This is a genomic window from Klebsiella indica (assembly GCF_005860775.1).
GTDB lineage: Bacteria > Pseudomonadota > Gammaproteobacteria > Enterobacterales > Enterobacteriaceae > Klebsiella > Klebsiella indica.
Genome location: NZ_VCHQ01000027.1, coordinates 1 through 57671, shown reverse-complemented (window position 1 = coordinate 57671; position 57671 = coordinate 1). Strand labels below are relative to the sequence as shown.

The 57671-nt window shown below is 53.7% G+C and carries 53 protein-coding genes, 1 tRNA gene, 1 other RNA gene and 3 pseudogenes (1 of these 58 running past the window's edge); 24 read left to right on the top strand and 34 right to left on the bottom strand.

From position 1 onward, the window contains the following. The 3 genes from FE839_RS19595 to FE839_RS19590 all read left to right on the top strand — a co-directional run. A protein-coding gene (locus tag FE839_RS19595) for a pirin family protein (protein WP_138362448.1) crosses the window boundary here: on the top strand, nucleotides 1-185 show its 3' portion. Its footprint begins 517 nt before the window's first position; only the last 185 of its 702 coding nucleotides appear in the window; its start codon lies beyond the left edge, outside the window; the stop codon is at nucleotides 183-185. A 24-nt stretch (nucleotides 186-209) separates the two neighbouring features. Further along, nucleotides 210-371 (top strand): hypothetical protein, encoded by a 162-nt coding sequence (locus FE839_RS24705; protein WP_171034928.1) that lies wholly within the window; start codon nucleotides 210-212, stop codon nucleotides 369-371. Nucleotides 372-1239: 868 nt separating this feature from the next. Then, nucleotides 1240-2487, top strand: coding sequence for an IS4 family transposase (locus FE839_RS19590; RefSeq protein WP_138362447.1), 1248 nt, complete (start codon nucleotides 1240-1242; stop codon nucleotides 2485-2487). A 416-nt stretch (nucleotides 2488-2903) separates the two neighbouring features. Here the strand turns inward: FE839_RS19590 and FE839_RS19585 are convergent. Further along, nucleotides 2904-3041 (bottom strand): annotated as a pseudogene (locus tag FE839_RS19585) (IS110 family transposase); the annotation flags it as partial. A 518-nt stretch (nucleotides 3042-3559) separates the two neighbouring features. Between FE839_RS19585 and FE839_RS19580 the strand changes: the two are divergent. Next, the gene (locus tag FE839_RS19580) at nucleotides 3560-4570 is read left to right on the top strand and encodes a LacI family DNA-binding transcriptional regulator (RefSeq protein ID WP_138362446.1); all 1011 of its coding nucleotides are present in this window, start codon (nucleotides 3560-3562) and stop codon (nucleotides 4568-4570) included. Between the two features lie 55 nt (nucleotides 4571-4625). Here FE839_RS19580 and FE839_RS19575 read toward each other — a convergent pair whose 3' ends face one another. The 13 genes and pseudogenes from FE839_RS19575 to FE839_RS25200 all read right to left on the bottom strand — a co-directional run bounded on the left by FE839_RS19575 (nucleotide 4626) and on the right by FE839_RS25200 (nucleotide 17421). Beyond that, nucleotides 4626-5054: a GlcG/HbpS family heme-binding protein gene (locus FE839_RS19575; protein WP_138362445.1), complete on the bottom strand. Its 429-nt coding sequence runs from the start codon at nucleotides 5052-5054 to the stop codon at nucleotides 4626-4628. Continuing rightward, entirely contained in the window at nucleotides 5044-5952 is a 909-nt protein-coding gene (locus tag FE839_RS19570; protein ID WP_138362444.1) for a dihydrodipicolinate synthase family protein, read from the bottom strand. The genes FE839_RS19575 and FE839_RS19570 overlap by 11 nt, the downstream gene beginning before the upstream one ends. Further along, nucleotides 5946-6773 carry an SDR family oxidoreductase gene (locus tag FE839_RS19565; RefSeq protein WP_138362443.1) on the bottom strand — a complete coding sequence of 276 codons (828 nt, stop codon included), beginning with the start codon at nucleotides 6771-6773 and terminating at the stop codon, nucleotides 5946-5948. Before FE839_RS19565 ends, FE839_RS19570 begins: the two co-directional genes overlap by 7 nt. Before the next feature lie 24 nt (nucleotides 6774-6797). Beyond that, nucleotides 6798-7901, bottom strand: a complete 1104-nt coding sequence (locus tag FE839_RS19560) for a mandelate racemase/muconate lactonizing enzyme family protein (protein ID WP_138362568.1) — start codon at nucleotides 7899-7901, stop codon at nucleotides 6798-6800. Nucleotides 7902-7956: 55 nt separating this feature from the next. Beyond that, complete coding sequence (locus tag FE839_RS19555; RefSeq protein ID WP_138362442.1) at nucleotides 7957-9414, bottom strand: MFS transporter; 1458 nt, start codon at nucleotides 9412-9414, stop codon at nucleotides 7957-7959. Nucleotides 9415-9565: 151 nt separating this feature from the next. Further along, a complete protein-coding gene (locus FE839_RS19550) occupies nucleotides 9566-11215 on the bottom strand; it encodes a signal transduction protein (RefSeq protein WP_138362441.1) in 1650 nt (549 codons plus the stop codon). A 23-nt stretch (nucleotides 11216-11238) separates the two neighbouring features. Then, nucleotides 11239-12846: an FGGY-family carbohydrate kinase gene (locus tag FE839_RS19545; protein ID WP_138362440.1), complete on the bottom strand. Its 1608-nt coding sequence runs from the start codon at nucleotides 12844-12846 to the stop codon at nucleotides 11239-11241. A gap of 712 nt (nucleotides 12847-13558) precedes the next feature. Continuing rightward, an RNA gene (gene rnpB, locus FE839_RS19535) (RNase P RNA component class A) lies at nucleotides 13559-13937 on the bottom strand. 32 nt (nucleotides 13938-13969) lie between these two features. Next, a complete protein-coding gene (garK, locus tag FE839_RS19530) occupies nucleotides 13970-15115 on the bottom strand; it encodes a glycerate 2-kinase (protein WP_138362439.1) in 1146 nt (381 codons plus the stop codon). A gap of 65 nt (nucleotides 15116-15180) precedes the next feature. Further along, complete coding sequence (gene garR, locus FE839_RS19525; RefSeq protein WP_138362438.1) at nucleotides 15181-16071, bottom strand: 2-hydroxy-3-oxopropionate reductase; 891 nt, start codon at nucleotides 16069-16071, stop codon at nucleotides 15181-15183. Nucleotides 16072-16215: 144 nt separating this feature from the next. Next, on the bottom strand, nucleotides 16216-16995 hold the full coding sequence (gene garL / locus FE839_RS19520; RefSeq protein WP_138362437.1) for a 2-dehydro-3-deoxyglucarate aldolase: 780 nt from the start codon (nucleotides 16993-16995) through the stop codon (nucleotides 16216-16218). A 28-nt stretch (nucleotides 16996-17023) separates the two neighbouring features. After that, a pseudogene (locus FE839_RS25205) lies at nucleotides 17024-17182 on the bottom strand (MFS transporter); the annotation flags it as partial. Beyond that, nucleotides 17167-17421: a hypothetical protein gene (locus FE839_RS25200; RefSeq protein ID WP_479680755.1), complete on the bottom strand. Its 255-nt coding sequence runs from the start codon at nucleotides 17419-17421 to the stop codon at nucleotides 17167-17169. The pseudogene FE839_RS25205 and the gene FE839_RS25200, both read right to left, overlap by 16 nt. A 397-nt stretch (nucleotides 17422-17818) precedes the next feature. Here FE839_RS25200 and garD point away from each other — a divergent pair, with 397 nt between their 5' ends. Continuing rightward, nucleotides 17819-19390 (top strand): galactarate dehydratase, encoded by a 1572-nt coding sequence (garD, locus tag FE839_RS19510; RefSeq protein ID WP_138362436.1) that lies wholly within the window; start codon nucleotides 17819-17821, stop codon nucleotides 19388-19390. Between the two features lie 248 nt (nucleotides 19391-19638). On the opposite strand, the gene FE839_RS19505 is transcribed toward garD, so the two are convergent. After that, the gene (locus tag FE839_RS19505) at nucleotides 19639-20463 is read right to left on the bottom strand and encodes a DeoR family transcriptional regulator (protein ID WP_138362435.1); all 825 of its coding nucleotides are present in this window, start codon (nucleotides 20461-20463) and stop codon (nucleotides 19639-19641) included. A gap of 238 nt (nucleotides 20464-20701) precedes the next feature. Between FE839_RS19505 and kbaZ the strand changes: the two genes are divergently transcribed. The 8 genes from kbaZ to kbaY all read left to right on the top strand — a co-directional run bounded on the left by kbaZ (nucleotide 20702) and on the right by kbaY (nucleotide 28088). Continuing rightward, on the top strand, nucleotides 20702-22009 hold the full coding sequence (kbaZ, locus tag FE839_RS19500) for a tagatose-bisphosphate aldolase subunit KbaZ (RefSeq protein WP_138362567.1): 1308 nt from the start codon (nucleotides 20702-20704) through the stop codon (nucleotides 22007-22009). A 20-nt stretch (nucleotides 22010-22029) separates the two neighbouring features. Further along, nucleotides 22030-22503, top strand: a complete 474-nt coding sequence (agaV, locus tag FE839_RS19495; RefSeq protein WP_138362434.1) for a PTS N-acetylgalactosamine transporter subunit IIB — start codon at nucleotides 22030-22032, stop codon at nucleotides 22501-22503. A 10-nt stretch (nucleotides 22504-22513) separates the two neighbouring features. Continuing rightward, a complete protein-coding gene (gene agaW, locus FE839_RS19490) occupies nucleotides 22514-23293 on the top strand; it encodes a PTS N-acetylgalactosamine transporter subunit IIC (RefSeq protein WP_138362433.1) in 780 nt (259 codons plus the stop codon). After that, nucleotides 23283-24167, top strand: coding sequence for a PTS N-acetylgalactosamine transporter subunit IID (agaE, locus tag FE839_RS19485; protein ID WP_138362432.1), 885 nt, complete (start codon nucleotides 23283-23285; stop codon nucleotides 24165-24167). Before agaW ends, agaE begins: the two co-directional genes overlap by 11 nt. A gap of 16 nt (nucleotides 24168-24183) precedes the next feature. Further along, nucleotides 24184-24618, top strand: a complete 435-nt coding sequence (gene agaF, locus FE839_RS19480; protein ID WP_138362431.1) for a PTS galactosamine/N-acetylgalactosamine transporter subunit IIA — start codon at nucleotides 24184-24186, stop codon at nucleotides 24616-24618. Beyond that, nucleotides 24615-25745 (top strand): N-acetylglucosamine-6-phosphate deacetylase, encoded by a 1131-nt coding sequence (gene nagA, locus FE839_RS19475; protein ID WP_138362430.1) that lies wholly within the window; start codon nucleotides 24615-24617, stop codon nucleotides 25743-25745. Before agaF ends, nagA begins: the two co-directional genes overlap by 4 nt. 300 nt (nucleotides 25746-26045) lie before the next feature. Continuing rightward, a complete protein-coding gene (locus FE839_RS19470; protein WP_138362429.1) occupies nucleotides 26046-27200 on the top strand; it encodes an AgaS family sugar isomerase in 1155 nt (384 codons plus the stop codon). A 12-nt stretch (nucleotides 27201-27212) separates the two neighbouring features. Continuing rightward, a complete protein-coding gene (gene kbaY, locus FE839_RS19465; RefSeq protein WP_138362428.1) occupies nucleotides 27213-28088 on the top strand; it encodes a tagatose-bisphosphate aldolase subunit KbaY in 876 nt (291 codons plus the stop codon). A 212-nt stretch (nucleotides 28089-28300) separates the two neighbouring features. Here the strand turns inward: kbaY and rsmI are convergent, their stop codons facing one another. Next, a complete protein-coding gene (gene rsmI / locus FE839_RS19460; protein ID WP_138362427.1) occupies nucleotides 28301-29164 on the bottom strand; it encodes a 16S rRNA (cytidine(1402)-2'-O)-methyltransferase in 864 nt (287 codons plus the stop codon). A 63-nt stretch (nucleotides 29165-29227) separates the two neighbouring features. On the opposite strand from rsmI, the gene FE839_RS19455 reads away from it, so the two are divergent. The 4 genes from FE839_RS19455 to dolP all read left to right on the top strand — a co-directional run bounded on the left by FE839_RS19455 (nucleotide 29228) and on the right by dolP (nucleotide 33015). Beyond that, nucleotides 29228-31306 carry a penicillin-binding protein activator gene (locus FE839_RS19455; protein WP_138362426.1) on the top strand — a complete coding sequence of 693 codons (2079 nt, stop codon included), beginning with the start codon at nucleotides 29228-29230 and terminating at the stop codon, nucleotides 31304-31306. Further along, nucleotides 31264-31650: a YraN family protein gene (locus FE839_RS19450; protein WP_138362425.1), complete on the top strand. Its 387-nt coding sequence runs from the start codon at nucleotides 31264-31266 to the stop codon at nucleotides 31648-31650. The genes FE839_RS19455 and FE839_RS19450 overlap by 43 nt, the downstream gene beginning before the upstream one ends. Nucleotides 31651-31839: 189 nt before the next feature. Next, nucleotides 31840-32430, top strand: a complete 591-nt coding sequence (diaA, locus tag FE839_RS19445; RefSeq protein WP_138362424.1) for a DnaA initiator-associating protein DiaA — start codon at nucleotides 31840-31842, stop codon at nucleotides 32428-32430. A gap of 9 nt (nucleotides 32431-32439) precedes the next feature. Continuing rightward, nucleotides 32440-33015: a division/outer membrane stress-associated lipid-binding lipoprotein gene (gene dolP, locus FE839_RS19440; RefSeq protein ID WP_138362423.1), complete on the top strand. Its 576-nt coding sequence runs from the start codon at nucleotides 32440-32442 to the stop codon at nucleotides 33013-33015. A gap of 99 nt (nucleotides 33016-33114) precedes the next feature. Here dolP and FE839_RS19435 read toward each other — a convergent pair whose 3' ends face one another. Together FE839_RS19435 and FE839_RS19430 are read right to left on the bottom strand one after the other, a co-directional pair. Continuing rightward, entirely contained in the window at nucleotides 33115-34155 is a 1041-nt protein-coding gene (locus FE839_RS19435; RefSeq protein WP_138362422.1) for a permease, read from the bottom strand. A gap of 72 nt (nucleotides 34156-34227) precedes the next feature. Beyond that, on the bottom strand, nucleotides 34228-34875 hold the full coding sequence (locus tag FE839_RS19430; RefSeq protein ID WP_138362421.1) for an NAD(P)H-binding protein: 648 nt from the start codon (nucleotides 34873-34875) through the stop codon (nucleotides 34228-34230). 128 nt (nucleotides 34876-35003) lie between these two features. Here FE839_RS19430 and FE839_RS19425 point away from each other — a divergent pair, with 128 nt between their 5' ends. Beyond that, nucleotides 35004-35522 carry a type 1 glutamine amidotransferase domain-containing protein gene (locus FE839_RS19425; protein WP_138362420.1) on the top strand — a complete coding sequence of 173 codons (519 nt, stop codon included), beginning with the start codon at nucleotides 35004-35006 and terminating at the stop codon, nucleotides 35520-35522. Here the strand turns inward: FE839_RS19425 and FE839_RS19420 are convergent. Then, nucleotides 35502-35945: a YhbP family protein gene (locus tag FE839_RS19420; protein ID WP_138362419.1), complete on the bottom strand. Its 444-nt coding sequence runs from the start codon at nucleotides 35943-35945 to the stop codon at nucleotides 35502-35504. The two genes, FE839_RS19425 and FE839_RS19420, sit on opposite strands and share 21 nt — an antisense overlap. A gap of 55 nt (nucleotides 35946-36000) precedes the next feature. Between FE839_RS19420 and FE839_RS19415 the strand changes: the two genes are divergently transcribed. Next, complete coding sequence (locus tag FE839_RS19415; protein ID WP_138362418.1) at nucleotides 36001-36285, top strand: GIY-YIG nuclease family protein; 285 nt, start codon at nucleotides 36001-36003, stop codon at nucleotides 36283-36285. Here FE839_RS19415 and FE839_RS19410 read toward each other — a convergent pair. After that, the gene (locus tag FE839_RS19410) at nucleotides 36272-36775 is read right to left on the bottom strand and encodes a GNAT family N-acetyltransferase (protein ID WP_138362417.1); all 504 of its coding nucleotides are present in this window, start codon (nucleotides 36773-36775) and stop codon (nucleotides 36272-36274) included. The two genes, FE839_RS19415 and FE839_RS19410, sit on opposite strands and share 14 nt — an antisense overlap. Then, complete coding sequence (ubiT, locus tag FE839_RS19405; RefSeq protein ID WP_138362416.1) at nucleotides 36769-37293, bottom strand: ubiquinone anaerobic biosynthesis accessory factor UbiT; 525 nt, start codon at nucleotides 37291-37293, stop codon at nucleotides 36769-36771. The genes FE839_RS19410 and ubiT overlap by 7 nt, the downstream gene beginning before the upstream one ends. Nucleotides 37294-37514: 221 nt before the next feature. On the opposite strand from ubiT, the gene ubiU reads away from it, so the two are divergent. From ubiU to FE839_RS19390, 3 genes are all read left to right on the top strand, one after another. Further along, the gene (gene ubiU, locus FE839_RS19400; protein ID WP_138362415.1) at nucleotides 37515-38510 is read left to right on the top strand and encodes a ubiquinone anaerobic biosynthesis protein UbiU; all 996 of its coding nucleotides are present in this window, start codon (nucleotides 37515-37517) and stop codon (nucleotides 38508-38510) included. 8 nt (nucleotides 38511-38518) lie between these two features. After that, nucleotides 38519-39397 carry a U32 family peptidase gene (locus FE839_RS19395; RefSeq protein WP_138362414.1) on the top strand — a complete coding sequence of 293 codons (879 nt, stop codon included), beginning with the start codon at nucleotides 38519-38521 and terminating at the stop codon, nucleotides 39395-39397. A gap of 184 nt (nucleotides 39398-39581) precedes the next feature. After that, nucleotides 39582-40589 carry a luciferase-like monooxygenase gene (locus FE839_RS19390; protein WP_138362413.1) on the top strand — a complete coding sequence of 336 codons (1008 nt, stop codon included), beginning with the start codon at nucleotides 39582-39584 and terminating at the stop codon, nucleotides 40587-40589. Between the two features lie 85 nt (nucleotides 40590-40674). On the opposite strand, the gene mtr is transcribed toward FE839_RS19390, so the two are convergent. The 12 genes from mtr to FE839_RS19330 form a co-directional block, all read right to left on the bottom strand. Then, on the bottom strand, nucleotides 40675-41919 hold the full coding sequence (mtr, locus tag FE839_RS19385; protein WP_138362412.1) for a tryptophan permease: 1245 nt from the start codon (nucleotides 41917-41919) through the stop codon (nucleotides 40675-40677). Between the two features lie 144 nt (nucleotides 41920-42063). Further along, nucleotides 42064-43977 (bottom strand): ATP-dependent RNA helicase DeaD, encoded by a 1914-nt coding sequence (gene deaD, locus FE839_RS19380; RefSeq protein WP_138362411.1) that lies wholly within the window; start codon nucleotides 43975-43977, stop codon nucleotides 42064-42066. After that, entirely contained in the window at nucleotides 43970-44050 is an 81-nt protein-coding gene (gene yrbN / locus FE839_RS19375) for a protein YrbN (RefSeq protein ID WP_085903200.1), read from the bottom strand. Before yrbN ends, deaD begins: the two co-directional genes overlap by 8 nt. A gap of 100 nt (nucleotides 44051-44150) precedes the next feature. After that, nucleotides 44151-45035: a lipoprotein NlpI gene (nlpI, locus tag FE839_RS19370; RefSeq protein ID WP_138362410.1), complete on the bottom strand. Its 885-nt coding sequence runs from the start codon at nucleotides 45033-45035 to the stop codon at nucleotides 44151-44153. A gap of 107 nt (nucleotides 45036-45142) precedes the next feature. Further along, nucleotides 45143-47281: a polyribonucleotide nucleotidyltransferase gene (gene pnp / locus FE839_RS19365; protein WP_138362409.1), complete on the bottom strand. Its 2139-nt coding sequence runs from the start codon at nucleotides 47279-47281 to the stop codon at nucleotides 45143-45145. A 241-nt stretch (nucleotides 47282-47522) separates the two neighbouring features. Then, nucleotides 47523-47792, bottom strand: coding sequence for a 30S ribosomal protein S15 (rpsO, locus tag FE839_RS19360; RefSeq protein ID WP_004106090.1), 270 nt, complete (start codon nucleotides 47790-47792; stop codon nucleotides 47523-47525). 147 nt (nucleotides 47793-47939) lie between these two features. Beyond that, nucleotides 47940-48884 carry a tRNA pseudouridine(55) synthase TruB gene (gene truB / locus FE839_RS19355; RefSeq protein WP_138362408.1) on the bottom strand — a complete coding sequence of 315 codons (945 nt, stop codon included), beginning with the start codon at nucleotides 48882-48884 and terminating at the stop codon, nucleotides 47940-47942. Beyond that, nucleotides 48884-49285, bottom strand: a complete 402-nt coding sequence (gene rbfA, locus FE839_RS19350; RefSeq protein WP_138362407.1) for a 30S ribosome-binding factor RbfA — start codon at nucleotides 49283-49285, stop codon at nucleotides 48884-48886. The genes truB and rbfA overlap by 1 nt, the downstream gene beginning before the upstream one ends. 91 nt (nucleotides 49286-49376) lie before the next feature. Beyond that, nucleotides 49377-52067, bottom strand: coding sequence for a translation initiation factor IF-2 (infB, locus tag FE839_RS19345; protein ID WP_138362406.1), 2691 nt, complete (start codon nucleotides 52065-52067; stop codon nucleotides 49377-49379). Between the two features lie 24 nt (nucleotides 52068-52091). Beyond that, nucleotides 52092-53579 (bottom strand): transcription termination factor NusA, encoded by a 1488-nt coding sequence (gene nusA, locus FE839_RS19340; RefSeq protein ID WP_138362405.1) that lies wholly within the window; start codon nucleotides 53577-53579, stop codon nucleotides 52092-52094. Nucleotides 53580-53606: 27 nt separating this feature from the next. Further along, nucleotides 53607-54059, bottom strand: a complete 453-nt coding sequence (gene rimP / locus FE839_RS19335) for a ribosome maturation factor RimP (RefSeq protein WP_138362404.1) — start codon at nucleotides 54057-54059, stop codon at nucleotides 53607-53609. 206 nt (nucleotides 54060-54265) lie between these two features. After that, nucleotides 54266-54342: transfer RNA gene (locus FE839_RS19330), tRNA-Met, on the bottom strand. Nucleotides 54343-54653: 311 nt separating this feature from the next. On the opposite strand from FE839_RS19330, the gene argG reads away from it, so the two are divergent. Both argG and FE839_RS19320 read left to right on the top strand, forming a co-directional pair. After that, nucleotides 54654-55997 carry an argininosuccinate synthase gene (argG, locus tag FE839_RS19325; RefSeq protein WP_138362403.1) on the top strand — a complete coding sequence of 448 codons (1344 nt, stop codon included), beginning with the start codon at nucleotides 54654-54656 and terminating at the stop codon, nucleotides 55995-55997. 412 nt (nucleotides 55998-56409) lie between these two features. Beyond that, on the top strand, nucleotides 56410-57234 hold the full coding sequence (locus tag FE839_RS19320; protein ID WP_138362402.1) for a sugar phosphate isomerase/epimerase family protein: 825 nt from the start codon (nucleotides 56410-56412) through the stop codon (nucleotides 57232-57234). A gap of 155 nt (nucleotides 57235-57389) precedes the next feature. On the opposite strand, the pseudogene FE839_RS24775 reads toward FE839_RS19320, so the two are convergent. Continuing rightward, a pseudogene (locus FE839_RS24775) lies at nucleotides 57390-57671 on the bottom strand (hypothetical protein); the annotation flags it as partial.

Genomic DNA, 57671 nt, shown 5'->3' with positions numbered 1-57671 from the left:
ATGTACAGCTTCACGGCCCGCGAGCCTACCTGCAGTCGATTCACGGGACGGTACACGCGCTTGCGCATGAAGAAGAGAAACAGTCCCTGACCTGCGGTGATGGTGCATTTATTCGTGATGAAGCTAACATTACCCTTGTCGCCGATACCCCGCTGCGCGCTTTGCTGATAGATTTACCCGTATAATAACGGCAGCAAGGGAGTTTGCCTGTGAGCAAGAAGAAAGCGAAAAAAACGGTGATACCGGTGCAACAACCTCAACCGGAAGACAAGATCGCAGTCAATTTTGGTTATGAAGAGATGTTAAGTGAACTGGAAGCGATCGTTGCGGAAGCTGAGATCCGGCTCCAGGATGAAGAAAGCGTAGCCTGATCCCCACCATGGCCCCTTCCGGGGCCGATGGTCAACTCACTGAATTCCTGGAATGAAATCTTTATCCCCTAAATAATTCACGTTGCAGGGCAATAATGGCAAGTGAACTCGCCCTGATGAACCAGGAGCTTAACTGAATTGCCTCATTTGATGGGCTTTTTCGCAGATCATGCGGTGCGACCAGCCTCATACCCATATTCCCCCTCCCACAACCCGCACATTCCCACGATTTCTGAACAGCGCTTATCATGCCGCCCCGGAAATCAGCAACTCTCATGGATTGATCAAGCCAACTGTAGTATCGGTATGTACCCTGCACCCCACGGATATCACGATGTTCGTCTTTTCCCTGGCGCCTTACGCGCCGAATAAAGCGTGAGATTGTCTATCGATTAACCACTTGATTGATCGTTTTTTACGATCAATAATTAATTTTCAATTAAATTAATCGATCGGTCTAATGTGGCATTCAGGCGTCAGTCCGGGAGCTGAAAAATTAAAGTGGGCAGCCATTCATGTTTAAAATCATGTTATTGATGCTTCTTACATGCGGAATCCCTGCCTGTGCTGATGCGACAGAGAACATTAGCCCGGAAAAGGTACAGTCTGAGATTCGCTACGTTGGTTACGAATGCGACAAAGTAGACGATATCAGGCCCTCTTTCTCTGGCAATGAGATTACCGTAACTTGCGACAAAGTATATAAATTCCTTATCAGATATGAACGAGGCGGCGCCACAGTTGATGTCATCAGCTGAAATTCCCCGCCCCGGTGCTGAGGAATCCCCAGTAATGTGCGGGTGAAAAAAGACAGGCATAGAGTTTTGTGATCTACTGATTGTGCAACCAATTCAATGAGATCACCTCTATGCCTGCTTATCGAGTATGTCAGAATTTCTTCCAGGATGCCTTAGCTCCGTTTCACAAATACCGGCAAAATGCCCTGCTGGATGCCACTGTTGCACTCATTAATGGCGCATCGCTGACGCTGACGCTGACGCTGACGCTGACGCTGACGCTGACCAGTATTGGTCGTTATTTACCCGGACCTGCTCAGGTTAAAAATAAAATCAAACGCGTTGATCGTCTGCTCGGCAATGAATCACTTCATCGTGATATTCCTTTGATTTTCAATAATATTATTTCGATGCTGACGCGCCAGTTATCCTTGTGCGTCATTGCTGTTGACTGGAGTGGCTACCCGTCTCAGGAATATCATGTCCTCCGCGCCAGCCTGATTTGCGACGGGCGTTCGCTCCCGTTATTGAGCTGGATCGTTCCCTCAGAAAAACAGCAGAACGCAAAGATCCAAAAAGCGTTCCTTGATGCGCTTGCCGGAGCGGTAAACCCGAAGTCCAGGGTACTTATCGTCACTGATGCTGGCTTCCAGAATGCATGGTTCAATCATATAAAATCGCTGGGCTGGGATTTCATTGGTCGTATCCGGGGTAAGGTAAAGTTCAGGTTACAAAAAACAGGTGGATGCTGGCACGATGTCTCTGATATCAAAGCTGAAAAACATTCACAAATTAAGGCAGGCATACGACCGGTACATCTCGGGTCTGGAACTCTGGGACGGGCAGAATATGCACGCTGTGACGGACACTTTTATCTTCACAAAAAACAAACTCGTGGGCGTAAGCACAAACATTCCCGGTGTCGAATTCATCGTAAATCGCAGGTCCGGGATGCCCGCAAAGCGGCAAAAGAACCCTGGCTTATATTCAGTAGCACAGGTGACTTTAAGCCACGGGAAATCATGAAGTTATACAGTCGCCGTATGCAGATAGAGCAAAACTTCCGGGATGAGAAAAGTGAGCGTTTTGGGTTCGGTTTGCGTGCCAGTTACAGTCGTTCAGCAGGACGTCTTCTTGCGCTGAGTCTGCTGGCAACACTGAGTATAATAGTCCTGTGGCTTATTGGTTATCATGCTGAAAATAAAGGATTACATCTGAGATACCAGGCCAACAGTATTAAATCGCGGCGGGTTATCTCATATTTGACATTAGCGGAGAATGTCCTGCGACACTCCCCGCTAATTTTAAGACGAATGGTGCTGAGCACCCTTCTTAATCATCTCGCCAAAACCTACCGAAGTATGGTGTTGGTTTATTAGCGCTGAGTTTGTGGGGATCCCTCAGCGCCCCGGTGGGGCTTCTCCCACGACGCTGTAAACTAACTGGCGGGAAATATCCAGCCGGTGATTGGGCGGCTATTACCGGGCTGTGGGGCCAGAAAAGTACCTGTCCACGGCATGATTTGCCCCGTCCTCTTCAAAATATTCTGTCGTATGTCGCTGGCACTGTTTCTTTAAAATGCCTGACACCTTAAGAAAGCGCCATTATCTGCTCACAGCACTTTTTTATACAACGGTTGGTTATCCAGAGAATTATTCGGCGTATTTTCCACGCGTTCTGGCAACGTCGGAGATGCGCGGCGAAGCGCGAGATAAAATAATCGCAAGACAGCGACGGGGCGATCGGCAAAACGAAAACCGACACAATCAATGTCGTCACGGCTGAGTATAGGGGGTGGCAAGGTACTGGTAGCCTCCACGATAAGGACAGTATCGCAGGCATCGGTTTTGGCTTCGCTGGCGTGTAAGTCTGCAATGCGGCACATTGCCAGTCAGGGGATGTATCCGACAATGACACCTTCTGAACGGGTAACGGGGAACCTGCTTTGGCCTTGAAGAAATCCCGGCGACAGGAAATTAAAAGCACTTAAAATTTTTTGTACTGCCAGTTAATTAAAAATGACCAGTAAAGCCTGCCGGATTAGCAGCCCTTTGGCAATATGAGAAAACTATCAGTGCACGTCATCTTTTTCAGCCTATTTCAGAAGCTGAATCAGCAGTTCACTCAGCTTCTGAGCATCATTGTTTAATATCTACCGTATCAGATTTATTAAATCTTACCAACGCGCAGTCAGGGTAATGCATTTATTCGATAAATGCTGAGCTATCTGCCATATCGGTTTTTATCTACGGCCTCTGGTGCAGAGAAGAATAAACATCGCATGGTCATAATTTTCCGACGTGGAAATAAGGTACGTATCTCCAGGCATAAGAATGCAGCACAACCGTAAACGCTGACATTTAGAGATGTAAAGAATTCCCGCAATCAATATCCTGCTAATTCGAATTAGTTTATGATTAAACAATTGTGTTTTTTATGGAAAGTGAGGTTATGGCTAAAACCGTTGAGCAAGTCGCCAAAGCGCTGGATATCTCAGTGACCACGGTGCGCCTGGTTCTGGGAGGCAATGCTGAGCGCTATCGCATCAGCGCCAAAACGCAAAAACGCATCAATGATTATATCGCTGAAAATGGACTAGTTGTTAACCATACTGCCCGCAGTTTGAAGCTGAATAAAACTGAAACGTTAGGGCTGGTGATCCCACGCTTATCGAACCTGTTTTTCTCCACCCTTGCGGAAAAACTGGAGTCTCGCTGTCGTCAGGCAGGTTATCAACTGATGATTGCCTGTACCTATAGCGATAGCGAGCATGAGAACAGCTTAGTCGAGGGATTGCTGGCACGCAATGTCGACGGAATGTTCGTGGTGCCTTCGACGCGGGAAACCCAACAACACCATCAAAAGGTCGCGCGCAAGCGGCCACTGGTGATCCTTGACCGCGACTTCGGTGAAAACGATACGTCACTGGTCGTGAGCGACAACTACAATGGCAGCAAAAAGCTGGTGCAGGCCATGACGCAGGCACTGGAGGTATTGCCGATTTTTTTTATCGCGGGCGATACCCTGCAACCGTCAATCCAACGGCGTCTACAGGGTTATCTTAGCGAATTGCCGGCTGGTAAGGAGTGGATACTTTCCGCCAATCACAACCGCCAGGAAGAGGGCAAGCAACTAATGCTCAATTTTTTACAGCAACATAGGAAACCGCCACAGGTTTTTATCGCTTCGTCGTTGCCCATTCTTGAAGGAACGCTGAGCGCTTTACGGGAAACATACGGTTTTATCCCGTCGAATATTTCTATCGGCACTTTCGACGAACATCAAATGTTGGGATTTTTACCTAATGCGGTATGGTCAATGCGACAGGATGAGGATGCCTGGGCGCAGCACGCATTTAATCTGATGAAGCAAAAGCTGCAAGGAGAGAGCGGAAACGTCAAAATCACCGTGCCAATGACTCTGATTCACCGACCGCTGTCAGTAGAAAAATATCAGAAGTAATGCAAAGGCCGGATATCCGCAGACATAAAGCGGATCCCCGGCCGGGAAAATACACTTAGATAAGCCGATTGACAAAGCGCGCCGCCAGTTCCGCATCCAGCTCCGGAGGCAGTCCGCTAATCCCCGCACCGCCTATCACCAGTCCATCCACCATAATGGGGACACCACCCGGCATTGCCAACAAGCGCGGATCGTTAAATGTCCCCAGAGTCAATAGGCCCTGACTTGCTTCTTCCGCAAGCCGCGCTGTCGAACGACGAAAGCGTAATGCACTCCACGCCTTACGCTGCGCCAGCTGACGGGGCAGAGCGGAGCAGCAAGAGTGCGCGCCGAAGGCTATCAGCTCGCCATCGGCGCCCACCACAGCTATCGCCAGCCCGACGCTCTGCGGATTTTCTTCCGTCTCCAGTAAAAAACGTGTCAGCCGCTGACATACCGCGATGTCGTTAAGACGGCTGGGCGTATAAAAAATATTATCGGACATCGGCTATATACTCCTGCAAACGCAGATGGAGCGCATCCAGCTCATCCCGCTGCATCGCCGTCAACGCGACAAAGGGCTCACGAATCGGCCCAGTGTCGACCACGCCTTTACCTGCCAGGTATTTCGCCGCCTGGAATACACCGCACGCAATCAACTGCTCCACCACTTCGTTAATCCTCTGCTGCAGACGCTGCGCCCGTTCAATATCACCTTGTTGAAAAGCGCTACGCAGGGCGAGGAATAACTCCGGCTGAAAATTCACTGTGGTGCCAATGGTGGCGGTGGTACCAGCGGCGAGACTGGCAAGAAAGATCTCATCGAATCCATTAATAAACACCTTTTCCGGGTAACGGAAGATCATCCTTTCCAGTGAATAAAGGTTATGTGAAGTATGTTTCACGCCCAACACCTGTTCGTCGCCAAGCAGCGCTTCTGCGCTGAGGCTGTCGAGCTCGACACCGGTAAACTGCGGAATATTATACAAAATCACAGGAATGGAGATAGCATCCAAAACCCGACGGTAATACGAGATGATCTCTTCTCGGCTATATTTATAATAGTAAGGCGGTACCAGCGATACCGCGCTGGCACCATCCTGTTCAGCGCTTTTCGCCAGTTCGACAGCGTCGCGGGTACGTGGCGTGCCAACATGGGCGATGACCGGCACTTGGCCTGCCACTGCCGTTACCAGAGTCGTCAGCACCTGTCTACGCTCGTCGAAGCGCAGGAGTGGCCCCTCACCGGAGGAGCCGCAACAGTAAAAGCCTTCTACGCCACGCGCCAACTGGGCGTGGGCGAGAGTGGCCAGCGCCGTGTAATTAACTGATTCATCGGCGTTCATCGGAGTAACCACAGCCGAAATAATACCGCGGAACGCCTGCCATTTGTCGTTTACCATGCTGTCCAGCCTCCATCCACCACCACATTGGAGCCGGTCATATAGACCGAAGCGTCGGAAAGCAGGAACACTACCGCGCCGTTATATTCATGTGCTTGCGCCATGCGACCGATGGGAATGCGGTTAGTATAGTTTTTCTGAAAACGCGGGTCCTGATCGCCACGCTCAACACCAGAGAGAGTCAGGGTATTGACGCGGATCCCGTCGCGGCCCCAGTATGTGGCGCAGTAGCGGGTAAAGTTATACAGCCCGGATTTAGCCGCCGAGTAGGCCACCGGTTTGACGAATGGAATGCCGGTATCTTCTTTCTTATAGCTATAAATATCCTGCACCGGCGAGACAATGCCATAAATCGAACCGATGTTGATGATCGAGCCTCCCTTGCCATGCTGGCGCATCCGCTTACCGACCTGTTGGGTCATAAGAAAGGTGCCAACCAGATTCACTTCCACCACGTCCCGGAAGACCTCTTCCGGAAAATCTTCAAACGGACCAGAGACTTCCGGCGGTGCGCTGGGTTGGGTGTCAACTCCAGCGTTGTTGACCAAGCCGTCAGGCACGCCCCACTTGGCTTCTATACGATCCAGAACCTGATTGATGCTGACTTTATCGGTAATATTAACCTCAGCGAACAGCAGTCGGTCGGAGTCCTTAAGCGCTCCCAATACACGCTCCACGCGCATGGCATCAACGTGAGTGGCCAGCGCAGCCACCTTTGCGCCGCGCTCATGCAGCGTTTTTACATACTGTGCGCCCAGTTGTCCCAGACCGCCGGTCACGATAATGATCTTATCTTTAACCGAGAATAAGCTGTCTTCCATTGCTCTTTCCCCATCAATATGTGGTCAGATTTTATGTGTGGTAAGGTAATCACGGTCGAGAATAATGCCGTGACCCGGACGATCACTCGGTACGTAGTAGCCGTCCAGCTCTTTGCCTGCTTCGGCGATGATATGCAGATCCTTCCAGCGTCCTCCGTCGGTCATTTCGGCATAGGAGACGTTCGGCACGGCGGCCAACAAACTGGCGCTGAGCTCCATAACAAAATGTGGGGTCATCGGCAGATTGTGAGCTCGGGCGACGGCAGCGATATCAAGGTAGCCGGTAATGCCGCCGACTCGTCCCAGATCTGCCTGCACATAATCCACGCAGCCGCTCTCAATATATTGCGTGAACTGATTCAAGTTATAGACGTTCTCACCCAGCGCGATCGGCGTCGTGCTACGTTCCCGCAGTTTCAGGTGACCGGTAATATCGTCGGAGGGCAAAGGTTCCTCAACCCACAGCAGATTCAACGGTTCGAACAGTTTGAACGCGCGCAGAGCCTGTGGGAAGTTCCAGCCCTGATTAGCATCCACTGCTAGCGGGAAGCCCGGCACTGCCTCCTGAATTTTGCGCAGCCGTTCGACATCCTCTTCCAGCGTCGGCTTGCCCACCTTTACTTTCGCCGCCAGATAGCCGGTTTTTTTCCAGCGTTTGACCTGCTCGATGACTTCTTCAATGGAAAGGTGCAGATTAATACCGCTACCGTAAAGCGGTACGCGGTCGCGCACCCGGCCGATAATATCGACAATCGGAGCATTGAGCGTTTTGCCGAGTAAATCCCAGTAGGCGATATCTAGCGCGGCGAGGGCGTGAGTGGTGACACCAGCGCCACCGACGTCGTGAATATATTTATACGAGCGATGCCATAGGCCACGCGGCGAGAGCGGCTGGCCGATAACATCAGGAATGATTTCGGAGATCAGTGCGGAAATCGTTTTGCCGCACCATCCAGAAGTATGGCTGAAACCGGTGCCGACGTAACCATTGGAGCCGTGGACGTCGACAATTGCCACCTCGATATCAGTGACGTGGTGAATTTGATCTCCCCAAGGGCCTTCCTGCAGCGGGACGCGGGCGGTCATCAGTTCGATATTTTCAATGACGGGCATTTTAGTACTGTTCATCATGGTCATCCTTTTTCTTTACCGCGCGCCCCAGTGGCGCACGGCCGGGAAAACGTTAGTTTTTTGATGTCGTGGCTGGCTGTTGCAGCTCTGGTATCTCTATTTCAGCGGTCTCTGTGTAGTTCTGATCATGCTCATCGCCCACCGCATGGCCAAATACTTCCGGCAACAGGAAGATAGAGGCGAAGAAGGCACAGAATGGAGCAACAGCGATGATCAGCGATGCCAGCGGCACGCCTAGAGTTTCAAACAACGGCGGGAACACCAGGGTGGTGAGGAATGCGGTCACCTTAACAATGGTGTAGCCGATACCGGAAGCCACGCCGCGATAACGAGGTTTCGCCACCAGTGAGATTACGGTCATGCCGCTCTCCGAGTCCCAGTAATGGCCCCAGAGCATCAGTGCCGCGCCAAGAGTGATAAAGCTGAAACTACTGCTATAGACGCCCCATGATGAGACAGAAATACCGATGGTTACCAGCAGGAAACCGTATTTGCTCAGGCCTTTATGTCCCAGTTTCGGCAGAAGCAGCGGGCCGACGAATGCTGACAGAGCGGCGATACAGTTCACCACCAACAGGGCTAAGTTATTCTGGATCTGCCCGGAAATTCCGATAGTGGCAAGAATCAACGGAAGGTAGAATGAAAAGGCATAGTTCTCAAAAGATTGTACAGCGCAAGAAAACCAGCCGAAGATCGTGGTGCGGCGAGTGAACGGGCGGCGGAACAGGTCGTGCAAAGTCTCCTTCAGCGTTGGCTCGGCAATAGTAACGTTCTCGTCCGGCAGAATGTCATCCAGTAGCTTGCCCACTTGTTCACCGTAGTATTCGCGCGAAGCCTGTTTTGCCTCGATAAAACGGCCTCGTTCAATAAACCAGGCTGGCGTCTCCGGAAGCTCGCGACGCATAAAAAGCAACAGACAAGCGGGGATCGCAGGTACCGCCAGCACGATACGCCAGATTAAATCCGAATGGACGCCAAGCATGACCAGGCTGGTGACCAGCATGATCGCGGCGATGATGCCCAACGCGAACATAAACTGCCAGCGGTTGGCCATCACCTCACGTTTGCCTTTCGGCATGACTTCCATGATATAGGTGAAGCCATTAGCAACGTCAGCGCCCACCGGGATTCCGGCGAGACAGCGGATAACTGCCAGCCAGTATATATTCGGCGCCAGCCCCTGCAAAATGGCGAACATCGCAAACAGAATCATTGACCAGAGGAAAATTTTGCGGCGCCCGTATTTATCGGTTAGCCAGCCACCGAGCAGAGCACCGATCACAGCCCCCAACTGCGTGCCAGCGGCAGTAAAGCCGAGTAGCCAACTACTCGGATCATAAATATCTTTCAGTGCGAACAGAATAAAAGCCATGGAATAGATATCCCATGATTCGATCAATAATGCGGTGATCATCAGCCAACCCGCTTTGGTGCTGGCGGGAGCTTCATGAACATCAAGCCGTTTTTTGGCTTTTTGAATAATGAATTCAATATGTTGCTGCTGATACATAAAATCCTCTCTTATTCGGAGGCCGAGGGGCCCCCCGGCTTAGCCGAACAAATATGCGTCTACTCGCTCCTTATTCTGTTTTAAGGAGTCGAGTTAACCGGATGTGTGCCAGATCGCTAACAACGTAAAAAATACATAAGCGTATCAGGTTTTATTGCACTAGCTGACAGGCATCGCCTGCGAGATATACCCGCATGTTTTGCGTTAATGACTGAGCAATAAATGCCGTCAACACTTCCGGCAGCAACGCTTCCTCGACATAAGCCAGGCTCAGATGATTACTCTGATGGCCCGCCATCAAATTGTCGCGGGAGACGCCGTCGAGCACTGCATTCAGCAACGGCCATTCATAGTTGGTCGCGCGACGACGACGTTCAAACTCCGCTTCCGGTAGTTCCACCGCAGTTCCGGTGCCGATGTGCAGAACGACCCTGGTGCCTTCATAGTGGGCTCGGGCCCAGATAAAGCGTCCGGCTTTACCCTGACCGGCGATGGTCGAGCCGCCGTAGGGGAAAAACATCGGCGGCTGGCGATAGCCGACGGCACCAGCGATAGCACCTTTCAGATGGGCGAACGGCACCGCGCCGGAAATCTCCAGATCCCAGTAGAAAGTGCCGTTGTATTCGCTACCCCAGCGGATGTCGTGAAGTGTAGTTTCGCTCGCAAGGCCCAGAGCACCCAGCAATTTCGCCAGCATCACCTGCGGAATAGCGCTGCCCATATCCACCTCATTAATACAAGTGATCGGGGCGTCGGGGCAGATAATCTCGCCTTGTTCATCGGGAATCGGGAAGCGCTCGGCGTTGCCAATCGCCCCTTCGGCAAAATCGGAGGCCGCACAACTATCTTTCAATCCTTGCTGATATTGCACGCCTACCGCCGACAGGCCGAAGCGTTTCACGAAACGAGCCATAGCGATCATCATCGCGCACTGCTCCAGCACCTGCTCGCGGGTAAGATCCGTAGCACCGTTAGTGCCGAAGTTGAAGCGCATACCGCGCGTTTCATACCAGTCGAGGCAAGCTTCACGCAGCGCCTGCGGCACCTTGCTCATCTCTACCAACAGCGCAGACTGCGACAGCGATTCCATCGGGATACCGACATCAATCATCGCCTTCTGCGGAAAGACACCGTTGATCATTCCCATGCAAAAGGCGTCGAACAGGCCGATAATTGCTTTGTGTTTCAGAATCGACTGACCCACTTTCACGCCGATCTGCCCGGCCGCACTGGCCAGCAGCGGAGTGCTTGCGGGTACCGGGTGCAGATAATCGAGTTTATGGCTGAGGTGACCGTCGCGCAGCCAGGTATCAAGGCCACGCATAAACGCATTATCGGTGAACGTCTCCGACCACAAACGGGAGTAATTGCGTTCAAGACTAGTCAAGCAACCGGCCATGCACAACATTCCCACCAGACCGGGCCAGGTGCCGTCGAAATTGGCGAGCAGTAAAATCGGTCCACGATGATGTACCAGAGATGCGGCGAGATGGTGAGAGTATTGCCAGGCAGTAAGCAACACGATCACTGGTGCATCGGGATCGATATGAGCAAACAGATCGCTACCTTCTTTCTGGCTGCTAATAAAACCGTGACAGCGGCTTTCGCTTATCGGGTGGGCACGTCGCATTCGCCAGCCCAGTTTTTCCAGTGCGACTTCCAGCCGTTGTTCAAATAATTTTTGTGTCGGCCAGCAGGTGACATTAGCCGGTTCGCGTAAATCCGCATTGGTCACCATAAGGATTTCGCTGGCTTGCGGAGTGATGAGTTCTTCTTCTGCGGGTAGGGTTAAATTCAACATCGGAATGGCTCCTGTAGGGTAAATTATTTTGTATTGTGCATGATGGCGCTAAACTGCTGTTCCGCCCGCTGTAGATCGTCATACATTTGCAGGTAGACCTGATACTTCGCCTGATGAAAGGCCTGTGTCTGCGGAGAAAGATCGGCGATAATGCTTTTACCACGATGGCTCATGGCGGAGACAGCCTCGGTAAGGGAGGCGAAGCCACCGCAGGCCACGCTGCCGAGCAGCGCCGCGCCGAGAGTGACAGCGTCTTCTTCCCGAGCCAGGTGGATATCGCAGCCAGTGGCGTTGGCGTATTCACGCAGCCACAGCGGGTTTTTTGTCGCTCCGCCACACATCATGATCCGCGAAACGTCATGCCCGGCGGCGCGCATGGCGTCGATAATATGGCGAGTTCCGTAAGCGATAGCCTGTAGAGTGGCAAGATAGAGCCGCGCCAGTCCGTCCGCTCCACTTTCCAGGGTGAGGCCGTAGATCGCCCCACGTGACTGAGGGTTGGCCCTGGGCGAGCGGTTGCCGTGATGATCGCCTAGCACATGCAGATGGCGCGTCGGCCAACGTTCCTCTGCTTCAAGTTGTTCCACCAGCTGATTAATCAATTGATATGGCGATTCACCTCGTGCATTTGCTTCCTGTTGCAAAGCGACCCAGTGTGAATGCTGCTGAAGCGTCCAATCCACCAGCGCGCCAGCTGCGCTTTGACCGCCTTCATTCAGCCACCATTGTGGCATCATCGCGCCCCAGTAGGGCCCCCAGACACCGGGGATAACAATGGGCTGTTTACTGACGATCATGTGGCAATTGGAAGTGCCGCTGATAATGGCGAGGCTGCCCTGCGGCTGGCCGCCGCTGAGCGACAGCCCACCGGCGTGAGCGTCGATGATACCGGTCGCAACCACCACCTCTTCGCATAATCCCCACTGTCGGGCGACTTCCGGTCGCAGCGTACCGGCCTTTTCTCCGGGCTCGCGTACCGTGCCGGGGATCATATTCGCAACTTCTTCCAGTCCGATGGCGCGTAACAGCGAGTGACTGAAGCGCTGTTCGTGGGCCAGGTAGTTCCATTTACAGGTAAGGGTGCAGGTGCTGGCTATGTCATTGCCGCAGGCGCGCCACACCAGATAATCCGCCAGATCAAACAGTCGCCAGATCTGTTGATATCGTTGTGGAAGATGACGTTTGAGCCAGAGGATTTTCGGCAACTCCATTTCGACGCTGACTTCGCCGCCCAAGTAACGTAGCGTTTCGTCGCCGGTATAGTTGATGATCTTCGCTTCCTGCTGGGCACGGTGATCGCGCCACATAATGATGTCCCTTTCCTCCTCCCCGGCAGGCGAAACCGATATGCCTGTACCATCGGCCGCTACCGCAACCAGAGAACAGGTAGCATCGAAGCCAACAGCACGAATGTGTGCCGGATCGATCCCCGAAGCACGAACGCTTTCGCTGACTGCCGCCCCCACCGCTTGCCAGATCTCGACAGAGGATTGCTCGACACGCTCGTCAGAATCATGGAACTGACTAATGGGACGAACGGCGAAAGCCAGCCGCTCGCCAGTAGAGGTAAAAATCCCGGCCCGGACACTCCCCGAACCGACGTCAACTCCGATATAAGCATCTGCGTTCATAGCAAAACCCCTTAGCTAACTCGAATTAGCAAATTAGAGCAAAAAAAAAGCGGCCACAATTACTTTGCCAGGGTTTTGTGATGACCATCAAAATTGTTTTTATAATTTTCTAATAAAAAAACAACAGATAGCCATATCCCAATCGTTTGGCACACGTGTTACCGGGCTGCAGGCTTTGCCGCCCGCACCGAAGAAAAACTGCATCAAGAAAAGAAGTACTACGGGAAATCAGTGTCTTTATCCGTACTTGCCCGTTTTCGCGGCAGGATGCGCCTTATGCTAGTCAGGCAGCATCTGAAAATAACGGTGTTGCAGGACAGGGCCATTCAGCGCAACTAGCGTGATGGAGACCAGTATGTAAAGGCCGGTACCCTCACCTCACGACACATCAAAGGATTCACACATTGATAGTCTTAAGCAGGCTATGCTCCTTCTTGAACACCGGCAGGATGAACCAACGGTATCAAAAGCACCTTGGCGGAAATTCTGGAAGTAAAATGGCTTTAAACGTGAGATCAGAAAATGTGTGCGACGTGAGCTATCTGTCCCCAGACTACACCGGAAAAATTTGGTGGGGGTGGTTCTGATATAGGCGTAAAAATACCGTTTCGCTGGAGCGTATTGGAGGGTGAACAACCGTTGGTGTATCCCATTCCGTATCCCATTTTTGCTTCTGAGCACCTGAGATACACCAACGTATTGTTTTAGAAGAAGTTGAAGCTGACCGTTAAGCCGGGTTCTGTCGTGGACAGTCATTCATCTAGGCCAGCAATCGCTCACTGGCTCAAGCAGCCTACCCGGGTTCAGTACGGGCCGTACCTTGTGAACCCCTATTTGGCCTTGCTCCGGGTGGAGTTTACCGTGCCGCGAACTGTTACCAGCCGCGCGGTGCGCTCTTACCGCACCCTTTCACCCTTACCTGATCCCGCTTGCGCGGGCCATCGGCGGTTTGCTCTCTGTTGCACTGGTCGTGGGCTTGCGCCCCCCAGGCGTTACCTGGCACCCTGCCCTATGGAGCCCGGACTTTCCTCCCCTCCGCCTGTCTCCTCCGAAGAGGACGACGACGAAGCGGCGACTGTCTGGTCAGCTTCGGCGCGCAGTATAGAGGGTTTACCGCCGATTGTCATCCTTCCGTCGCCATCCCGACCTGCAATGTCGCCGCAATATTACGCGACGCATGATAAATGTTATCCGCCGCGCCGCGAAATGCCTCTTCCAGAGTCGTTACGCAAGTCAACACGCTAAATACCGCGTCAATACCATGTTGATGAACCACGCCGACATCGCGAGTCAGACTACCGGCGATGCCGATCACCGGTTTACGATACTTTTTCGCTACGCTCGCAACGCCAACCGGGACTTTACCGTGAATGCTCTGGCTATCCAGTCGGCCTTCTCCGGTGACCACCAGCGAACAATCGAGAATATGTTCTTCCAGATTCAACGCCTGGGTCACGATTTCGATCCCACTGCGCAATTCAGCGTTGAGAAATGCCATTAGCGCCGCGCCCATACCGCCTGCGGCGCCTGCGCCGGCAACCTGCTTAACGTCAACGTGTAAATCAGTTTTGATCACGTCAGCATAATGCTCAAGATTGCGATCCAGTTCGCGGATCATCGCCTCAGTAGCCCCTTTTTGTGGACCAAATATCCGTGAAGCACCGTTGTCGCCGAGCAGCGGATTAGTCACGTCACAAGCCACACGGATAGTACAATCATGCAGGCGCGCATCAAGAGCGGAAATATCGATCGAACTGAGGTTATACAGACAACCGCCGCCGTTGCCGATCTCCGCGCCATCGGCATCGCAAAGACGTGCGCCCAGCGCCTGCATCATCCCCGCGCCGCCGTCATTGGTGGCGCTGCCGCCAATACCAATGATGATGTTTTTCGCCCCATGATCCAGCGCGTGTAAAATCAGTTCGCCAGTACCGCGCGATGTGGTCAACAACGGATTGCGCTGTGCAGGCGGCACCAGCCCCAGCCCGCTGGCCGCCGCCATCTCAATAAATGCCGTTTTGCCATCACCGGAAAGCCCCCAACTGGCATCAACCGGTACGCCCAGCGGCCCCGTCACACAAATGCTCATCCGGGTTCCCTGCGTCGCGGCAATCATCGCCTCAACGGTACCTTCTCCACCATCGGCGAGCGGGACTTTCACGTAGAGCGCATCGGGGAATATTTCCCGAAAACCTTTTTCTATAGCCTGGGCAACCTCGGTGGCCGAGAGGCTTTCTTTATAAGAGTCTGGGGCGATTACGATTTTCATAGTTATGTAGCCTGACAGTGCCGCGCAAGGCAAGAATGACAGGGCGCATATCCGCGCCCTTCTTGTTAACGTGTGACTTCCACTTTCGCCAGTTTTTCGTAGTAACATGCAAGAGCACTATGGTCGGCAGTCCCCAGACCGTCGGCGCGCAGCGCCTGCATCATTTCCATTACCGCCGCCGTCAACGGCAGCTGTGCGCCCACGCCGTGGGAAGTGTCCAGCGCATTTGCCAGATCTTTGATATGCAGATCGATACGGAAACCTGGTTTGAAGTTACGATCCATCACCATTGGCGCTTTTGCATCCAGCACAGTACTTCCAGCCAGCCCGCCGCGGATTGCCTGATACACCAGATCCGGGTTAACACCGGCTTTGGTCGCCAGGGTCAGTGCTTCAGACATCGCGGCAATATTGAGCGCCACAATGACCTGATTGGCCAGCTTAGTCACGTTACCCGCCCCGATATCACCGGTATGTACCACTGAACCTGCCATTGCTTTCATCAGATCATAATATTTGTCAAAAATCGCTTTATCGCCGCCGACCATTACCGACAGGGTTCCATCAATGGCTTTCGGTTCACCGCCGCTGACCGGCGCGTCCAGCATATCCACACCTTTTACTTTCAGCGCATCGCTGATTTCACGGCTGGCCAGCGGAGCGATAGAACTCATGTCAATCAGAACAGTTCCCGGCTTCGCACCTTCAATGATGCCGCCTTCACCCAACGCGACCTCTTTCACATGCGGAGAGTTCGGCAGCATGGTGATAATCACGCCACACTGTTCAGCAATCTCTTTCGCCGAGGTGGCTGTTTCAGCGCCTGCGGCAACGACTTCTGCAATCGCCCCTGGGTTACGATCGGTAACCACCAACGAGTAACCTGCCTTGAGGAGGTTTTTACTCATTGGTTTACCCATGATACCAAGGCCAATAAAACCAACTTTCATTGTCATGTTTTTATCTCTCTAGTTTCGGTGGTGGCGATACCCTTCACCTTTCAGGCTGCCTCTTCGTTGGCGGACTTCGCTCACCCCAGTCACTTACTCGTGTAAGCTCCTGGGGATTTGCTTAGTTACCGCCTTGATGCAGCTAGAAATTTATTGGGTATATTTCTTAAAGGAATCAGCCAGTTTCTGCGTGGCAGAACGGAATACGCCCAGATCGCTGCCGACGGCGACAAAGGTCGCTCCCCATTCCAGATAGCGACGCGCATCCGCTTCTACTGGCGCCAGAATACCGCTCGGCTTACCGTGCTTTTTCGCGCTCGCGAAGATGTACTGGATAGCTTTCTGCACTTCCGGGTGGGATGCATTGCCCAGATGGCCTAACGCAGCGGCCAGATCGCTTGGACCGACGAAAATACCGTCAACGCCATCGGTAGCCGCAATCGCCTCGACGTTTTCCATGCCCTGCTGACTTTCGATTTGCACCAGGATGGTGATATTTTTGTTGGACTGGGCGAAATAATCCGCCACGGTGCCGAACATATTGGCGCGGTGTGACACGGAAACGCCGCGAATACCTTCTGGCGGATAGCGGGTTGAGGCCACGGCATTAGCAGCCTCTTCTTCAGTCTCCACGAACGGGATCAGGAAGTTGTAGAAGCCGATATCCAGCAGGCGCTTAATGATCACCGGCTCATTGGTCGGCACACGCACTACCGGCGCGCTGGAACTCCCTTTCAGCGCCATCAGTTGCGGGATAAAGGTGGAAATATCGTTCGGCGCATGTTCACCATCCAGCACCAGCCAGTCGAAACCAGCCAGGCCTAAAACTTCGGTACTGCCGGCGCTGGCCAGCGCGGACCAGCAGCCAATCTGCACCTGATGAGCCGCCAGGGCCGCCTTAAATTTGTTCGGGAAGATATCGTTTTTCATTACTTATACCTTGTCACTTAACCGTTAGTTATTTCTGCAGTTCCATACGTTTGATGTCGCCGACAACGAACAGATAGCAAATCATTGCCATCAGGGCCGGGCATCCAACGAAGACCAGGGCTGCGTTCAATGAGTGCAGCTCGCTCACCAGGCACCCCATCACCAGCGGGGTTACGATGGAAGCAACCATTTGATATAATTAAGTTTAGTACCTCTTTCCGCGACACCGCCCGACTTTTTATGGTCCATATCGACGACCGCACCATTCCCGGAGATAAACTTCAGCTCTTCTTTGGTCATTCGTGGATGTCCGGTCGGGTTGTGAAACAGTTTGCCCCACGGTCCGGTTAGAATAAAAATGAGCAACAAAATTAAATGTCGGATTGATACATTCTTTTTCTGTTCTATCGTTATATCCAGACTCATTTAATATTCCCCTGGTACGAAACCCCTGCCATTTATTTATTTTTTGGTATGATTCTTAATTATTCAGGACTCAATATCAGGTAGTATCAATATACTCATCCGGCGCAGAGCAAGTAAGACTCAGTATAATCAGCTCGCGGCCATTGAACACTGTGCATATAACCTATAAATGACATATAAAAACCATTATTGCTGTGCATATGACACAAGCAGTGGGCGCTGATGCACAATTCCAGTGATTTCCTGCCTGGCAGCGTTCTCTCTCGCCACGATGAGTGATTTAGATCACATTTTCGAATCTGAACACCTGACACTCTTTATTACATAAATCTGCACATCAGGAATTGAATAACCGTTTTATTTTATTATTCACACCTTTTATGGAGAATACTGGACAATGGCTGACGTTGAAATTAGACAACCATCACCGACGGCGTTTTATATAAAAGTACACCAAACAGATAATGTGGCAATTATTGTTAACGATCGAGGTTTAAAAGCCGGAACACGCTTTCCTGACGGGCTCACGCTCGTCGAACATATCCCACAAGGCCACAAAGTCGCGCTGGTCGATATTCCCGCGCACGGAGAAATCATCCGCTATGGAGAAGTGATTGGCTACGCTGTACGCGATATCCCGCAGGGCAGCTGGATTGATGAATCGCTGGTCGAACTGCCAAAAGCGCCGCCGTTACATACCTTACCCCTGGCAACCAAAGTCCCTGCGCCTCTGCCGCCGCTGGAGGGTTATACCTTCGAAGGGTATCGTAACGCCGACGGTAGCGTCGGGACCAAAAACCTGCTCGGTATTAGCACCAGCGTGCACTGCGTGGCAGGGGTTGTGGATTATGTGGTTAAAATTATCGAACGTGACCTTCTGCCGAAGTATCCTAACGTCGATGGCGTTGTGGGTCTGAACCACCTTTATGGCTGCGGCGTGGCAATTAATGCCCCGGCGGCTGTCGTGCCAATCCGCACTATTCACAACCTTGCGCTCAACCCGAACTTCGGCGGCGAGGTGATGGTCATCGGCCTCGGTTGCGAAAAACTTCAGCCGGAACGCCTGTTAAAAGGTACCGATGATGTGAAAAGCATCCCGGTGGATAGCGCCAGCATCGTCAGCCTTCAGGATGAGAAGCACGTGGGTTTTAAATCAATGGTTGATGACATTCTGCAGGTCGCCGAGCGCCATCTGGAGAAACTGAATCAGCGCCAGCGAGAAACCTGCCCGGCTTCCGAACTGGTCGTCGGTATGCAGTGCGGCGGCAGCGACGCGTTTTCTGGTGTAACCGCCAATCCGGCAGTGGGCTATGCTTCAGATCTGCTGGTCCGCTGCGGTGCGACGGTCATGTTCTCGGAGGTGACCGAAGTGCGCGATGCAATCCATCTGCTGACGCCGCGCGCTATCAACGAAGAGGTGGGAAAACGTCTGCTGGAAGAGATGGCCTGGTACGATAACTACCTCGATATGGGGAAAACCGATCGTAGCGCCAATCCTTCTCCCGGTAACAAAAAAGGCGGCCTGGCGAACGTAGTCGAGAAGGCGCTGGGTTCTATCGCTAAATCCGGGAAGAGCGCGATTGCCGAGGTGCTCTCTCCGGGGCAGCGGCCAACTAAACGCGGTCTGATTTACGCCGCAACGCCAGCCAGCGATTTCGTCTGTGGCACCCAGCAGGTGGCATCCGGGATCACGGTGCAGGTATTTACCACCGGCCGCGGTACGCCGTATGGCCTGGCGGCAGTGCCGGTCATTAAGATGGCGACGCGTACCGAGCTGGCGAATCGCTGGTATGACTTAATGGATATCAACGCCGGAACTATCGCCACCGGTGAAGAGACGATCGAAGAAGTGGGTCTGAAGCTGTTTGAATTTATTCTTGCTGTCGCCAGCGGCCGCAAGAAGACTTTCTCCGATCAATTGGGCCTGCACAATCAGCTCGCGGTGTTTAACCCGGCGCCGGTGACCTGATTAATATCACATCGTCATTTTTCCGGCCGGGGAAACGCTGTCTTCCCCGGTTTATACTCTGAATAATTCGAGTTGCAGAACAAAACGGTTAACCGTTTTGCGCGGCCGCTGCGCTGGCCCCGCCGGAGCGAGACCGAAGGCCGGGTAATGCGGCCACAAAACGCATCCCCCGGATGCATACAATCAGCCCGTAGCGGGATAAGCGCAGGACTCCAACAAAAACGCGGCCTGAAGTATGAGGGATATATTTATCCCATACCTGAACCAGATTTAACTAAGATAACCTCTATTCCGCTCCTCCGTAGCCCCTCCAGGCTGTCCGTCGGAATCGCTTCATCGACAATAATCATGTCAATGCGCTGAGTATCAATAATCTTGTGCAGACTGGAACGGTTGAATTTACTCGAATCCGTGACGACGATGATGCTTTCTGCCACTTCACACATCCGGCGATTCAGCCGGGCTTCGTCTTCATTATGGGTACTGACGCCGCGCTCTAAATCAATCGCGTCAACGCCAAGAAACAGCATATCGAAGTGGTAATTCTGCAAGGATTGTTCAGCCTGATCGCCATAAAATGACTGCGACTGACGGCGCAGGTGGCCCCCGGTCATCAGTAGCTCAACCCCTTCCGCATCCAGTAGAGCATTGGCGACGTTCATACCATTCGTCATCGCAATCACATCGGTATGCTGACGCAGCAGGCGGGCAATCTCATACGTCGTGGTACCGGAGTCAAGGATCACCCGGTGCCCGGGTTTAATGAGCTCAACAGCAGCCCTGGCGATACTACGTTTCACCGCCGTATTGAGCGCGCTTTTATCTTCCACTGAGGGTTCAACAGCAGGTGTATTACTGTCGCAAATCAGAGCACCGCCGTAAGCACGCACGGCAATACCCTGCTTCTCCAGAAAGGCAAGATCGTTACGGATCGTCACCGTAGAGACAGCATATAGCGCCGCAAGATCGTTGACCTGTACGCTTCCCTGCTGCCGCAATCGCTGAATAATCTGCTCTCTTCGTTCGCTGGTTCCGGTGATACGCCTGTCAGCGGAAGAATCGGTATCGCTCATAACAAATCCCTTAGTCAAAACTTTCGTTTCATTTCGATTTGCCTATTAACACCTTTCTTTTTGCAGAATGCAAGCCCTGCCAGCGCCCCGTAACATCTCTTAACTGTGGCTGAATGCTTTCATTATGTTTCTTTTGTGAAACAGATCGGAAAACCATTATCTTTCGTTTTATTTTTACAAGGCCCTGATGCAGTATGAAATGAAACAAAACGAAAGATATATGTCGAAGCCAGCTGACATGGAGAGGAAAGTGAAACATCTGACAATAATGGTGGAACAGCATAAACGGGGAAAGGCCAACGGGATTTATGCCGTATGTTCGGCGCATCCACTGGTGCTGGAATCCGCAATACGCTACGCCCATGCCAACCACACGCCGCTATTGATCGAGGCCACCTCAAATCAGGTTGACCAGTTTGGCGGCTACACGGGCATGACCCCGGCCGATTTTCGCCGCTTTGTCTGCCAGCTGGCGGACACGCTTAATTTCCCCCAGCAGCAGCTGATTCTGGGCGGCGACCATCTGGGCCCTAACCGTTGGCAGAATCTGTCAGCGGAACTGGCCATGGCCAGGGCCGACGATTTGATCAAAAGCTACGTGGCCGCAGGGTTTAAAAAGATCCACCTTGATTGCAGCATGTCCTGTCAGGGCGATCCGCTGCCATTAACCGACGCCATCGTCGCTGAACGCGCCGCGCGTCTGGCGAAAATTGCCGAAGAAACCTGCGTTGCGCAGTTTGGCGAATCCGATCTCGTCTACGTCATTGGTACCGAAGTACCGGTTCCTGGCGGCGCTCATGAAGCGCTAACCGAGCTGGCGGTCACCACGCCCGATGCGGCACGCGCCACGCTGGAAGCCCATCGCCATGCGTTTGAAAAACAGGGGCTCGGCGCCATCTGGCCCCGTATCATCGGGCTGGTCGTGCAACCCGGCGTTGAATTTGACAACGCGCGCGTCATTGATTATCAGCCGCAAAAAGCCGCCGCCCTGAGCGAGATGGTGGAAACGTATGACACGCTGGTATTCGAAGCGCACTCCACGGATTACCAGACGCCGCAATCGCTGCGTCAGCTAGTAAAAGATCACTTCGCCATCCTGAAAGTCGGCCCGGCCCTGACCTTTGCCCTGCGCGAAGCGCTGTTCTCGCTGGCGGCTATCGAAGAGGAGCTACTGCCAGCCAAAGCCTGCTCCGGCCTGCGCCATGTGCTTGAGAGCGTAATGCTCGACCGCCCGGAATACTGGCAGAGCCACTACCATGGGGATGGCAACGCGCGTCGTCTGGCCCGCGGCTACAGCTACTCCGACCGCGTTCGCTACTACTGGCCAGACAGCCTGATTGATGAGGCTTTTGCACGACTGGTACGCAACCTGGCGGACGACCCCATCCCGCTGCCGCTCATTAGCCAGTATTTACCGTTGCAGTACGTAAAAGTGCGCGAAGGGGATCTCAGTGCCACGCCGCAGGAACTCATCATCAGCCATATTCAGGACATACTGCAGCAGTACCACGCCGCCTGCCAGGGCGTTACATCCCTGCACGGATAACAAGAAAGGAGAAAAACACGATGCCAAATATTGTATTAAGCCGCATTGACGAAAGGCTTATCCACGGCCAGGTCGGCGTACAGTGGGTCGGATTTGCGGGGGCGAATCTGGTACTGGTCGCCAACGATGAAGTGGCGGAAGACACCGTCCAGCAGAGCCTGATGGAAATGGTGCTGGCTGAAGGAATTGCTGTGCGCTTCTGGTCGCTGCAGAAAGTGATCGACAACATTCACCGCGCCGCCGATCGGCAGAAAATTTTGCTGGTTTGCAGAACGCCGGCTGATTTTCTCAAACTGGTTGAGGGCGGCGTTCCCGTCACACGCATCAACGTAGGAAACATGCATTACGCCGAAGGTAAACAACAAATTGCCAAAACGGTTTCTGTCGACGCCAACGATATCAGCGCGTTTAACGGCCTGAAGGCCGCCGGAGTGGAATGCTTCGTTCAGGGCGTGCCGACAGAACCTGCTTTGGATCTCTTTAAACTACTTTGAGGGATTCACAATGGAAATCAGTCTGTTGCAGGCTATTGCATTAGGCATTCTCGCTTTCATTGCCGGCCTGGATATGTTCAACGGGTTAACGCACATGCACCGTCCGGTAGTACTTGGCCCGCTGGTTGGCCTGATTCTGGGCGATCTGCATACCGGTATCTTAACCGGCGGTACGCTGGAACTGGTGTGGATGGGACTGGCTCCGCTGGCCGGCGCTCAGCCGCCGAACGTGATTATCGGTACCATCGTGGGCACGACTTTCGCTATTACCACCGGCGTGAAACCTGACGTCGCCGTCGGTGTCGCCGTACCATTCGCGGTAGCGGTGCAAATGGGAATTACCTTCCTGTTCTCCGTCATGTCCGGCGTGATGTCCCGCTGCGATCGCATGGCGGCTAACGCAGATACCCGAGGCATTGAACGAGTCAACTATCTGGCGCTACTGGCGTTAGGCATTTTCTATTTCCTTTGCGCATTCCTGCCGATTTACTTCGGGGCTGAACACGCAAAAACCGCGATTGATGTTCTGCCGGAGCGTCTGATTGACGGTCTGGGCGTCGCAGGCGGCATCATGCCAGCCATCGGTTTTGCCGTACTGCTGAAAATCATGATGAAAAACGTCTACATCCCCTACTTCATCATCGGTTTCGTTGCCGCAGCATGGCTCAAGCTTCCGGTCCTGGCTATCGCCGCCGCTGCGCTGGCAATGGCGCTGATCGATCTGCTGCGTAAATCTCCTGAACCGACTCAACCGGCGGCACAGAAAGAGGAATTCGAAGATGGCATCTAACCAACATACTCTGCCGAATACTTCCGATAATGATAATGAAGAAACGCTGCTTACCGGCGTAAACGAAAACATCTATGAAGATCAAAGTATTGGCGCAGAACTGACGAAAAAAGATATCAACCGCGTGGCCTGGCGCTCTATGCTGCTACAGGCTTCCTTTAACTACGAACGTATGCAGGCTTCCGGTTGGCTGTATGGTCTGTTACCCGCGCTGAAAAAGATCCATACCAACCAACGCGACCTGGCGCGCGCCATGAAAGGCCATATGGGCTTCTTCAACACCCATCCCTTCCTGGTGACGTTTGTTATCGGCATTATCCTGGCAATGGAGCGTTCAAAGCAGGATGTAAACAGTATTCAAAGCACCAAAATCGCCGTTGGCGCGCCGCTCGGCGGGATTGGCGATGCGATGTTCTGGCTAACGCTGTTACCTATTTGCGGCGGTATTGGGGCCAGTCTGGCATTACAGGGGTCTATTCTCGGCGCGGTGGTCTTTATTGTGCTGTTTAACGTAGTCCACCTCGGACTGCGCTTTGGTCTGGCGCACTATGCTTACCGTATGGGTGTTGCGGCGATACCGCTTATCAAAGCGAACACGAAAAAAGTAGGTCACGCGGCGTCTATTGTCGGGATGACGGTCATTGGCGCGCTCGTTGCGACCTATGTTCGTCTGAACACCACGCTCGAAATCAAGGCTGGTGATGCAATCGTCAAACTGCAGGCCGATGTTATCGACAAGCTGATGCCCGCGTTTTTGCCGCTGGTCTATACCCTGACCATGTTCTGGCTGGTACGCCGCGGCTGGAGTCCGCTGCGCCTCATCGGTATCACCGTGCTACTCGGCGTGGTTGGTAAGTTCTGTCACTTCCTGTAAAACAAAGAGGTCTGAGATGTTGGGTATCATTTTGACGGGGCATGGTGGATTTGCCAGCGGGATGGAAAAAGCGATGAAACAGATCCTCGGCGAACAGCTGCAGTTTATCGCCATCGATTTTCCGGAAACCTCCACCACTGCGCTGCTCACCTCACAGCTTGAGCAGGCGGTTGCATCACTGGACGGCGAGGAAGGTCTCGTATTTTTGACCGACCTGCTCGGCGGCACGCCGTTCCGCGTCGCATCGACGCTGGCAATGCAAAAACCAGGACGCGAAGTGATTACCGGCACTAATCTGCAGTTGCTGCTGGAAATGGTACTGGAGCGCGACGAACTCAGCAGCGAGGCGTTTCGCGTACAGGCGCTGGAGTGCGGGCATCGCGGCCTGACCAGCCTGGTTGATGAGATGGGGCGCTGTCGTGAAGATAGTCCCATTGAGGAAGGGATATGACACAAATACTGCGCGCCAGACGTCTGCTCACCGAGCAGGGCTGGCTGGACGATCATCAGTTGCGTATTGAAGAGGGCCTCATCACCGCAATAGAGCCCATTCCGGCGGGTGCCCCACGCGACGCCGGGCTGCTTTGTCCAGCTTATATCGATACTCACGTCCACGGCGGCGCCGGAATCGATGTAATGGACGATGCGCCGGATGCGCTCGATCGACTGGCGATGCATAAAGCGCGTGAAGGGGTAGCCGCCTGGCTGCCCACCACCGTCACCGCGCCATTGAAAATAATTCACCGTGCGCTGGAGCGCATCGCGAAACGCTACCATTGCGGCGGTCCGGGCGCGCAGGTGTTGGGAAGTAATCTGGAAGGTCCATACTTCACCCCGCAAAACAAAGGCGCCCATCCTCCAGAGTTGTTCCGGGAACTGAATCTCGCCGAGCTGAATGAGCTGATAGCGATTTCCCAGAATACCCTGCGCGTGGTCGCGCTGGCGCCAGAAAAACCCGGAGCATTACAGGCGATTAAACATCTGAAGCAACAGGGCATACGGGTAATGCTGGGGCATAGCGCGGCGACCTGGGAACAAACATGCGCCGCCTTTGACGCAGGCGCGGACGGGCTGGTGCATTGCTACAACGGCATGACCGGTTTACATCACCGGGAGCCGGGAATGGTTGGCGCGGGATTAACCGACCCGCGTGCGTGGCTGGAGCTTATCGCTGACGGCCACCACGTTCATCCGGCAGCCATGAAGTTATGCTGCTGCTGTGCGAAAGACAGAGTGGTGCTGATCACCGATGCGATGCAGGCAGCCGGTATGCCTGACGGGAGCTATACGTTGTGTGGCGAAAAGGTGGAAATGTACGGAGGTATCGTGCGGACCGCTTCCGGTAGCCTGGCTGGCAGCACGCTGTCCGTGGATGCCGCGGTGCGCAATATGGTTAAACTCACGGCGATCGCCCCTGAGGAAGCGATCCATATGGCTTCGCTGCATCCGGCCCGTCTGCTGGGGATCGACCATCAGCTGGGTTCACTAAAAGTAGGTAAACGGGCCAGCGTCATCGCCCTTGACGACGGGCTGCATTTACAACAAATCTGGATTCAGGGCCGGGCTCTCCCCCTGTAGCCCTTTCATCGTACCTCATACTGGCCTTCGATCAGCGATCGTAAGGCCTTTCTTTTCCTTTCGTTTCAGAAAAGCCGAATCTCGTTTACGCAAAATCTATTCTTATAGATCAATATGATACAAAAACCTTTCCCTTCATTGATCACAAACTTCGTTTTATTTCATTTCGCATTATTGAACTTTCGATTTCTTTCATATAAATTTAAATCAATCTAATATGTGAAAAAGTGAAACGAAACGAAAGATAACGACATTTTGCCAGCGTCTAATGTGGAATTCACAATATTAAGGACTCACGTTATGCCAGAAACCTACACCCCTGCTGCCGCGACGACCGGAACCTGGACCGAAAAAGAGATCCGTCAGCAGCCTGCCTGTTGGATCCGCTCACTGAATAATATCGACAAGATTCGCCCCGCGATCGACGGCTTTCTCGCGCCACTGCTGCGTAAAAACGATCTGCGGATCGTCCTGACCGGAGCAGGCACTTCAGCATTTATTGGCGAGATCATCGCCCCCTGGCTTGCCAGCCATACCGGAAAAAACATCAGCGCCGTCCCGACCACCGATCTGGTCACCAACCCAATGGACTATCTGAACCCGGCGCATCCGCTGCTGCTGGTCTCCTTCGCCCGTTCCGGGAATAGCCCGGAGAGCGTTGCCGCAGTTGAACTGGCAAACCAGTTTGTCCCTGAGTGCTACCACTTTTCGATTACCTGTAACGAGGCGGGCAGTCTGTATCAAAACGCGGTTGAGAACGACAACGCTTTCGCACTGCTGATGCCCGCAGAAACCCACGATCGCGGCTTCGCAATGACCAGCAGCATTACCACTATGATGGCCAGTTGTCTGGCGGTCTTCGCGCCGGAGGTTATTAACAGCCGGGCATTCCGCGATGTGGCCGATCGCTGCCAAACGATCCTCACCTCGCTCGGCGATTTCAGCCACGGCGTGTTCGGCAATGATCCCTGGAAACGGATCGTTTACCTCGGTAGCGGCGGGCTGCAGGGTGCCGCACGCGAATCATCGCTGAAGGTACTGGAGCTGACGGCAGGTAAACTGGCGGCGTTTTATGATACGCCGACCGGTTTCCGCCACGGCCCGAAATCACTGGTGAATAATGAAACGCTGATCGTGGTGTATATCTCCAGCCATCCATACACTCGCCGGTACGATCTCGATCTACTGGCGGAACTGCGGCGCGATCGTCAGGCGATGCGCGTCGTGGCCATTACCGCTGAAAGCGATGCGGTTATCGAGGCCGGTCCGTATATTCTGCTGCCGCCAGCGCGTCATTTCATCGATATGGAACTGGCTTTCTGCTTCCTGATGTATGCCCAGGTATTTGCCCTCACCCAGTCGATCGATGTTGGTAATACGCCGGATACCCCCTCCGCCAGCGGCACAGTCAACCGTGTGGTACAGGGTGTTGTTATTCATCCCTGGCAGGCTTAAGAGGATCCGATCATGAGTATTATTTCCACGAAATATCTCCTGCAGGACGCTCAGGCGCAAGGTTACGCGGTACCGGCCTTCAATATCCATAATGCCGAGACGATCCAGGCGATCCTTGAAGTGTGCAGCGAAATGCAATCACCGGTGATCCTCGCCGGGACGCCGGGCACCTTTAAACATATCGCGCTGGAAGAGATCTATGCGCTGTGCAGCGCGTATTCCACCAGCTTCGGTATACCGCTGGCGCTACACCTCGATCACCATGAATCGCTGGATGATATTCGCCATAAGGTGAATGCTGGCGTACGTAGCGCCATGATCGACGGCAGCCACTTCCCGTTTGCAGAGAACGTAAGGCTGGTAAAATCGGTGGTGGATTTTTGCCACGCTCGGGACTGTAGCGTGGAAGCCGAACTGGGACGTCTGGGCGGGGTAGAAGATGACATGAGTGTTGATGCGGAAAGCGCTTTTCTGACCGACCCGCAGGAGGCAAAACGCTTTGTGGAACAGACTGGCGTGGATAGCCTGGCCGTTGCTATCGGCACCGCGCATGGCCTTTACACCAAGAAACCGAAAATAGATTTCCAGCGTCTGGCGGAAATTCGCAAAATGGTTGATATCCCGCTGGTATTACACGGCGCAAGCGATGTTCCTGATCAATACGTTCGCCGCACCATTGAGCTGGGCGTCTGCAAGGTCAACGTCGCAACCGAACTGAAAATCGCCTTTGCCGATGCGGTCAAAAAGTGGTTTGCCGAAAATCCGCAGGGTAACGATCCGCGTTATTACATGCGCGTCGGCATGAACGCGATGAAAGAAGTGGTGCGTAGCAAAATTAACGTTTGCGGCTCGGCAAACAAAATTTCCGCGGACCATGATTTAACGTAAAACTCGTCTGCATTCAGTCGTTTTGGTCAGGGGGGAACCCTCTGACCAAATAACCGGGCGGATATTACGCCCGGCATCCTTCAGGTTGCATAGACGCTGGCAATAATCCGCCCCATCCCTGGGCCTGGCGCGCTTCCTTATTCTGGTTAATCATCGTTTGTACGCTTACCGGCGCAAGCCTCGTTTTTATGGCTTATCACAACGAGAAATACTTACTCCCCCTGCTGCTCCAGCGCATACTTATACAGCGCATTTTTCTTCACGCCATGAATCTCCGCAGCCAGCGCCGCAGCTTTTTTCAGCGGTAATTCAGCCTGCAGCAGCACCAGCGTGCGCAAAGCCACCGCTGGCAACGCCTCTTCCTGCGCTTTAAAACCTTCGACGATCAGCACCATCTCGCCTTTGCGACGGTTTTCATCCTCTTTTACCCATGCCAGCAGCTCGCCAATCGGTGCGCCGTAGATAGATTCCCAGGTTTTCGTCAGCTCACGCGCCAGCACCACGTAGCGGGATTCGCCCAGCACCGTGCAGATATCTTCCAGACTCTCCAGAAGGCGGTGGGTTGACTCATAAAAGATAATTGTGCGCGGCTCTTCTTCCAGCGCCTTCAGCGTATCGCGGCGCCCTTTTGACTTTGCGGGCAAAAAACCTTCGTAGCAGAAACGATCCGAGGGCAGCCCCGCCGCACTCAACGCCGCGATGGCCGCGCAGGGGCCCGGCAGCGGCACCACGCGAATATTGGCCTCCCGACAGGTACGTACCAGATGATAACCGGGATCGTTAATCAGCGGCGTTCCGGCATCGGAAACCAGCGCGATGTTTTGCCCTTCTTTTAACTTTGCTACCAGCGTTTCAGCCTTTTGCTGCTCATTATGGTCATGAAGCGCAAATAAACGGGCGTTAATCGCAAAATGCTGCAACAGCATACCGGTATGGCGAGTGTCTTCCGCTGCAACTAAATCAACGGATTGCAACACTTCCAGCGCACGTTGCGTGATATCAGACAGATTTCCTATCGGAGTGGGCACAATATAGAGTTGCCCCTGAGAATTATCCGCTGATTCGTGTTGTTTCATTGTTTCGTCCGTATTGCCGAATTAATATTGAGCATTGAGCAAAAAAAATATCACTGGACACATATGGTACCGTCAACATTTCTTCGTTCTAAACCCGTGCGTTGTCTGCCCGTATTGCTGGCCGCTCTGATCTTTGCCGGCTGCGGCACCCATACCCCGGACCAAAGCACGGCGTATTTGCAGGGTACGACACAGGCAGACTCCAGTTACTACCTGGAACAGATGCAGCAAAGCTCGAATGATAGCAAGACCAACTGGCAATTACTCGCCATTCGTGCACTGCTTCAGGAAGGGAAGAAGGCGCAGGCTATAGACCTCTTCAATCAATTACCTTCCAGCCTCAACACGATCCAAAGCCGCGAACAATCGCTGCTGGCAGTTGAAGTGAAGCTGGCGCAGAACGATTTCCAGGGCGCGCAGGCGCTGCTGAATAAACTCTCCCCTGCGAGCCTTGAGCAAAATCAGCAACCGCGCTACTGGCAGGCGCAAATTGACGCCAGCCAGGGGAAGCCATCGCTGAATCTGCTGCGGGCTTTGATTGCCCAGCAACCGTTGCTGGGCCAGGTCCAACAAAAACAGAAAAATATCGACGAGACCTGGAAGGCGCTCACCGCCATGACTCAGGAGCAGGCCAACGCGCTGGTGATCAACGCCGACGAGAACGTTCTGCAGGGCTGGCTGGATCTGCAGCATGTATGGTTTGACCACCGTAACGATCCAACAATGCTCAAAGCGGGTATTAAAGACTGGCAGATCCGTTACCCGCAGAACCCGGGCGCGAAAATGCTACCGACAGCACTGGTTCATATGGAAAATTACCAGGCCGCATCGACCAATAAAATCGCGCTGCTGCTGCCGCTCAACGGTCAGGCGGCGATTTTTGGCCGGACTATCCAGCAGGGCTTTGAAGCGGCGAAAAACGGCGTGCCTGCCGTCGCGGGAAGCGCTGTCCCCGTCCAGGTCGCCCAGGCGACGAATGTGGCTGATAGCGCAGTGGTAAGTCCGTCGCAGGCGGAAGTCACCGATCTCACCGCTACCAACAATGCCCCGGCCACGGCGCAAACATCCGCGCCAGTGACCGCGCCAACAACAGTGCAGGCTGCAACGCCAGAAACCACCAGCACTGACGTGGAAACCACCACCCCGTCGGCCGCGGTTCCACAGACTCAGGCGCTGGCCGCAGCCCCGGCCAACCCTTCCGCTGAACTGAAAATTTACGACACCACAACCCAGCCCATGAGTCAGCTGCTGGCTCAGGTGCAGCAGGACGGCGCAACGATCGTGGTGGGGCCGCTATTGAAAAATAACGTCGAAGAGGTTATCAAGAGCAATACCTCGCTGAACGTGCTGGCGCTCAATCAGCCGGAAAAAGTCGAAAGCCGCGCCAATCTCTGCTATTTCGCCCTCTCCCCGGAAGATGAAGCCCGCGATGCGGCGCATCACATTCACGATCAGGGCAAACAGACGCCGCTGCTCCTGGTCCCACGCGGCGCGCTTGGCGATCGCGTGGTTAACGCCTTTGCCAACGAGTGGCTCAAGCTAGGTGGCGGTACCGTGCTGCAACAGCGTCTGGGCTCAACCGCCGAGCTGCGCGCTAGCGTCAACAGCGGTATCTCGTTAAGCGGTACCCCGGTCTCCACCCTGCCATCAGCGCAGGATAGCGTGCAGCCAGGCCCAGGCGATGTGCCTGTCAGCAGCACAGGCAGCGTCGACGCCGCGTATATCCTGGCGACGCCGGAACAAATCGGATACATCAAGCCAATGATCGCCCTGCGTAACGGCAGCCAGAACGGCGTGACGCTGTACGCCAGTTCCCGTAGTGCCCAGGGAACCTTAGGGCCGGATTTCCGTCTGGAGATGGAAGGCCTGCAATACAGCGAGATCCCGATGCTGGCAGGCAGTAATCCGACGCTGCAACAGCAGGCGCTGGCCGCCGTACATAACGACTATTCGCTGGCGCGGCTGTATGCTATGGGCGCCGATGCCTGGTCGCTGGCCAACCATTTCTCGCAAATGCGTCAGGTTCCAGGTTTTGAGCTCCATGGTAATACCGGCGATCTTACGGCCACGCCGGAGTGCGTGATCAACAGGAAACTGTCATGGCTCAAATACCAGGGCGGGCAAATTGTCGCAGCCAACTAAGTAAGCAGACCGGTAATGCCCGGGAAATCCAGGCTCGCCGCTGGCTGGAGAGTCAGAGTCTGCGTTTTATCGCCGCTAACGTCCACGAGCATGGCGGTGAAATTGACCTCATCATGCGCGACGGGAGCGTCACTGTATTTGTGGAAGTGCGCTATCGTCGCAGCGCAAACTACGGCGATGCCGCCTCCAGCGTCACGCAACAAAAGCAACAAAGACTGCTCAAAGCCGCTCGTGGGTGGCTTTCCCGACATAATGGGAGTTTTGAGACTGTGGATTGCCGTTTCGATGTGGTAGCCTTCACCGGAGACGACATACAATGGCTAAAAAACGCCTTTGGCGAATAGCGTATCCCCAAAATAATTCGAGTTGCAGGACAAGGCACTTGTGCTTTGAACAGCGCTGGCGCTGGCCGGGTAACGCGGCAAGCGAGAAAGTCCCGATGAGCTTACTCAAATACGTGATTCGGGCGAACGAGCGTAGCCAACGCACAAGCAACTTGAAGTATGACGGGTATAAATGAATTAAGGGATCCCGTGCTCGACAGAATTAAAGCCTGCTTCACTGAAAGCATCCAAACCCAAATTGCAGCAGCAGAAGCGCTCCCTGACGCCATCTCCCGTGCCGCGATGACGATCGTGCAATCGCTGTTGAATGGCAACAAAATCCTCTGTTGTGGTAATGGCACTTCTGCCGCCAACGCACAGCATTTTGCTGCCAGCATGATTAATCGTTTTGAAACCGAGCGTCCTGGTTTACCCGCCATTGCACTAAATACCGATAATGTGGTCTTAACCGCAATTGCCAACGATCGCCTGCACGACGAAATTTACGCCAAGCAGGTGCGCGCATTAGGACACGCAGGCGATGTGCTGCTGGCAATTTCTACGCGCGGCAACAGCCGGGATATCGTGAAAGCCGTGGAAGCGGCGGTCACCCGTGATATGACTATCGTGGCGTTAACCGGTTATGACGGCGGTGAACTGGCGGGCCTTTTAGGCCAGCAGGATGTTGAAATCCGCATTCCTTCGCATCGCAGCGCGCGAATTCAGGAGATGCACATGCTCACTGTCAATTGTTTGTGTGATTTAATCGATAACACGCTTTTTCCACACCAGGACGACTAAGGAGAACACATGAAGGCTCTCTCGCCCCTCGCTATTCTGCTGTCTGCGCTACTGCTTCAGGGATGCGTCGCCGCAGCGGTAGTCGGCGCAGCAGCTGTCGGCACAAAAGCCGCGACAGATCCGCGTACCGTGGGAACCCAGGTTGATGACGGCACGCTGGAGCTGCGCGTCAACAACGCCCTGTCGAAAGACGAACAGATTAAGAAACAGGCCCGTATCAATGTTACCGCTTATCAGGGGAAAGTTCTGCTGACCGGGCAGTCCCCAACGTCAGCGCTTTCCGCGCGCGCGAAGCAAATCGCTTTGGGCGTAGAGGGAGCGGCGGAGGTGTATAACGAAGTGCGTCAGGGCCAGCCAATCAGCTTAGGTACCGCCTCTTCTGATACCTGGATTACCACGAAGGTCCGTTCCCAACTGTTGGCTTCCGATTTGGTGAAATCATCCAATGTGAAGGTGACAACCGAAAACGGTGAGGTGTTCCTGATGGGGCTGGTAACTGAACGTGAAGGACGCGCGGCGGCGGATATCGCCAGTCGGGTCAGCGGCGTGTCTCGCGTGACGACCGCCTTTACCTATATCAAGTAAATAACTTTCTGCGGCGGCGCTTCGTCGGCCAGGCGAGACATTCAGTTCCTCTGAATGTCTCGCCCCCAACAGACGCACTGCGCCGTTTGCAGGAGGTAATCAGATTAACGCCAGCCCACCAACCACCGCGCCGCACAGCGCAACCAGCGCGCCAGTCAGCCACAGCGCTTTCGCTGGAAACGCTTTTCGCATCATAACCAGTGACGGTACACTGACCGCCGGAAGCGTAATCAACAGCGCCAACGCCGGTCCTATGCCCATCCCCGCCAGCATCATGGTCTGAACAATCGGGATCTCCGCCGCTGTCGGAATCACGAACAGACAGCCCGCAATGGCCATAGCAATCACCCAGAACAGCGTATTCTCCACGATGCCATCGGCATGCGGGAATAGCCAGACACGCGCAGCCCCCAACACCAGCACGGCCAGGATATAAACCGGGATGGTATTCCAGAACAGCGTCCACAGCACACGCAGCCAGCGGCGCAAGAAACCGTCCCCCGTCGTCTCCGGGGTAAATTCAGGGATCGCCGTAGACTGCACAGCCGCGTCCTTCACCCATTTCTGCACCAGCGTGGCGACCAGCAGAACGGTTACCAGCCCGGCAAGCAGACGAATCAACGCGAACTGCCAGCCCAGCACAAAGCCCATAAATACCAGGGTTGCCGGATTCAGCAACGGATTCCCCATCCAGAATGCCAGCGCGCCGCCCATCGATACCTGTTGCTTACGCATCCCCACCGCCACCGGCGCGGCGCAGCAGGTACACATCATGCCTGGCAATGAGAAAATAGTACCAAGCAGCGTACCGCGAAAACGCGATTCCCCCAGCGTACGCAGCAGCCAGTCGCGCGGGATCAAAACCTGAATGAGCGATCCGAGCAGCACGCCTAATACCGCCGCTTTCCAGACCGCCAGAAAGTAGACCAGCGCATAGTCCCATGCTGCCTGCAAAGGATGAGTATCACTATCGGCAAGAATAGATTTGCCGATACCGTGCGTCTCAGCGGCGGTAAACGCTTTGCCATAATAAGGCTGCCATTTGACAAACCACAGGCCGATGATAACCACGAGAAAAAAGAGTGCGGGCTTCCACCATTGAAATGGTGATGCCACCTGAGATGAAGACTGACCAGCCATAGCATTCCCCGGAGAGTGTCATGTTAAATTGAGCACATGAATAGTACGCCTTCGGGGAAATTTTGGAAATTGTTAATCCGCCAGCCGCCCCGCCTTTTCGCGTAGCTGCGACGAGCTGAGAATATGTACTCCCTGATGCATCGGTGATAGTGCTTCCGCCAGCAACGCACTTGCCACATCCCGCGCATCAATAGCTTTCCAGCGCCCCGGCAGCAGGCGGAAAAACGGCCCAAAGAGTATTTCGCTCATACGCTGTTGCTCCCGTTTCCCTGTCAGCATAGATGGACGCGCGATCGTCAAACGTGGCCATTGCTGCGCAATAAGCGCCTGTTCCATCTCACCTTTCACACGATGATAGAAAAAGGGGGAACGGGGATCCGCCCCCATCGCACTCACTACCAGCATATGCCGGGCACCCAGTCTTTTTCCCGTCAGGGCGGTATCGACGACCAGCGTATAATCGGCGTGCACGAACGCCTCTTTGCTTCCCGCTTGCCGCCGGGTGGTTCCCAGACAGCAAAACACGATATCTACCGGCTCAATCACCTGTGCCAGAGCATCTGTCAGTTGCGGATCGTGCGGATTAAATACGCCGGAGATATCGGCCAGAGGCCGACGGGTAGGAGCCGTAATGGATTTAATTCCCGGCTCATTAATCAGCATTCGAAGTAAGTGACCACCAACTAACCCGGTGGCGCCTGTTAACAATACCTGACTCATCAACGCTCCTTTACAGAATTTTCTACCTTGCGCTTCCGGCATCATGTTCCAGACTTGATACTCGACGAGGTAATTATCCATCATCAGCAAAGTAATGCCTCATTCCATACCAAAACACGGGAGGAAGAATGAGTAAGAAGATAGCCGTTTTAATTACCGACGACTTTGAAGATTCAGAATTCACTTCCCCTGCTGACGCCTACCGTCTGGCCGGACACAACGTGGTGACGATTGAAAAACAGGCGGGGAAAAAGGTAAAAGGCAAAAAAGGGACAGCCGAAATCGTTATTGATAAAGCCATTGATGACGTCAATCCTGCCGACTTCGACGCCTTACTGCTTCCGGGTGGCTATTCACCCGATTCTCTGCGGGGAGATGAGCGTTTCGTCACTTTTACTCGCGACTTTATCAGTAGCGGTAAACCGGTATTTGCCATCTGTCACGGCCCGCAGTTGTTAATTAGCGCCGATGCGATCCGCGGACGTAAACTCACGGCGGTAAAGCCCATTATTGTCGATGTTAAAAACGCAGGCGGCGAATTCTATGACCAGGAAGTGGTTATCGACAACGAGCAACTGGTGACCAGCAGGACGCCGGACGATCTTCCGGCGTTCAACCGCGAAGCCTTACGCCTGCTCGGCGCCTGATTCACGCAGCCAGTGCAGTTTTTTGCCAAAACCCAGCGTGTTATCTGTGAACTTAAGCTCGTCGGGGCGAATTTCCCAGACGGATGCCGAGAGCATACGGGCAACCGGGAAGCGGCGAACGTAGCGTTTGCGCATCGCTGCTTCCTCTTCTCCGGCTAAGCGGCGAATTTCGCCTTTAAACTGTACGCCACGGATCAGCGCCACGCTTTTCGGCTGGCCATTGATCGTCCCGGCAACCTTAGCGCGTTCCCCGGTCATTTGACCATGGCGCGTTTTTTCATCGCTGAGCAGATAGAACGCAACCGCCTCCGGGTCATAAACGTAAAAAGCATTAGCGCACCACAGCTCACCATCGCGGGCAACGCACCAGGTCACGACATGCTGTTTGCTCAGCCAGCGGCTGATAGCAGCGAGCGTCTCCATCTTTACTCTCCAGTATGTTATGGTGCTCACACCTTAACATAGCGACCTTTATACCGTGTGCTGGTTTCTCTATCTGATTCGTACCGCTGATAATCGCCTTTATACGGGAATTACCACCGATGTTCCACGCCGCTTTTGCCAGCATCAGGCGGGGAATGGGGCAAAGGCACTGCGCGGCAAAGGAGAGCTTCAGTTGGCCTTTAGCCATGAAGTTGGTGAACGCTCACTTGCCCTACGACTGGAGTATCGTATTAAGCAACTCACGAAGCGCCAGAAAGAGCGCCTCGTTGCCGGAGACGGTTCGTTTGAAATTCTGCTGGAAAGCCTCAAAAACGATTAAAGTGGTCGCTATACTCGACCAGGCCATGCACGCCTTCCAGCGCATCATCGGCCAGGCGATGAAGCTGGAACGTCTTATCGCTATCCGGCCAACGGCAGCGCAGGTCAAAACGCGACGCCGGTTCAAATCCCAGATGGCCGTAGAAAGCCGGATCGCCAAGCGTGACGACAGCGGCATAGCCAAACTCATTCAGCGAATCCAGACCTTCATAAACCAGCTGACGCCCGATTCCCTGACCGCGATAGCTTTCGTCCACCGCCAGCGGGGCCAGTCCGACCCACTGCAGGTCTTCGCCTTCGATGGAGACCGGACTAAAGGCAACATAGCCAACGACCTGACCTTCGTCATCCGTCGCCACGAGGCCCAGCGTGATCATCCCATCCTCACGCAGACCATGCACCAGTTGCGCTTCCGCATCGCTGCTGAAAGTTCGACGCAGTAACGCATCAATTCCCGGCGCATCAATCCCAATTTCTACTCGAATCAGCATGCCTCACCTACCGATGTCTGTTCAGGTTTCTGCGGGCCTTTCAGACCTGCTTCAACAAAATCCGCCAGTTGCAAAAGCATGATACGCAGCGCGCTGGGCATCTGCTCCAGCTCAATAGCATCCATCAGGTTTTTTACATACAGTCCCAGTTCGGTATCACCCTCAATAATCAGACGGCGCTGGAAGAACAGCGTGTCCGGATCCTGTTTACGCGCCGCAATCATCAACAGATCGCTGGCATCGGCGCTAAAGCTGACGTCTGCGTCGGCCGTTGCGCTAACCACCAGACGGCCATCAACAACCGAGGTATACCACAGCAGGCCAATATCACGCACATTAATACTTAACCAGCGCCCTTCCAGAAAATCCAGTTCCCCCTCCGCCAGTGCCTGGCGAAACTGCCAGCTTAATACTTGTTCCAGCACCTGACGCTTGAGAGCAAAAGGCGCCAGCTTAACCGGCACGCTGATGATTGACGGGCCAAAATGCACCAGTTGGGAACGCAGTTTATCCAACACAAGCTTTACTCCATGAATGCAATCGTTCATCTATTGTGCCATATCAAATAAACGACATAGCGGCGTAAATCAACAAAATCACAACGACGAATACGGGGTATTGCGCCAGTCAATACGCGTTTAACTGCCTTAAATCAAAAATTGTCACCAGAAGGTTAACTAAAATCCCAACTCATTAACTATCCAGCGTCCCTGACAGGTCGCGTTGTTCAGGAAAAATTATGGAGCTGCTCTGCCCAGCCGGTAACCTTCCGGCGCTTAAGGCGGCCATCGAAAACGGCGCCGATGCTGTCTATATCGGGCTAAAAGATGACACGAATGCCCGTCACTTCGCCGGTCTTAACTTCACCGAGAAGAAACTACAGGAAGCCGTCAGCTATGTGCACCAGCATCACCGCAAACTGCATATCGCCATCAATACCTTTGCTCATCCTGAGGGTTATGCCCGCTGGCAGCGGGCGGTCGACATGGCTGCCCAACTGGGCGCCGATGCGCTGATCCTTGCCGATATCGCGATGCTGGAATACGCCGCCGAGCGCTATCCGCATATTGAACGCCATGTTTCCGTCCAGGCTTCAGCCACCAATGAAGAGGCGATCCGTTTTTATCAGCGCAATTTTGACGTTGCCCGCGTGGTCCTGCCGCGCGTCCTGTCGATTCATCAGGTCAAACAACTGGCGCGCGCCACGCCGGTACCGCTGGAGGTCTTCGCCTTCGGCAGCCTCTGCATCATGGCAGAAGGCCGCTGCTATCTCTCCTCTTATTTGACCGGTGAATCGCCAAATACCGTTGGCGCCTGCTCACCTGCGCGTTTCGTTCGCTGGCAGCAAACGCCGCAGGGGCTGGAGTCACGCCTCAATGAGGTGCTGATCGATCGCTATCAGGAAGGGGAAAACGCCGGTTATCCGACGCTATGTAAAGGCCGTTATCTGGTCAATGGCGAGCGCTATCACGCGCTGGAAGAGCCTACCAGTCTGAACACCCTGGAGCTATTGCCGGAACTGATGGCGGCAAACATTGCATCGGTGAAAATTGAAGGCCGTCAACGCAGCCCGGCGTACGTCACCCAGGTGGCGAAAGTCTGGCGTCAGGCAATCGATCGCTGCAAAGCCGACCCGCACAACTTCGTGCCGCAATCCGCGTGGATGGACACCCTCGGTTCCATGTCCGAGGGAACACAAACCACGCTTGGCGCGTATCACCGTAAATGGCAGTGAGAAAAGCAATGAAATATTCCTTAGGGCCGGTGCTTTACTACTGGCCAAAAGAGACGCTGGAAGCATTTTACCAGCAGGCGGCGGGCTGTAGCGCGGATACGATTTATCTTGGCGAAGCGGTGTGCAGCAAACGCCGCGCCACCAAAGTCGGCGACTGGATCGAGATGGCGAAAGCGCTGGCCAGCAGCGGCAAACAGGTGGTGCTTTCCACTCTCGCGCTGGTACAGGCTTCTTCGGAACTGGGCGAGCTGAAGCGCTATGTTGAGAACGGCGAGTTTCTGATTGAAGCCAGCGATTTCGGCGTCGTCAATATGTGCGCAGAGCGTAAACTGCCGTTTGTCGCCGGTCATGCGCTTAACTGCTATAACGCGGTAACGCTGCGTCTGCTGCTTAAACAAGGCATGGTGCGCTGGTGCATGCCGGTCGAGCTTTCCCGCGACTGGTTGGTGAATCTGCTGAACCAGTGCGATGAGCTCGGCATCCGCAATCAGTTTGAAGTGGAAGTGCTGAGCTACGGCCATCTGCCGCTGGCGTACTCCGCCCGCTGCTTTACCGCCCGCTCGGAAGATCGGCCAAAAGACGAGTGTGAAACCTGCTGCATCAAATACCCCAATGGGCGGGACGTGCTCTCGCAGGAAAGTCAGCAGGTGTTCGTTCTCAATGGCATTCAGACCATGAGCGGCTACGTCTATAACCTCGGGAATGAGCTGACCTCCATGCAGGGACTGGTCGACATTGTGCGCCTTTCCCCGCTGGGTACGGAGACATTCACCATGCTCGACGCCTTCCGCGCCAATGAAAACGGCAGCGCGCCATTGCCGCTGGCGGCGCACAGCGACTGCAACGGTTACTGGAAACGCCTGGCGGGTCTGGAACTACAGGTGTAACTGAACCCTGCCGGATGGCGGCATAAATACCTTATCCGATCTACGATGCATTTGTAGGCCGGATAAGCGAGGCGCCATCAGGCAGTTGTGTTTGCGCCCCGCCTTATACCGCTCACTTTGTTAACCACGGTAATCATATTTTCATGCAGTATTAAATGATTCACCGTCGACAAAGTGAGCCGTTATGACAGACAAAACCATTCCATTTTCAGTGCTCGATCTGGCACCGATCCCGCAAGGTTCCTCCGCAAAGGAAGCCTTCTCCCACTCTTTAGATCTGGCGCGGCTGGCCGAAAAGCGGGGCTATCACCGCTACTGGCTGGCGGAGCACCATAATATGGTCGGCATCGCCAGCGCCGCAACCTCGGTGCTGATTGGCTATCTTGCCGCCAATACCACCACCCTGCATCTGGGTTCCGGCGGCGTGATGCTGCCAAACCATTCTCCACTGGTGATTGCCGAGCAGTTCGGTACGCTTAATACGCTTTATCCTGGACGAATCGATCTCGGACTTGGCCGAGCGCCGGGCAGCGATCAGCCCACTATGCGCGCCCTGCGCCGCCATATGAGCGGCGACGTCGATAACTTCCCGCGAGATGTGGCGGAACTGGTGGACTGGTTTGACGCGCGCGATCCTGAGCCGCACGTACGCCCGGTTCCCGGCTATGGCGAAAGAATCCCGATCTGGTTGCTGGGTTCCAGCCTGTACAGCGCCCAACTGGCGGCGCAGCTTGGGTTACCGTTCGCTTTCGCCTCCCATTTCGCGCCGGATATGCTATTCCAGGCCCTGCATCTCTACCGCACCCATTTCAAACCATCAGAACGGCTGGCAACGCCATATGCCATGGTATGCATTAATATCATCGCCGCCGACAGCAACCGGGATGCCGAGTTCCTGTTTACCTCGATGCAGCAAGCGTTTGTCAAACTGCGTCGCGGCGAAGCCGGGCAACTGCCGCCACCGGTGCAAAATATAGACTCACTATGGTCCGCCTCTGAACAATATGGCGTCCAGCAGGCGCTGCGCATGTCGCTGGTCGGCGATAAAGCCAAAGTGCGTCACGGGCTGGAGTCTATTCTGCGCGAAACGCAGGCGGATGAGATTATGGTCAACGGGCAGATTTTCGATCATCAGGCGCGGCTGCATTCGTTTGACCTGGCGATGCAGGTGAAAGAAGAGTTGGCGGGCTAGTGCGTTGTTTTGCCCGGTGGCGTTTACCGGGCCTACGAGATCGTTCAGGCCGGATAAGGCGTAGCCGCCATCCGGCGCTAAAAAGTTACTGGTATACAGGTAACAAGTTCACGCTCGACAGAATATGCACCAGCGCGTTGCCGATACCGAATACCAGGATCAGCGCAATCATCGGCTTTCCGCCCCAGACGCGGAATTTTGGGCTGCCGAAGCGTTTACGTGATGCCCGAGCCAGCAGCGCCGGTACAATGGCTGCCCAGATAGTTGCCGCCAGGCCGGCATAGCCGATGGCATACAAGAAACCGTTCGGCCACAGCAAACCGCCAATCATCGGCGGCAGGAAAGTTAGCAGCGCCGTTTTGAAGCGCCCCAGCGCTGAATCATCAAAACCAAACAGATCCGCCAGATAGTCAAACAGGCCGAGCGTCACGCCGAGGAACGAACTGGCAACCGCAAAGTTAGAGAACACAACCAGCAGCAGATCGAGACTGCGACTGTTCAGGACGCCGCTCAGCGCCTGTACCAGCACATCGATATTACCGCCTTTTTGCGCAATACCGATAAACGCTGGCCGCGGGATATTCCCCATCGTTACCAGCAGCCAAACCCCATACAACCCCAGCGCCAGCAGCGTGCCATAGATCAGGCATTTAACGATAGTACGCGGGTCCTTGCCGTAATATTTCATCAGGCTCGGCACATTACCGTGGTAACCAAAGGATGCCAGGCAGAACGGTAGCGTCATCAACAGATACGGCATATACGACGCATTGTGTTCGGCGACGTTAAACAGGGTCGTCGGCTGAACATGCCCCAGCAAGCTGCCAAAGGTCAGGAAAAAGGTAATCACCTTCGCCCCGAGCACAATAGCCGTCATACGACTAACCGCTTTCGTACTCAGCCAGACGATAAATGCCACCAGCAGCGCAAAAGCACATCCTGCTGCCCGTGCCGGAACATGCAGCGACATTTCACCGAAGGTATGGTGCAGGATTGAGCCGCTGGCGGAGATATAAGCGTAGGTAAGAATATAAAGGACAAAAGCAATAGACACGCCATTAATCAGATTCCAGCCCCTGCCAAGCAGATCTTTCGTGATAGTGTCAAAGCTGGCGCCAATCCGGTAATTGAGGTTCGCTTCAAGGATCATTAACCCGGAATGCAACATGCAAAACCAGGTGAAGACCAGCGCCGCCAGCGACCAAAAAAACCACGCGCCGGACATCACCACCGGCAACGAAAACATACCCGCGCCAATGATTGTTCCGCCGATAATCACTACGCCGCCAAATAAGGACGGTCGGGTTGCCGTAGTGGTAAGTGTCGCCATTTGCCGAAATCTCCAGTCGAAAAGACTTTTCTCGTTATTAACGCGGCGCACTGTACCAGTGCGCGAGTACAAAGAAAATAAAAAAAGCCCCAGTCATTCAGACCGGGGCTGTATCATTTACTTTACGTTAGCGGTAAATATTAATTACGCATCGCCACCGAAACGACGACGGCCTGCAGAATCATCGCGACGCGGCGCAGACGCATCGTCACGGCGCGGCGCGCGGCCACCTTCACGACGTTCACCGCTGAAACGACGACCATCGCTACGGCCAGCTTCGCGGCGCTCACCGCCAAAACCACGGCCGCCTTCACGGCGCTCACCACCAAAACCACGACCACCTTCACGACGCTCGCCACGACGTTCTGGACGCGGCTGAGCATCACCCAACAGTTGCATGTTCATCGGCTTGTTCAGGATACGGGTACGAGTAAAGTGCTGCAGCACTTCGCCCGGCATACCTTTCGGCAGTTCGATGGTTGAGTGAGAAGCGAACAGTTTGATGTTACCGATATAACGGCTGCTGATATCGCCTTCGTTAGCAATCGCGCCAACGATATGACGCACTTCAACGCCATCGTCACGACCCACTTCAATGCGATACAGTTCCATATCGCCAACGTCACGACGCTCACGACGCGGACGATCTTCACGCGGGCCACGATCGTTGCGATCGCGCGGACCACGATCATCACGATCGCGGAACTCACGACGCGGGCGCATCGGCGCATCCGGCGGTACGATCAGCGGACGTTCGCCCTGGGCCATTTTCAGCAGTGCCGCGGCCAGAGTTTCCACATCCAGCTCTTTGCCTTCGGCGGACGGCTGGATTTTCGCCAACAGCGCGCGGTACTGATCCAGATCGCTGCTTTCCAGCTGCTGCTGAACTTTCGCGGCAAATTTCTCCAGGCGACGTTTGCCCAGTAATTCTGCGTTCGGCAGTTCCACTTCCGGAATGGTCAGTTTCATGGTGCGTTCGATGTTACGCAGCAGACGACGCTCGCGGTTCTCAACGAACAGCAGCGCGCGGCCAGCGCGACCTGCACGACCAGTACGACCGATACGGTGAACGTAGGACTCTGAATCCATCGGGATGTCATAGTTAACCACCAGGCTGATACGCTCAACGTCCAGACCGCGGGCGGCGACGTCGGTAGCGATCAGGATATCCAGACGGCCGTCTTTCAGACGTTCCAGAGTCTGCTCACGCAGAGACTGGTTCATGTCGCCGTTCAGGGCCGCACTGTTATAACCGTTACGCTCCAGCGCTTCAGCAACTTCCAGAGTCGCGTTTTTGGTACGAACGAAGATAATCGCCGCATCAAAATCTTCTGCTTCAAGGAAACGCACCAGCGCTTCGTTTTTACGCATACCGTAAGCAGTCCAGTAGCTCTGGCTGATGTCCGGACGCGTGGTTACGCTTGACTGGATGCGGACTTCCTGCGGCTCTTTCATAAAGCGACGGGTAATGCGACGAATCGCTTCCGGCATAGTGGCAGAAAACAGAGCGGTCTGATGACCTTCCGGGATCTGCGCCATAATGGTTTCTACGTCTTCGATAAAGCCCATGCGCAGCATTTCATCAGCTTCATCAAGAACCAGACCGCTCAGTTTAGAGAGATCCAGGGTGCCGCGTTTCAGGTGGTCCAGCAGACGACCCGGAGTACCGACAACGATTTGCGGCCCCTGACGCAGCGCGCGCAACTGCACGTCATAACGCTGGCCGCCATACAGGGCGACGACGTTTACGCCACGCATATGTTTGGAAAAATCGGTCATCGCTTCAGCAACCTGTACCGCCAGTTCGCGGGTCGGCGCCAGCACCAGAATCTGCGGTGCTCTCAGCTCAGGATCGATATTGTTGAGCAGCGGTAAAGAGAACGCTGCGGTTTTACCGCTACCGGTCTGGGCCATACCCAGAACGTCGCGGCCGCCCAGTAGATGCGGAATGCACTCAGCCTGGATCGGAGATGGTTTTTCGTAACCCAGATCGTTAAGCGCTTCAAGGATGGGAGCCTTCAGGCCCAGATCTGCAAAAGTGGTTTCGAATTCAGCCATGTAGTACGTGTGCCTCAAAATTAATGGCGGCCAGTCTACATAACTCATCGTGAAAATTTACGGTAATTTTCATTGAAAAGTGTGAACCGGCTCAAAGTAGGTGTATTAACGAACAACAACGCCCTCACCCGCAAAGGTGATAGCAAACAAAAAAGGGCTGATGTGTTCGTCAGCTATTGCTGGTCCGATTCTGCCAGGTCATCTTGCTCCTGGCCCAGGAGCGATAATTCCAACAATGCATATCGGTGCTCAACGTAGTTATGAACGTTGTTTGCGACCGCCAGTTTGAACAGTGCCGTAGCGCTGTCCTTGTCCCCCAGACTTAGGTAATACTTACCTAAATAGAAGTTGGTTTCACTGAGATGCTCAGCGAGCGAGGTGTTATCCGTTGCGTCTGCCTTGAGACGGTCCATCAGCTCATTTTCGCTAATGTCCCCAAGGTAGAACTCGACAATGTTCCATCCCCATTGCTCTTTGTCCGACTTGTTGAAGCGCTGTCTCAGTGCTTCAAGCGCCTGTTTCTCATTGAGCTTACGCTCAGCAAGATATAGCCACAGACTGCGGAAAGGATCGTTGGGGTCGTCTTGATAAAACGCCAGCAGATCATCTTGCGCTAACTTAGCACGGCCACCGTAATACAGCGCGATGCCGCGATTTAAGTACGCGTAGTTGTAAGTTGGATCAAGCTCAAGTACAGAATCAAACGCTTCATAGGCAGCATCATAATTGCCTGCCTGCGTTAAATAAATGCCTAAGTAATTGAATACTTCAGGCATATCCGGTCGGATTGCCAGCGCCTGTGAAAAATCATTTCGCGCTAATGCCCTCAGACCGAGACTATCATACAACACTCCGCGCTCATATAAAAGCTGTGCGCGTTCGTCATCGGTTAAAGCCCGACTGGCAAGAATTTGTTCCATGCGCGCCAGAATGACTTCCTGCTGCAAAGTCGGTTGCAATGGCACCGCGAGGACTGCCTCCTTACGCCAGGCAGAGTTGCTGCATCCTGCCAGCGTGAGAGCTGTCGCCACGAAACACCAGCGCAGAAAAGGCTTCATTTCCCACTCCCGAAGACAACGATTGGATGAACGTCCAGTTCCCCGGTTGCAAACACGGCATCCTGCCCGCAATACGCCCTCCGCGATGCGGAGGGCAAACGGCAACCTTACTCGCCCTGCTGCTCAGCGGCCGGCGCTTCCGGCGCAGCCGCAGGCTGAGTCTGTTCAGTTGCTTCTTTGATGCTCAGACGAACGCGGCCCTGACGGTCAACTTCCAGCACTTTAACCGGCACTTCCTGGCCCATCTGCAGATAGTCAGTCACCTTCTCAACGCGCTTATCGGCAATTTGAGAAATATGAACCAGACCTTCTTTACCGCCACCAATGGCAACAAACGCACCAAAGTCAACGATACGGGTCACTTTACCATTATAGATACGACCCACTTCAATCTCAGCGGTGATCTCTTCGATACGACGAATCGCGTGCTGCGCTTTGTCGCCATCGGTTGCTGCAATCTTCACGGTGCCGTCATCTTCGATTTCGATGGTGGTGCCGGTTTCTTCGGTCAGCGCACGAATAACGGAACCGCCTTTACCGATAACGTCTTTAATCTTGTCCGGGCTGATCTTGATGGTATGGATACGCGGCGCGAATTCAGAGATATCGCCGCGCGGCGCGTTGATCGCCTGTTCCATCACACCCAGGATATGCAGACGCGCGCCTTTCGCCTGATTCAGCGCAACCTGCATGATCTCTTTGGTGATACCTTCAATTTTGATATCCATCTGCAGCGCAGAGATACCTTCACGGGAACCCGCGACTTTAAAGTCCATATCGCCAAGGTGATCTTCATCGCCCAGAATGTCAGACAGTACGACAAAGTTGTCGCCTTCTTTCACCAGGCCCATCGCGATACCCGCGACAGCAGCTTTGATCGGCACACCCGCGTCCATCAGCGCCAGAGAAGCGCCACAGACGGAAGCCATAGAGGAAGAACCGTTAGATTCGGTAATCTCCGAAACCACGCGCACGGTGTACGGAAATTCTTCGATAGTCGGCATAACGGCCAGTACGCCACGCTTAGCCAGGCGACCGTGACCAATTTCACGACGTTTCGGCGAACCCACCATTCCCGTTTCACCAACGGAGTACGGAGGGAAGTTGTAGTGGAACAGGAAGGAATCAGTACGCTCGCCCATCAGTTCATCGATGTTCTGCGCATCGCGGGCGGTTCCCAGCGTCGCGGTAACCAGCGCCTGCGTTTCGCCACGGGTAAATAGCGCGGAACCGTGGGTACGCGGCAGCACGCCGGTACGGACGTCCAGCCCACGAATCATGTCTTTTTCGCGGCCATCAATACGCGGTTCACCAGCCAGCACGCGGCTACGCACCACGTTTTTCTCGATCGCGTGCAGGATTTCACCCAGTTCGTTAGCGTCCAGGGCTTCGTCTTCAGCAACCAGCGTGGCAATGGTTTCAGATTTGATCACATCAACCTGAGCATAACGCTCCTGTTTGTCAGTGATGCGGTAAGCATCGCTCAGGCGCGCTTCGGCAAGTTGAGCAACGCGCGCGTTCAGCGCTTCGTTGACGGCTTCCGGATGCCAGTCCCAACGCGGTTTACCGGCTTCTTTGACCAGGTCGTTGATCGCCTGGATAACCACCTGCTGCTGTTCGTGGCCGAACACGACTGCGCCCAGCATCTGGTCTTCACTCAGCAGTGCGGCTTCAGATTCCACCATCAACACAGCAGCCTCGGTACCTGCGACAACCAGGTCCAGCTTGCTGGATTTCAGCTCTTCCTGGGTTGGGTTCAGCACGTACTGGTCATTGATGTAACCTACACGCGCGGCGCCGATTGGGCCGTTAAACGGAATACCGGACAGAGACAACGCGGCGGAAGCGCCAATCATAGACACGATATCCGGGTTAACCTGCGGGTTAACGGAAACCACGGTGGCAATAACCTGAACTTCGTTAACGAAACCTTCCGGGAACAGCGGGCGAACCGGACGGTCAATCAGACGCGCAATCAGGGTTTCGCCTTCGCTCGGACGGCCTTCACGACGGAAGAATCCCCCCGGGATTTTACCTGCCGCGTAAGTACGTTCTTGATAGTTAACAGTCAGTGGGAAGAAATCCTGGCCTGGCTTCGCTTTTTTCTGACCAACAACGGTAACGAATACCGCAGTGTCATCCATGCTAACCATAACGGCGGCCGTTGCCTGGCGCGCCATCATGCCGGTTTCCAGCGTTACGGTATGTTGGCCGTACTGGAATTTACGAACGATCGGATTAAGCAAAATTCTGTCCTTATATCTATAGATGATGTCATATCCATGATATGACATCTGATGACCCGATCTTCTGCATCCTCGCGACTAATGACAACCCTAACCCGCCCCTGCGAATCAAGCCTCTCATTAGCCGCGCGAACCTCTGCACGAAGATCATTAATAGCAACAATACATGAGTTTTTAGTGAATTGCTGCCGCCCGGTCGAAAAAAGGGGCCGTGAGGCCCCTTCTTCTGAAACTCGCAGAATTAGCGACGCAGACCCAGACGCTCGATCAGCGAAGAGTAACGTGCAACATCTTTACGTTTCAGGTAGTCGAGCAGTTTACGACGCTGAGAAACCATGCGCAGCAGACCACGACGGCTGTGGTGATCTTTTTTGTGCTCTGCAAAGTGGCCCTGCAGGTGGTTGATCTGCGCAGTCAGCAGTGCGACCTGAACTTCAGTTGAACCGCTGTCGTTTTCGCCACGACCAAACTCAGAAACGATTTTTGCTTTAGCTTCAACGCTTAGAGACATTTTAGAACTCCAAAATTAAAAGAAAGAAAGGGTGCCGATCTCTAATTCAGCAACCCCTGATATAACACCCGAAAATGTTGCAACACTTTAGCGGGCATTAAGCGGCAATATTCTACTCGCAGCGGCCTTTTATCGCAAGAAAAGCACTCATAGCGGGTATTCAACCACCAGACGACGAGGGGCCACACGGCCTTCGTCATCAATTTCCCCCATACCCAGAAACTTACCTTCTTCCCCCTCAGTGACACGAACCAGCCCCTGTAGCGGCGCCCCCGAGGTGCGAACCGGGTTACCATTCTTAAAGTAAACAGCCGAGGTTTGCGGAATATTAATCAGTGGATAATCCGCCGCCGGACTATCCATAGGCATCAGTAATGGATCCAGCAACTGCGCAGCCGGGATATCCAGCACACTGGCTTGCTCAACCAGCGCCTGCAGTTGTTCCAGCGTCACCATCCGTTCAACGGGATACTTACTGACCGCCAGACGGCGCAGGAAAATAACATGCGCTCCACATCCCAGTTTCTCACCTAAGTCATCGATAATCGTACGAATATAGGTGCCCTTAGAACAGTGAATTTCCAGTTCAAGCTCATCGCCTTCATGGCGGATAAACAACAACTCGTAGACCGTAATCGGCCGGGCTTCCCGCGGCACTTCAATCCCCTGACGGGCATATTCGTACAGCTTTTTCCCCTGGTATTTCAGTGCCGAATACATCGACGGCACCTGTTGGGTTTCCCCGCGAAAGCTATCTAACGCCGCGGCCAGTTGCTCCGCGCTAAAGGCCAGAGGACGCTCCTCCACCACGTGCCCGTCGGCATCAGAAGTATCGGTACGCTGGCCAAGTTTGGCGATCACCCGGTAGCGCTTGTCTGAATCCAGCAGATACTGAGAAAACTTCGTCGCTTCTCCCAGGCAAATCGGCAACATGCCCGTCGCCAGCGGATCCAGCGCACCGGTGTGCCCTGCCCGGTTAGCGTTATAGATACGTTTAACTTTCTGTAGCACGTCGTTGCTGGATGCATCTTGGGGTTTATCCAGCAACAGAACGCCGTGAACATCGCGACCGCGACGACGAGGACGGCTCATCACTCCTCCTTGCTGTCGTCCGGATTCACGCGACGCTCATCATCATGTTTCACCACGCTGGTCACCAGGTTCGACATACGCATCCCTTCAACCAGTGAGTTATCGTAGAAGAACGTCAGTTCCGGTACGATGCGCAGGCGCATCGCTTTGCCCAACAGCGAACGGATAAAACCAGATGCTTCCTGTAATGCCTTGATGCCCGCTTTCACCGCGGCTTCATCGTTATCGTTCAGAAAAGTCACATACACTTTGGCATAGGCCAGGTCGCGCGACATTTCAACACCGGAAACGGTGGTCATCATTCCCAGACGCGGGTCTTTAATTTCGCGCTGCAGGATGATGGCGATCTCTTTTTGCATCTCCTGAGCCACGCGCTGCGGGCGACCAAATTCTTTCGCCATAATAAATTCTCCAGACAAATAAGGGGGCCACGCGGCCCCCTTTAATTTTGTATTACCGGGTGGCGCTGCGCTTCCCCAGTCTACCAGGCAATTAATCGATGGTACGTTGGATCTCGATAATTTCGAAGACTTCGATCATATCGCCAGCGCGGACATCGTTGTAGTTCTTAACGCCGATACCACACTCCATGCCGTTACGGACTTCGTTAACGTCATCTTTGAAGCGGCGCAGGGACTCCAGCTCACCTTCATAAATCACAACGTTGTCACGCAGAACGCGGATCGGGTTATGGCGTTTAACCACACCTTCGGTAACCATGCAGCCTGCGATAGCACCAAATTTCGGCGATTTGAAGACATCACGAACTTCAGCCAGGCCGATGATCTGCTGTTTCAGTTCCGGAGACAGCATGCCGCTCATTGCCGCCTTCACTTCGTCGATCAGGTTATAAATGACGGAGTAATAGCGCAGATCCAGACTTTCCGCTTCAATCACTTTACGCGCAGAGGCATCGGCACGCACGTTGAAGCCAACCAGGATCGCGTTGGATGCCGCAGCCAGGGTTGCGTCGGTTTCGGTGATACCACCTACGCCGGAACCGATGATCTTTACTTTCACTTCGTCGGTAGAGAGTTTCAGTAAGGAGTCGGAGATCGCTTCCACAGACCCCTGAACGTCCGCTTTGAGTACGATGTTCACTTCATGAACTTCGCCTTCGGTCATATTAGCGAACATGTTCTCAAGTTTAGATTTCTGCTGACGCGCCAGTTTGACTTCACGGAATTTGCCCTGACGATACAGCGCAACTTCACGGGCTTTTTTCTCGTCGCGAACGACGGTCACTTCATCACCGGCAGCCGGCACACCGGACAGGCCAAGGATTTCCACCGGAATGGACGGACCCGCTTCCAGCACTTCCTGACCCAGCTCGTTACGCATCGCACGAACGCGACCATATTCGAAGCCACACAGAACGATATCGCCCTTATGCAGAGTACCTTCGCGAACCAGAACAGTCGCAACCGGACCGCGACCTTTGTCGAGGAAGGATTCGATAACCGCGCCGCTCGCCATACCTTTACGCACCGCTTTCAGCTCCAGGACTTCAGCCTGCAACAGAATGGCGTCCAGCAGGTCATCAATACCGGTACCCGCTTTCGCCGATACGTGGACGAACTGGCTCTCGCCGCCCCACTCTTCCGGCAGGATGCCGTACTGGGACAGTTCGTTCTTAACGCGATCCGGATCGGCTTCCGGCTTATCGATTTTGTTCACTGCAACCACTACCGGCACACCGGCCGCTTTCGCGTGCTGGATAGCTTCAATGGTCTGCGGCATCACGCCGTCGTCAGCAGCAACAACCAGAACAACGATATCCGTTGCCTGCGCGCCACGGGCACGCATGGAGGTAAATGCCGCGTGGCCTGGGGTATCCAGGAAGGTGATCATACCGTTGTCGGTTTCAACGTGGTACGCACCGATATGCTGAGTAATACCGCCTGCTTCGCCGGAAGCGACTTTTGTGGAACGAATGTAGTCCAGCAGAGAGGTTTTACCGTGGTCAACGTGGCCCATGATGGTCACAACCGGCGCACGCGGTTCAGCCGCAGCGCCCGTATCACGGTCGCTCATTACCGCTTCTTCCAGTTCGTTCTCACGACGCAGGATGACTTTGTGGCCCATCTCTTCGGCCACCAGCTGTGCGGTTTCCTGATCGATAACCTGGTTGATGGTCGCCATCGCGCCCATCTTCATCATCGCTTTGATGACCTGAGAGCCTTTGACCGCCATCTTGTTCGCCAGATCGCCCACGGTGATGGTCTCACCGATGATGACATCGCGGTTAACGACCTGAGCAGGCTTCTGGAAGCCTTGCTGCAGGGCTGAACCTTTACGGTGTTTGCCGCCTTTACCGCCGCGAATCGCCGCGCGGGCTTCTTCACGATCGGCTTTTGATTCAGCGTGTTTATTGCCTTTCTTCGCCGGACGGGCGGCTTTGGCGTTACGCCCACGACCACGCCCACCTTCAACTTCACGATCGTTATCATCCTCTGCCTGGCGCGCATGCTGAGAGGTCGTTACATGATAATCGGCGGTTTCTTCTGGAGCTTCTGATGATTCAGTCCAGTTTTTTTCATTTTCTTGAGCCATACGGCGTGCTTCTTCCGCGACGCGACGCGCTTCTTCTTCAAGTTTACGGCGCGCTTCTTCTTCCGCTTTACGCTTCAGTTCTGCTGCTTCTTTCTCGCGGCGGAGCTTTTCAGCCTGGGCGGTTTTGGTCATATCGTCAGTTTGTTGATTGCTCACTTTGTTTTTTTCCGCGGCTTCACGTTTCGCTTTTTCAGCGAGTTCACGTTTAGCTTGTTCTGCGGCCTCACGTTCAGCTTTTAATTGCGCTTCGCGTTTGGCTGCTTCTTCTGCCTCACGTTGCGCCTGCTCTGCCGCTTCACGCTGCGCCTGCTCTTCCGCAGCGAGGCGTTCGGCCTCTTGCGGATCGCGTTTCACAAAAGTGCGTTTCTTGCGGACTTCGATTTGTACCGATTTACTCTTCCCACCGGTACCTGGAATATTTAACGTGCTGCGTGTTTTACGCTGCAGCGTCAACTTGTCGGGCCCTGAGCCGTGTTCACGGTTCAGATGCGTCAACAAGGTTTGCTTCTCTTGCGCGGTCACAGAATCATCAGCCGATTTGCGGATCCCTGCATCAGCAAATTGCTGTATCAGGCGATCCACAGAGGTCTGAATCTCCGAGGCCAGCGCTTTAATAGTCACATCTGTCATGCTGTTCCTTCCTGCTACAGTTTATTACGCTTCGTCGCCGAACCAACAAATATTTCGCGCGGCCATGATCAGTTCTCCGGCTTTCTCGTCGGTCAAGCCTTCGATATCAGCCAGCTCATCAATGCCCTGCTCGGCGAGATCTTCCAGCGTACAAACACCACGGGCAGCCAGAGCGAATGCCAGAGTGCGATCCATACCCTGCAGATTCAACAGATCATCAGCAGGTTTGCTGTCCCCCAGGCTTTCTTCTTTGGCCAGCGCCAGCGTGGTCAGCGCGTTTTTCGCACGCTCACGAAGTGCTTCAACGGTGGCTTCATCCAGACCGTCAATTTCCAGCAGCTCTTTCATTGGCACATAGGCCAGTTCTTCCAGCGTCGCGAAACCTTCCTCAACCAGCAGTGTGGCGAAATCTTCATCAATATCAAGATACTTAGTAAACGTATCGATAGCAGCATGGGCTTCAGCCTGATGCTTAGCCTGTAGATCGTCCACGGTCATGACGTTGAGTTCCCAGCCGCTCAGTTGCGAAGCCAGACGCACGTTCTGACCGTTACGACCAATCGCCTGCGCCAGGTTGCCCGCTTCTACCGCAATATCCATCGTGTGTTTGTCTTCATCCACTACGATAGACGCGACATCAGCCGGCGCCATGGCGTTAATCACGAACTGCGCCGGGTTATCATCCCAAAGAACGATATCAATACGCTCGCCGCCCAGTTCAGTAGAGACGGCCTGCACGCGCGCGCCGCGCATACCGACGCATGCGCCAACCGGGTCAATGCGCTTGTCATTGGTTTTCACGGCGATTTTGGCACGGGAGCCCGGATCGCGAGCCGCCGCTTTAATTTCGATAACTTCTTCGCCAATTTCCGGTACTTCAATACGGAACAGTTCAACCAGCATTTCCGGTTTAGAGCGCGTCACGAACAGTTGAGCACCACGCGCTTCCGGACGAACGGCATACAGTACACCACGAATGCGATCGCCAGGACGGAAGTTTTCACGCGGCAGCATATCTTCGCGCAGAATAACGGCTTCCGCATTGTTACCAAGATCCAGGGTAATGTTGTCGCGGTTCACTTTCTTCACCACGCCAGTGATAATTTCGCCTTCGTGCTCGCGGAATTGATCAACGACCATGGCGCGCTCGGCTTCACGTACTTTTTGTACGATAACCTGTTTCGCCGTCTGGGTCGTGATACGGTCAAAGGTGACAGATTCAATCTGGTCTTCAACGTAATCGCCAGGATTCATGCTTTCGTCTTCGAAGCGCGCAGCTTCCAGCGTGATTTCACGCGTCGGTTGAGTGACTTCTTCAACGACCAGCCAGCGACGGAAGGTGTCAAAATCACCGCTCTTACGATCGATCTCTACGCGAACGTCGATTTCTTGCTCGTATTTTTTCTTGGTAGCCGTTGCCAGCGCACTTTCCAACGCTTCGAAAATCTTCTCACGCGGCAGCGCCTTTTCGTTGGAAACGGCTTCAACAACAGCCAAAATTTCTTTGTTCATCGGGGCCTTTCACCTCAATCCAGACTGTTAAAAGTGGGGAACCAGGTTCGCCTTCTGGATGTTACTCAGCGCGAACACTTCATCTTTGTCTTCGACGGTTACCGTGATCATCTCACCGTCTACCGCTTTGATAATGCCCTGCCATTTGCGTCGATTTTGTACCGCCATACGCAGAACCAGCGACACTTCCTCACCGATAAAACGCGTATAGTGCTCTGCGGTAAACATAGGACGGTCAAGACCAGGCGAAGACACCTCCAGGTTATAAGCGACGGTAATCGGATCTTCGACATCCATGACAGCACTGACCTGGTGGCTCACATCAGCACAATCATCAACATTGATGCCATCTTCACTATCAATATAGATGCGCAGTGTGGATGTGCGACCGCGAATAAATTCGATGCCGACCAGCTCAAAGCCAAGCGCTTCAACTGGCGCAGTGAGCATCTCTGTCAATTTTTGCTCTAATGTGGACAAACCCACCCCCAAGACATAAAAAAAGGGCGTATAGCCCAGTTATTCTGCAGTCAGATAACAAAAAACCCCGATAAATCGGGGCTTTAGATAACTGAACCCTGAGATCGCAGTCGCGATCTGGAACACTTTCCAGAAGAATTCTTTCAAATTCGGCTACGAAGGACCCGGTCCTCACAGTATATTTGAAAAAGTACTTAATGGGAAAGTGGTTGCGGGGGCCGGATTTGAACCGACGACCTTCGGGTTATGAGCCCGACGAGCTACCAGGCTGCTCCACCCCGCGCCTGAAACAAACGTGGCGCATTCTACTCGTTTTGAGCAAAAAACGCAAATACTGCTGGGATTTGGTACCGAGAGACGGGACATAAAATCGTGGTGTATTGTATTGATACAGCATATATTTTGTCAACATGAATTTCACAGCGCAGGTTTCAGTCACGCGGGTATCTCAGGGGATTTTTAGCAAAAAGATCATCCTCCTCTTCCTGTTGCCAGCAAAAAATGATTAAATGAAAACTCACAATTAATGCATAAAAATGCAATAAAGATTGTTGAGTCGAACTCACCACAGTCTATCTAGCAGGGTTTTATTTTATGACGACGATTCTCAAACATCTCCCGGTTGGCCAACGTATTGGTATCGCTTTTTCTGGTGGACTGGATACCAGCGCCGCCCTGTTGTGGATGCGTAAAAAAGGCGCAGTTCCTTATGCATATACCGCTAATCTGGGCCAGCCGGACGAAGACGATTACGACGCCATTCCTCGTCGCGCCAAAGAGTATGGTGCCGAAGGAGCTCGTCTCATCGACTGCCGTAAGCAACTGGTTGCGGAAGGTATTGCCGCCATCCAATGCGGCGCGTTTCATAACACCACCGGCGGCTTGACCTACTTTAACACCACTCCGCTGGGCCGCGCCGTGACCGGTACCATGCTGGTCGCCGCCATGAAAGAAGATGGTGTCAATATCTGGGGTGATGGCAGTACCTATAAAGGTAACGATATTGAACGTTTCTATCGTTACGGCTTGCTGACTAACGCCGAACTGAAAATTTACAAACCCTGGCTGGATAGCGACTTTATTAACGAGTTAGGCGGCCGTCAGGAAATGTCCGAGTTTATGATTTCCTGCGGATTTGATTACAAAATGTCCGTAGAAAAAGCCTACTCCACCGATTCCAATATGCTCGGCGCGACCCATGAAGCAAAAGATCTGGAATTCCTGAACTCCAGCGTCAAGATTGTGAACCCGATCATGGGCGTCAAATTCTGGGATGAGAACGTCAAAATCCCTGCTGAGGAAGTCACCGTGCGTTTTGAACAGGGTCACCCGGTTGCGCTGAACGGACAAACCTTCAGCGACGACGTTGAGCTGATGATGGAAGCTAACCGCATCGGCGGTCGTCACGGTCTGGGGATGAGCGACCAGATTGAAAACCGTATTATCGAAGCGAAAAGCCGCGGTATTTATGAAGCCCCGGGGATGGCGCTGCTGCATATCGCTTACGAACGTCTGCTGACCGGTATTCACAACGAAGATACTATCGAGCAATACCATGCGCATGGCCGCCAGCTTGGGCGTCTGTTGTATCAGGGCCGCTGGTTCGACTCCCAGGCATTAATGCTGCGTGACAGCCTGCAGCGCTGGGTCGCCAGCCAAATCACCGGTGAGGTCACGCTTGAACTGCGTCGCGGCAACGACTACTCCATCCTGAATACCGTCTCTGACAATCTGACCTACAAAGCAGAGCGTCTGACAATGGAGAAAGGTGATTCGATGTTCTCCGCGGAAGACCGTATCGGTCAACTGACCATGCGTAATCTGGATATTACCGATACCCGCGAGAAGCTGTTTGGCTACGCGCAGTCTGGCCTGTTGACCGCCTCTTCCGCCACGGGTTTACCTCAGGTGGAAAATCTGGAAAACAAAGACAAATAACGCTCCGAATAAATCGCAGGCCGCGTAAGCGACCGCGGATTGTGACCCTCGCGTAAAAACGTGAGGGTTTTCTTTTACGGCAAAAACAGATTGCATGAGCGATTTTGCCGATTACCACTCAACGCGATTACCTGACCTTCCTCTCCCCGCCTCAACGCAGATCAAACAAACATAAACATTTGAATTAAAAGTAATTTTTACACATAGTCATCACAGACAACATGTGCAGCCCATCGTTTATTGACGATGTGATCAATCTAAAGGAATTTAAATTTCATTAATATATATAATGAATTAAATATTTCAAAATCAATGCAAGATTTTGTCCTCGCTGTTCGTGGTTCCTGAGCATTAGATCGGTTAAATCTCACTAGAGAGTTTAAAATTAACAAACTGAATTTTAGGAAAAAAAATGAAAACAGCACTACATGGTGTCTCAGTATGGTACAGCAATGCCGTCACCCAGCTAAGCATTGCAAAAGAGAGCGGATTCGATGCGCTGGAGATCCTGCCGGAACATCTTTTTCGTTACCTCGATAATGGCGGGACATTCGAGGCATACCGACATTTGATGCAGCACTATGACATTGAAGTCAGTTGCATTAATGCCCTGAAACGCATCGGGCGGTATCAGCCCGGTGAACGGGAAGAGATGCTGAGGGAGGCCGAAAAAATTAGCCATGCCGCTCAGGAACTGAAATGCCCGGTAGTGCAGATTATGGCGCTGACCGAACTGGATCATCTCAGCGAGGATGAACGTAACGATATCCTGGTCAGGAACATTCGTGATATTGCGGATATTGGTAAACAATACGGTGTCAAATACCAGATTGAGATTGTTGCTTTCACTCGTTTCAATACGCTGCGCCAGGCGCTGGAGATTATTAAACGTGTTGGCCGCGACAATATTGGCCTGGTCATTGACTTCTGGCACCTGCATGCCGGCGGCGGTACGACCCCAGATGAAGTGGCCAACATGGACGTAAATCTTATTTATGGCGTTCATTTCTGCGACGGACGCGCCGCGAAGCCAGGTGAAGCCTGGGACGAGTGGGTGCAACGCGACTACCAGCCAGGCGAAGGCGATGTGGATATTGCCGCATGGATTAAGGCTGTTAAAGCTACCGGCTACAACGGCGTATGGGCGCCAGAGCAATTGAGTCCCACGCACTGGGAGGATGATTTATATCAGATTGGTAAAGATAATTACCAAAGCTTAATTGAATACACGGCATAAGGAAGAAGACCGCTAACAGACGAACCGTGTGTGAAACATATTACTGAATCGTCAGTCAGAGACTGTCATTTAAATTGAGTCATCGGCGTTGTCGTCCGTTTCATTGGCCAACGGCAATCGCATTATCGGTGGTTTAAACGAAAATCTGATTCGGTTTATTCGCTTACTGAGCTGATACGGGCTGAATGAAATATAAAGGATATAACTTTTTTATGACTTTCAGCCTCTGAAAAGCCACTGACGAATAACGGACTCACCGCATGGGGGTTGGGCGCATCAAGGAAACCTGGCGAGAACGCAGGCGCGCATCCAGGACTGGCCGCCAGGACGGCGGCCAGAGGGCGGGTCGAGACAGGGACAAAATTGCCGGGAGCAATTTTGAACAGCGCTTGCGCTGGCCCTGGAAGGGCGAGTCCCAGGGATGGGACGAGTAGCGT

What these genes read in the sequence shown, in the direction of transcription:
- FE839_RS19590 (WP_138362447.1), top strand. Translation starts at nt 1,240, where the DNA reads ATGCCTGCTTATCGAGTATGTCAGAATTTCTTCCAGGATGCCTTAGCT.
- FE839_RS19580 (WP_138362446.1), top strand. Translation starts at nt 3,560, where the DNA reads ATGGCTAAAACCGTTGAGCAAGTCGCCAAAGCGCTGGATATCTCAGTG.
- FE839_RS19575 (WP_138362445.1), bottom strand. Translation starts at nt 5,054, where the DNA reads ATGTCCGATAATATTTTTTATACGCCCAGCCGTCTTAACGACATCGCG.
- FE839_RS19570 (WP_138362444.1), bottom strand. Translation starts at nt 5,952, where the DNA reads ATGGTAAACGACAAATGGCAGGCGTTCCGCGGTATTATTTCGGCTGTG.
- FE839_RS19565 (WP_138362443.1), bottom strand. Translation starts at nt 6,773, where the DNA reads ATGGAAGACAGCTTATTCTCGGTTAAAGATAAGATCATTATCGTGACC.
- FE839_RS19560 (WP_138362568.1), bottom strand. Translation starts at nt 7,901, where the DNA reads ATGAACAGTACTAAAATGCCCGTCATTGAAAATATCGAACTGATGACC.
- FE839_RS19555 (WP_138362442.1), bottom strand. Translation starts at nt 9,414, where the DNA reads ATGTATCAGCAGCAACATATTGAATTCATTATTCAAAAAGCCAAAAAA.
- FE839_RS19550 (WP_138362441.1), bottom strand. Translation starts at nt 11,215, where the DNA reads ATGTTGAATTTAACCCTACCCGCAGAAGAAGAACTCATCACTCCGCAA.
- FE839_RS19545 (WP_138362440.1), bottom strand. Translation starts at nt 12,846, where the DNA reads ATGAACGCAGATGCTTATATCGGAGTTGACGTCGGTTCGGGGAGTGTC.
- garK (WP_138362439.1), bottom strand. Translation starts at nt 15,115, where the DNA reads ATGAAAATCGTAATCGCCCCAGACTCTTATAAAGAAAGCCTCTCGGCC.
- garR (WP_138362438.1), bottom strand. Translation starts at nt 16,071, where the DNA reads ATGACAATGAAAGTTGGTTTTATTGGCCTTGGTATCATGGGTAAACCA.
- garL (WP_138362437.1), bottom strand. Translation starts at nt 16,995, where the DNA reads ATGAAAAACGATATCTTCCCGAACAAATTTAAGGCGGCCCTGGCGGCT.
- FE839_RS25200 (WP_479680755.1), bottom strand. Translation starts at nt 17,421, where the DNA reads ATGAGTCTGGATATAACGATAGAACAGAAAAAGAATGTATCAATCCGA.
- garD (WP_138362436.1), top strand. Translation starts at nt 17,819, where the DNA reads ATGGCTGACGTTGAAATTAGACAACCATCACCGACGGCGTTTTATATA.
- FE839_RS19505 (WP_138362435.1), bottom strand. Translation starts at nt 20,463, where the DNA reads ATGAGCGATACCGATTCTTCCGCTGACAGGCGTATCACCGGAACCAGC.
- kbaZ (WP_138362567.1), top strand. Translation starts at nt 20,702, where the DNA reads ATGGAGAGGAAAGTGAAACATCTGACAATAATGGTGGAACAGCATAAA.
- agaV (WP_138362434.1), top strand. Translation starts at nt 22,030, where the DNA reads ATGCCAAATATTGTATTAAGCCGCATTGACGAAAGGCTTATCCACGGC.
- agaW (WP_138362433.1), top strand. Translation starts at nt 22,514, where the DNA reads ATGGAAATCAGTCTGTTGCAGGCTATTGCATTAGGCATTCTCGCTTTC.
- agaE (WP_138362432.1), top strand. Translation starts at nt 23,283, where the DNA reads ATGGCATCTAACCAACATACTCTGCCGAATACTTCCGATAATGATAAT.
- agaF (WP_138362431.1), top strand. Translation starts at nt 24,184, where the DNA reads ATGTTGGGTATCATTTTGACGGGGCATGGTGGATTTGCCAGCGGGATG.
- nagA (WP_138362430.1), top strand. Translation starts at nt 24,615, where the DNA reads ATGACACAAATACTGCGCGCCAGACGTCTGCTCACCGAGCAGGGCTGG.
- FE839_RS19470 (WP_138362429.1), top strand. Translation starts at nt 26,046, where the DNA reads ATGCCAGAAACCTACACCCCTGCTGCCGCGACGACCGGAACCTGGACC.
- kbaY (WP_138362428.1), top strand. Translation starts at nt 27,213, where the DNA reads ATGAGTATTATTTCCACGAAATATCTCCTGCAGGACGCTCAGGCGCAA.
- rsmI (WP_138362427.1), bottom strand. Translation starts at nt 29,164, where the DNA reads ATGAAACAACACGAATCAGCGGATAATTCTCAGGGGCAACTCTATATT.
- FE839_RS19455 (WP_138362426.1), top strand. Translation starts at nt 29,228, where the DNA reads ATGGTACCGTCAACATTTCTTCGTTCTAAACCCGTGCGTTGTCTGCCC.
- FE839_RS19450 (WP_138362425.1), top strand. Translation starts at nt 31,264, where the DNA reads ATGGCTCAAATACCAGGGCGGGCAAATTGTCGCAGCCAACTAAGTAAG.
- dolP (WP_138362423.1), top strand. Translation starts at nt 32,440, where the DNA reads ATGAAGGCTCTCTCGCCCCTCGCTATTCTGCTGTCTGCGCTACTGCTT.
- FE839_RS19435 (WP_138362422.1), bottom strand. Translation starts at nt 34,155, where the DNA reads ATGGCTGGTCAGTCTTCATCTCAGGTGGCATCACCATTTCAATGGTGG.
- FE839_RS19430 (WP_138362421.1), bottom strand. Translation starts at nt 34,875, where the DNA reads ATGAGTCAGGTATTGTTAACAGGCGCCACCGGGTTAGTTGGTGGTCAC.
- FE839_RS19425 (WP_138362420.1), top strand. Translation starts at nt 35,004, where the DNA reads ATGAGTAAGAAGATAGCCGTTTTAATTACCGACGACTTTGAAGATTCA.
- FE839_RS19420 (WP_138362419.1), bottom strand. Translation starts at nt 35,945, where the DNA reads ATGGAGACGCTCGCTGCTATCAGCCGCTGGCTGAGCAAACAGCATGTC.
- FE839_RS19410 (WP_138362417.1), bottom strand. Translation starts at nt 36,775, where the DNA reads ATGCTGATTCGAGTAGAAATTGGGATTGATGCGCCGGGAATTGATGCG.
- ubiU (WP_138362415.1), top strand. Translation starts at nt 37,515, where the DNA reads ATGGAGCTGCTCTGCCCAGCCGGTAACCTTCCGGCGCTTAAGGCGGCC.
- FE839_RS19395 (WP_138362414.1), top strand. Translation starts at nt 38,519, where the DNA reads ATGAAATATTCCTTAGGGCCGGTGCTTTACTACTGGCCAAAAGAGACG.
- FE839_RS19390 (WP_138362413.1), top strand. Translation starts at nt 39,582, where the DNA reads ATGACAGACAAAACCATTCCATTTTCAGTGCTCGATCTGGCACCGATC.
- mtr (WP_138362412.1), bottom strand. Translation starts at nt 41,919, where the DNA reads ATGGCGACACTTACCACTACGGCAACCCGACCGTCCTTATTTGGCGGC.
- deaD (WP_138362411.1), bottom strand. Translation starts at nt 43,977, where the DNA reads ATGGCTGAATTCGAAACCACTTTTGCAGATCTGGGCCTGAAGGCTCCC.
- yrbN (WP_085903200.1), bottom strand. Translation starts at nt 44,050, where the DNA reads ATGAAAATTACCGTAAATTTTCACGATGAGTTATGTAGACTGGCCGCC.
- nlpI (WP_138362410.1), bottom strand. Translation starts at nt 45,035, where the DNA reads ATGAAGCCTTTTCTGCGCTGGTGTTTCGTGGCGACAGCTCTCACGCTG.
- rpsO (WP_004106090.1), bottom strand. Translation starts at nt 47,792, where the DNA reads ATGTCTCTAAGCGTTGAAGCTAAAGCAAAAATCGTTTCTGAGTTTGGT.
- truB (WP_138362408.1), bottom strand. Translation starts at nt 48,884, where the DNA reads ATGAGCCGTCCTCGTCGTCGCGGTCGCGATGTTCACGGCGTTCTGTTG.
- rbfA (WP_138362407.1), bottom strand. Translation starts at nt 49,285, where the DNA reads ATGGCGAAAGAATTTGGTCGCCCGCAGCGCGTGGCTCAGGAGATGCAA.
- infB (WP_138362406.1), bottom strand. Translation starts at nt 52,067, where the DNA reads ATGACAGATGTGACTATTAAAGCGCTGGCCTCGGAGATTCAGACCTCT.
- nusA (WP_138362405.1), bottom strand. Translation starts at nt 53,579, where the DNA reads ATGAACAAAGAAATTTTGGCTGTTGTTGAAGCCGTTTCCAACGAAAAG.
- argG (WP_138362403.1), top strand. Translation starts at nt 54,654, where the DNA reads ATGACGACGATTCTCAAACATCTCCCGGTTGGCCAACGTATTGGTATC.
- FE839_RS19320 (WP_138362402.1), top strand. Translation starts at nt 56,410, where the DNA reads ATGAAAACAGCACTACATGGTGTCTCAGTATGGTACAGCAATGCCGTC.